At 38.1% G+C, this 57,671-nt stretch carries 52 protein-coding genes (2 of these 52 only partly in view); 8 read left to right on the forward strand and 44 right to left on the reverse strand.

All coding sequences use genetic code 11. The annotated features are described in order from the left end of the window. From queA to FC89_RS04835, 18 genes are all read right to left on the reverse strand, one after another. Window positions 1–231, reverse strand: partial view of a tRNA preQ1(34) S-adenosylmethionine ribosyltransferase-isomerase QueA gene (queA, locus tag FC89_RS04750; RefSeq protein ID WP_057871401.1) — the start only. It extends 813 nt beyond the left edge of the window; the window shows 231 of its 1,044 coding nt (coding positions 1–231); its start codon is at window positions 229–231; the stop codon falls past the left edge of the window. A 19-nt stretch (window positions 232–250) separates the two neighbouring features. Beyond that, window positions 251–1,270, reverse strand: coding sequence for a Holliday junction branch migration DNA helicase RuvB (ruvB, locus tag FC89_RS04755; RefSeq protein ID WP_057871402.1), 1,020 nt, complete (start codon window positions 1,268–1,270; stop codon window positions 251–253). A 22-nt stretch (window positions 1,271–1,292) separates the two neighbouring features. Then, a complete protein-coding gene (gene ruvA / locus FC89_RS04760; protein ID WP_057871403.1) occupies window positions 1,293–1,898 on the reverse strand; it encodes a Holliday junction branch migration protein RuvA in 606 nt (201 codons plus the stop codon). An 18-nt stretch (window positions 1,899–1,916) separates the two neighbouring features. Beyond that, window positions 1,917–3,872, reverse strand: coding sequence for a DNA mismatch repair endonuclease MutL (gene mutL, locus FC89_RS04765; protein ID WP_057871404.1), 1,956 nt, complete (start codon window positions 3,870–3,872; stop codon window positions 1,917–1,919). An 18-nt stretch (window positions 3,873–3,890) separates the two neighbouring features. Beyond that, window positions 3,891–6,491 (reverse strand): DNA mismatch repair protein MutS, encoded by a 2,601-nt coding sequence (gene mutS, locus FC89_RS04770; protein ID WP_057871405.1) that lies wholly within the window; start codon window positions 6,489–6,491, stop codon window positions 3,891–3,893. Window positions 6,492–6,505: 14 nt separating this feature from the next. Next, complete coding sequence (locus FC89_RS04775) at window positions 6,506–7,306, reverse strand: TIGR00282 family metallophosphoesterase (protein WP_057871406.1); 801 nt, start codon at window positions 7,304–7,306, stop codon at window positions 6,506–6,508. 206 nt (window positions 7,307–7,512) lie between these two features. Next, a complete protein-coding gene (gene rny, locus FC89_RS04780) occupies window positions 7,513–9,069 on the reverse strand; it encodes a ribonuclease Y (protein WP_415589941.1) in 1,557 nt (518 codons plus the stop codon). 508 nt (window positions 9,070–9,577) lie between these two features. Beyond that, entirely contained in the window at window positions 9,578–10,642 is a 1,065-nt protein-coding gene (gene recA / locus FC89_RS04785) for a recombinase RecA (protein WP_057871408.1), read from the reverse strand. A 141-nt stretch (window positions 10,643–10,783) separates the two neighbouring features. Further along, window positions 10,784–12,025: a competence/damage-inducible protein A gene (locus tag FC89_RS04790; RefSeq protein WP_057871409.1), complete on the reverse strand. Its 1,242-nt coding sequence runs from the start codon at window positions 12,023–12,025 to the stop codon at window positions 10,784–10,786. A 96-nt stretch (window positions 12,026–12,121) separates the two neighbouring features. Beyond that, window positions 12,122–12,709: a CDP-diacylglycerol--glycerol-3-phosphate 3-phosphatidyltransferase gene (gene pgsA, locus FC89_RS04795; protein ID WP_057871410.1), complete on the reverse strand. Its 588-nt coding sequence runs from the start codon at window positions 12,707–12,709 to the stop codon at window positions 12,122–12,124. Between the two features lie 17 nt (window positions 12,710–12,726). Next, window positions 12,727–13,635, reverse strand: a complete 909-nt coding sequence (locus FC89_RS04800; RefSeq protein WP_057871411.1) for a helix-turn-helix domain-containing protein — start codon at window positions 13,633–13,635, stop codon at window positions 12,727–12,729. A gap of 98 nt (window positions 13,636–13,733) precedes the next feature. Further along, the gene (ymfI, locus tag FC89_RS04805; protein ID WP_057871412.1) at window positions 13,734–14,459 is read right to left on the reverse strand and encodes an elongation factor P 5-aminopentanone reductase; all 726 of its coding nucleotides are present in this window, start codon (window positions 14,457–14,459) and stop codon (window positions 13,734–13,736) included. Window positions 14,460–14,461: 2 nt separating this feature from the next. Continuing rightward, complete coding sequence (gene yfmH / locus FC89_RS04810) at window positions 14,462–15,760, reverse strand: EF-P 5-aminopentanol modification-associated protein YfmH (RefSeq protein ID WP_057871413.1); 1,299 nt, start codon at window positions 15,758–15,760, stop codon at window positions 14,462–14,464. After that, window positions 15,757–17,013: an EF-P 5-aminopentanol modification-associated protein YfmF gene (yfmF, locus tag FC89_RS04815; protein WP_057871414.1), complete on the reverse strand. Its 1,257-nt coding sequence runs from the start codon at window positions 17,011–17,013 to the stop codon at window positions 15,757–15,759. The genes yfmH and yfmF overlap by 4 nt, the downstream gene beginning before the upstream one ends. A 20-nt stretch (window positions 17,014–17,033) precedes the next feature. Then, window positions 17,034–19,358, reverse strand: a complete 2,325-nt coding sequence (locus FC89_RS04820) for a DNA translocase FtsK (protein ID WP_057871415.1) — start codon at window positions 19,356–19,358, stop codon at window positions 17,034–17,036. Between the two features lie 57 nt (window positions 19,359–19,415). After that, on the reverse strand, window positions 19,416–19,931 hold the full coding sequence (locus FC89_RS04825) for a tRNA (cytidine(34)-2'-O)-methyltransferase (RefSeq protein ID WP_057871416.1): 516 nt from the start codon (window positions 19,929–19,931) through the stop codon (window positions 19,416–19,418). A 203-nt stretch (window positions 19,932–20,134) separates the two neighbouring features. After that, window positions 20,135–20,989: a methyltransferase domain-containing protein gene (locus FC89_RS04830; protein WP_057871417.1), complete on the reverse strand. Its 855-nt coding sequence runs from the start codon at window positions 20,987–20,989 to the stop codon at window positions 20,135–20,137. Between the two features lie 11 nt (window positions 20,990–21,000). Continuing rightward, complete coding sequence (locus FC89_RS04835) at window positions 21,001–21,501, reverse strand: YbaK/EbsC family protein (protein WP_057871418.1); 501 nt, start codon at window positions 21,499–21,501, stop codon at window positions 21,001–21,003. A 225-nt stretch (window positions 21,502–21,726) separates the two neighbouring features. On the opposite strand from FC89_RS04835, the gene FC89_RS04840 reads away from it, so the two are divergent. Next, window positions 21,727–22,698 (forward strand): GMP reductase, encoded by a 972-nt coding sequence (locus FC89_RS04840; RefSeq protein WP_057871419.1) that lies wholly within the window; start codon window positions 21,727–21,729, stop codon window positions 22,696–22,698. Window positions 22,699–22,789: 91 nt separating this feature from the next. Here the strand turns inward: FC89_RS04840 and ltrA are convergent, their stop codons facing one another. Next, window positions 22,790–24,175 (reverse strand): group II intron reverse transcriptase/maturase, encoded by a 1,386-nt coding sequence (gene ltrA, locus FC89_RS04845; protein ID WP_057871420.1) that lies wholly within the window; start codon window positions 24,173–24,175, stop codon window positions 22,790–22,792. Window positions 24,176–24,654: 479 nt separating this feature from the next. Next, complete coding sequence (locus tag FC89_RS04850; RefSeq protein WP_057871421.1) at window positions 24,655–25,011, reverse strand: PTS glucitol/sorbitol transporter subunit IIA; 357 nt, start codon at window positions 25,009–25,011, stop codon at window positions 24,655–24,657. Between the two features lie 106 nt (window positions 25,012–25,117). Between FC89_RS04850 and FC89_RS04855 the strand changes: the two genes are divergently transcribed. Further along, window positions 25,118–26,143 (forward strand): lactonase family protein, encoded by a 1,026-nt coding sequence (locus FC89_RS04855; RefSeq protein ID WP_057871422.1) that lies wholly within the window; start codon window positions 25,118–25,120, stop codon window positions 26,141–26,143. 59 nt (window positions 26,144–26,202) lie between these two features. Here FC89_RS04855 and FC89_RS04860 read toward each other — a convergent pair whose 3' ends face one another. The 9 genes from FC89_RS04860 to FC89_RS04900 form a co-directional block, all read right to left on the reverse strand. Next, window positions 26,203–26,706: a shikimate kinase gene (locus tag FC89_RS04860; protein ID WP_057871423.1), complete on the reverse strand. Its 504-nt coding sequence runs from the start codon at window positions 26,704–26,706 to the stop codon at window positions 26,203–26,205. 6 nt (window positions 26,707–26,712) lie between these two features. Further along, window positions 26,713–27,804, reverse strand: coding sequence for a prephenate dehydrogenase (locus FC89_RS04865; RefSeq protein WP_057871424.1), 1,092 nt, complete (start codon window positions 27,802–27,804; stop codon window positions 26,713–26,715). Then, the gene (aroA, locus tag FC89_RS04870; RefSeq protein WP_057871425.1) at window positions 27,801–29,120 is read right to left on the reverse strand and encodes a 3-phosphoshikimate 1-carboxyvinyltransferase; all 1,320 of its coding nucleotides are present in this window, start codon (window positions 29,118–29,120) and stop codon (window positions 27,801–27,803) included. The genes FC89_RS04865 and aroA overlap by 4 nt, the downstream gene beginning before the upstream one ends. Further along, the gene (locus FC89_RS04875; RefSeq protein ID WP_057871426.1) at window positions 29,117–29,665 is read right to left on the reverse strand and encodes a hypothetical protein; all 549 of its coding nucleotides are present in this window, start codon (window positions 29,663–29,665) and stop codon (window positions 29,117–29,119) included. The genes aroA and FC89_RS04875 overlap by 4 nt, the downstream gene beginning before the upstream one ends. 17 nt (window positions 29,666–29,682) lie before the next feature. Next, window positions 29,683–30,849, reverse strand: coding sequence for a chorismate synthase (gene aroC, locus FC89_RS04880; RefSeq protein WP_083485414.1), 1,167 nt, complete (start codon window positions 30,847–30,849; stop codon window positions 29,683–29,685). 19 nt (window positions 30,850–30,868) lie between these two features. Continuing rightward, window positions 30,869–32,317 carry an MFS transporter gene (locus FC89_RS04885; RefSeq protein ID WP_057871428.1) on the reverse strand — a complete coding sequence of 483 codons (1,449 nt, stop codon included), beginning with the start codon at window positions 32,315–32,317 and terminating at the stop codon, window positions 30,869–30,871. A gap of 335 nt (window positions 32,318–32,652) precedes the next feature. Then, entirely contained in the window at window positions 32,653–34,020 is a 1,368-nt protein-coding gene (gene mgtE / locus FC89_RS04890; protein ID WP_057871429.1) for a magnesium transporter, read from the reverse strand. Then, complete coding sequence (locus FC89_RS04895) at window positions 34,013–34,921, reverse strand: RluA family pseudouridine synthase (RefSeq protein ID WP_057871430.1); 909 nt, start codon at window positions 34,919–34,921, stop codon at window positions 34,013–34,015. The genes mgtE and FC89_RS04895 overlap by 8 nt, the downstream gene beginning before the upstream one ends. After that, a complete protein-coding gene (locus FC89_RS04900; protein WP_057871431.1) occupies window positions 34,911–35,717 on the reverse strand; it encodes an NAD kinase in 807 nt (268 codons plus the stop codon). The genes FC89_RS04895 and FC89_RS04900 overlap by 11 nt, the downstream gene beginning before the upstream one ends. A 286-nt stretch (window positions 35,718–36,003) precedes the next feature. Between FC89_RS04900 and FC89_RS04905 the strand changes: the two genes are divergently transcribed. Continuing rightward, a complete protein-coding gene (locus tag FC89_RS04905) occupies window positions 36,004–36,639 on the forward strand; it encodes a DsbA family protein (protein ID WP_057871432.1) in 636 nt (211 codons plus the stop codon). Between the two features lie 129 nt (window positions 36,640–36,768). On the opposite strand, the gene pepF is transcribed toward FC89_RS04905, so the two are convergent. The 4 genes from pepF to spxA form a co-directional block, all read right to left on the reverse strand. Then, window positions 36,769–38,565, reverse strand: a complete 1,797-nt coding sequence (pepF, locus tag FC89_RS04910; RefSeq protein WP_057871433.1) for an oligoendopeptidase F — start codon at window positions 38,563–38,565, stop codon at window positions 36,769–36,771. A 45-nt stretch (window positions 38,566–38,610) separates the two neighbouring features. Next, complete coding sequence (locus tag FC89_RS04915; RefSeq protein ID WP_057871434.1) at window positions 38,611–39,627, reverse strand: competence protein CoiA; 1,017 nt, start codon at window positions 39,625–39,627, stop codon at window positions 38,611–38,613. A 152-nt stretch (window positions 39,628–39,779) separates the two neighbouring features. After that, the gene (locus tag FC89_RS04920; protein ID WP_057871435.1) at window positions 39,780–40,532 is read right to left on the reverse strand and encodes an adaptor protein MecA; all 753 of its coding nucleotides are present in this window, start codon (window positions 40,530–40,532) and stop codon (window positions 39,780–39,782) included. Between the two features lie 248 nt (window positions 40,533–40,780). Beyond that, a complete protein-coding gene (gene spxA / locus FC89_RS04925) occupies window positions 40,781–41,179 on the reverse strand; it encodes a transcriptional regulator SpxA (protein WP_057871436.1) in 399 nt (132 codons plus the stop codon). Window positions 41,180–42,012: 833 nt separating this feature from the next. Between spxA and FC89_RS04930 the strand changes: the two genes are divergently transcribed. Next, window positions 42,013–42,471, forward strand: coding sequence for a hypothetical protein (locus tag FC89_RS04930; protein WP_057871437.1), 459 nt, complete (start codon window positions 42,013–42,015; stop codon window positions 42,469–42,471). A gap of 96 nt (window positions 42,472–42,567) precedes the next feature. On the opposite strand, the gene nrdG is transcribed toward FC89_RS04930, so the two are convergent. Beyond that, window positions 42,568–43,152 (reverse strand): anaerobic ribonucleoside-triphosphate reductase activating protein, encoded by a 585-nt coding sequence (gene nrdG / locus FC89_RS04935; protein ID WP_157060659.1) that lies wholly within the window; start codon window positions 43,150–43,152, stop codon window positions 42,568–42,570. 1 nt (window position 43,153) lies between these two features. Further along, window positions 43,154–45,313 carry an anaerobic ribonucleoside-triphosphate reductase gene (gene nrdD, locus FC89_RS04940; RefSeq protein ID WP_057871438.1) on the reverse strand — a complete coding sequence of 720 codons (2,160 nt, stop codon included), beginning with the start codon at window positions 45,311–45,313 and terminating at the stop codon, window positions 43,154–43,156. Window positions 45,314–45,556: 243 nt separating this feature from the next. Between nrdD and FC89_RS04945 the strand changes: the two genes are divergently transcribed. Next, on the forward strand, window positions 45,557–46,123 hold the full coding sequence (locus tag FC89_RS04945) for a TIGR01440 family protein (RefSeq protein ID WP_057871439.1): 567 nt from the start codon (window positions 45,557–45,559) through the stop codon (window positions 46,121–46,123). A gap of 79 nt (window positions 46,124–46,202) precedes the next feature. On the opposite strand, the gene tsaE is transcribed toward FC89_RS04945, so the two are convergent. Genes tsaE through FC89_RS04960 form a run of 3 tightly spaced genes read right to left on the reverse strand, consistent with a single transcriptional unit; the run spans window position 46,203 to window position 48,407 of the window. Beyond that, window positions 46,203–46,682, reverse strand: a complete 480-nt coding sequence (gene tsaE, locus FC89_RS04950; protein ID WP_057871440.1) for a tRNA (adenosine(37)-N6)-threonylcarbamoyltransferase complex ATPase subunit type 1 TsaE — start codon at window positions 46,680–46,682, stop codon at window positions 46,203–46,205. Between the two features lie 25 nt (window positions 46,683–46,707). Then, the gene (gene pta / locus FC89_RS04955; RefSeq protein WP_057871441.1) at window positions 46,708–47,688 is read right to left on the reverse strand and encodes a phosphate acetyltransferase; all 981 of its coding nucleotides are present in this window, start codon (window positions 47,686–47,688) and stop codon (window positions 46,708–46,710) included. A 26-nt stretch (window positions 47,689–47,714) separates the two neighbouring features. Beyond that, a complete protein-coding gene (locus FC89_RS04960) occupies window positions 47,715–48,407 on the reverse strand; it encodes a uracil-DNA glycosylase (RefSeq protein WP_057871442.1) in 693 nt (230 codons plus the stop codon). Window positions 48,408–48,558: 151 nt separating this feature from the next. Between FC89_RS04960 and FC89_RS04965 the strand changes: the two genes are divergently transcribed. The 3 genes from FC89_RS04965 to FC89_RS04975 are packed head-to-tail and all read left to right on the forward strand — an operon-like array spanning window position 48,559 to window position 50,557. Further along, the gene (locus FC89_RS04965; RefSeq protein ID WP_057871443.1) at window positions 48,559–49,425 is read left to right on the forward strand and encodes a Cof-type HAD-IIB family hydrolase; all 867 of its coding nucleotides are present in this window, start codon (window positions 48,559–48,561) and stop codon (window positions 49,423–49,425) included. Between the two features lie 35 nt (window positions 49,426–49,460). Further along, window positions 49,461–49,976, forward strand: coding sequence for an LURP-one-related/scramblase family protein (locus FC89_RS04970; protein WP_187329654.1), 516 nt, complete (start codon window positions 49,461–49,463; stop codon window positions 49,974–49,976). Between the two features lie 14 nt (window positions 49,977–49,990). Next, window positions 49,991–50,557: a GNAT family N-acetyltransferase gene (locus tag FC89_RS04975; RefSeq protein WP_057871445.1), complete on the forward strand. Its 567-nt coding sequence runs from the start codon at window positions 49,991–49,993 to the stop codon at window positions 50,555–50,557. Window positions 50,558–50,918: 361 nt separating this feature from the next. On the opposite strand, the gene FC89_RS04980 is transcribed toward FC89_RS04975, so the two are convergent. From FC89_RS04980 to tpiA, 6 genes are all read right to left on the reverse strand, one after another. Then, a complete protein-coding gene (locus FC89_RS04980; protein WP_157060660.1) occupies window positions 50,919–52,040 on the reverse strand; it encodes a 3D domain-containing protein in 1,122 nt (373 codons plus the stop codon). Window positions 52,041–52,215: 175 nt separating this feature from the next. Then, on the reverse strand, window positions 52,216–52,683 hold the full coding sequence (smpB, locus tag FC89_RS04985; RefSeq protein ID WP_057871446.1) for an SsrA-binding protein SmpB: 468 nt from the start codon (window positions 52,681–52,683) through the stop codon (window positions 52,216–52,218). Between the two features lie 37 nt (window positions 52,684–52,720). Further along, window positions 52,721–55,051, reverse strand: coding sequence for a ribonuclease R (gene rnr, locus FC89_RS04990; RefSeq protein WP_057871447.1), 2,331 nt, complete (start codon window positions 55,049–55,051; stop codon window positions 52,721–52,723). Between the two features lie 98 nt (window positions 55,052–55,149). Continuing rightward, on the reverse strand, window positions 55,150–55,386 hold the full coding sequence (gene secG / locus FC89_RS04995) for a preprotein translocase subunit SecG (RefSeq protein WP_057871448.1): 237 nt from the start codon (window positions 55,384–55,386) through the stop codon (window positions 55,150–55,152). 431 nt (window positions 55,387–55,817) lie between these two features. Continuing rightward, window positions 55,818–57,143, reverse strand: a complete 1,326-nt coding sequence (eno, locus tag FC89_RS05000; RefSeq protein ID WP_057871449.1) for a phosphopyruvate hydratase — start codon at window positions 57,141–57,143, stop codon at window positions 55,818–55,820. A 99-nt stretch (window positions 57,144–57,242) separates the two neighbouring features. Beyond that, on the reverse strand, window positions 57,243–57,671 hold the 3' portion of the coding sequence (gene tpiA / locus FC89_RS05005; RefSeq protein ID WP_057871450.1) for a triose-phosphate isomerase. The gene runs 327 nt beyond the window's last position; only the last 429 of its 756 coding nucleotides appear in the window; the start codon falls outside the window, past its right edge; its stop codon occupies window positions 57,243–57,245.

Consider the following 57,671-nt stretch of genomic DNA (forward strand, 5'->3'; position numbering starts at 1 on the left):
CTTAACTCCGTAAAGTCGGGCTGGCATTACCCGGGAATCATTCATTACCAGGGCATCCCCTGGATTAAGCTGATCGATTACATGATAAAACACATCGTCTTGATATTCACCGGTTTTGCTGTCTAAAATCAGCATTCGCGAATGATCGCGCTCCTTTAACGGTGTTTGTGCAATCAGCTCTTGGGGCAAATCATAGTCAAAATCTTCGGTAGTTAAATGTTCTTCACTCAAAATCTTCAACCTCTTTAATTTATTTATTTTTCTGGTCAAAATACGGCAGATCCAAATGCTGATAAGCCGCTGGTGTTGCCACTCGGCCGCGCGGCGTTCGTTTAACCAGACCTAGCTGGAGCAAAAATGGTTCAACCATTTCAGTTAGCGTTTCGACCTCTTCACCAATATTTGCGGCTAATGTATTCACACCAACAGGTCCACCATTATAATATTTAATCATTGTTTCCAACAAATGCCGATCAGTTTCATCTAAACCGGCATCATCAATATGCAGCAATTTCAACGAACGAATCGCCAACTCATCATCAACTTCGGCCTGCTGAGCGACTTCTGCAAAATCACGAACACGTTTTAACAGGCGATTGGCAATTCGTGGCGTTCCCCGTGAACGACGAGCAATTTCAAATGCTCCCTGATCAGTGATCTTGGTTTGCAGCAGATCAGCTGTTCGTTTAACAATCGTCTGCAATTCTGCCACCGTATAAAAACGCATATGGGCAACAATTCCAAACCGATCGCGCAGTGGTCCTGATAGTAAGCCAGCACGTGTTGTTGCTCCAATTAATGTAAATGGCGGCAAAGTAAAATGAACTGGATGAGCTGTTGGGCCTTGACCGATAACAATATCAACAAAAAAATCTTCCATAGCTGAGTATAAAACTTCTTCGACAACTTTAGGCAAACGATGAATCTCATCAATAAACAAAACATCACCAGCCTCTAATTCATTCAATAAAGCGACTAGATCTCCTGGCCGCTCAATTGCTGGACCACTGGTTGTGCGAATGTGAACCCGCAACTCATTAGCAATTACTAAGGCCAAGGTCGTTTTTCCTAAACCTGGTGGTCCATACAGCAATACATGGTCAAGCGCTTCTTGTCGTTGTTGCGCTGCTTGAATATAAACCGATAATTCCTGTTTGATTGCAGTTTGACCAATATATTGTGCCAGTGTTTGTGGTCGCAATGAAAGATCCATTCCATCTTTTTCATCATCCATTGGATTACTAGAAACAATCCGTTCTTTTTCTGACATTGATTCACCTCCTGCCATTAAACTAGTTCTTCATTAAAAATTTCAATGCTAATCGCAAATACTCATCAGTCGTTGCAGCCGATGTTTTTTTCAGCTGCGGCTTCACTTTCTTAATCTCATTTTTAGTATAACCCAAGGCACTTAAAGCAGCTAAAGCTTCTTCTAATAAAGCATTGGCTGTAGGATCGGTCTGATTTGAAGCCATTTTAGCTACCAGTGAATTATCTGTTTCAACTTGACCAAGTTTATCTTTTAAATCAAGTACGATCTGCTGAGCCGTTTTTTTACCAACACCTGGAAACTTCGTTAAATAACCAATACTATTATTTTGAATCGCATTCACTAAACCTTGCAAATCATTCGTCGCCAAAATCGCTAAAGCACTTTTGGGTCCAATACCTGAAACGTTTAATAATTTGGTAAATAAATCCTTTTCTGTTTTAGTAGCAAAGCCGTATAACGAAATATCATTATCGCGAACCGCTTGATAAACAAAAATTTTAGCCTGTTCACCACTATTGAAACGAAATGGATTGGCTGCATAAACTAAATAGCCAACGCCGTTAACGTCAATTACCAGATAAGCTGGTGTTACATCAGCTACCAATCCTGTTAAATACTCATACATTTTTGCTCCTCCAACTCATTACTGTTGATCTTTTTGACTATGATGCGGATCTTGAATTCGTTTAAACATTCTTTCCAAATCAGTTTTAGAAAAATGTACTAAAACAGGACGTCCATGAGGACAATTAAATGGATTTTCACATGCAGCTAATTGTTTTAACAAGGCTTTTGCTTGTTGACTATCCAAATGATGATTTGCTTTAATCGATAATTTACAGCTCATAGTAATAGCTGTCTGTTCACGAAAACCAGCAATTGAAATTTTACCATCCCGCAAAAGCGTATCAATCAATTCACGAATAATAATTTCTTCTTTACCAGCTTCAAACCAAGTAGGATGCCGATGAACGATAAAACTGTTCTGACCAAAATCTTCTAATTGGATTCCAACTGCTGTTAACTTGGCTAAATTTGCCTTAATAATCAATGCATCGCTAGTTGGGTAGTCTAACACTAGCGGGACCAGCATTTCTTGTTGCGCTGAAGCGACTGAACCGATTGAAACCCGAAATTTTTCATATTTGCATCGTTCCTGAGCCGCATGCTGATCAACTAAATAAAAACCGTCTTCTGCTTCCGCCAATAAATAAGTTCCATGTAACTGCCCAAGATAATGCAAGTTGGGAAACCGCCGCTGAACCGCCTCATTATTATCTGTTTTTGGAGCTGGTTGCGTTACAGCTGGTTCTGGTGCCGGTGATGTCACATTGACAACTGAACTTTTCTGCTTATCAACAGTTGTATATCTTTGATCCCAACTGGCTAATTTGTCAGTTAATTCAGTACGCTGTTTGATAATATAAACTTTCGGCTGTGACTGCGCTTCTTTGACAGTTGGTTCAGGAGCAGTTGATTGGTTGGCTGGTTGTTTTTCCACAGCTGCATGTTGATACGGCTGAGAACTTTCATTTAAACGATTGTTTAATTGTTTAAAATCCAACGCTTGACGTTTATTGCTGCCAAGATTATCCAGTGCATCAGGAATCAAATTTTCCTGAAAAATTCTGGCATAAATCGTCTGCGTTATTAATTGCATTAACTGCTCTTCTTTGCTGATACGAACTTCTTGCTTAGCAGGATGAACATTCACATCTACTAAGACCGGATCTAGTTCAATTTGAATAACCGCTAGCGGATAACGACCAACCATCAACTTTGATCCATAGCCTTTGATTACAGCATTTGCCAACTGATAGTTGCGGATATAGCGTCCATTTAGCAGCAAACTGATATAATTCTTGGTCGCTCGAGTTAACTTAGGCAGTGAAACAAAGCCACTCACTTTAAAATCCAAATTTTCATTTTTAATTGCCAGCATCTGCCGGGCATTCTTAATTCCGTAAATTGCACTGATCGTTTGCTGAAGATTACGATTTCCAGCCGTCTGCAGTAATAAACGATCATTATTTTTAAAAGAAAAAGCAATTTCTGGATGGCTCAATGCTAAACGATCAACTATATCACTAATTACCGCTAGCTCAGTTTGCGGACTTTTTAAATATTTTAAACGTGCGGGCGTATTGAAAAAAAGCGATTTAACTTGCACTTGAGTTCCTTGAGGACGAGCAATTATTTTTTGCTCAAGTTGTTTGCCTCCACGAATTCTAATTTGCGTTCCTTGACCATCAATGGCAGCCGTTGCCAAAATAACTTCAGCTACTGAAGCGATACTTGGCAAAGCTTCCCCTCGAAAACCTAACGTTTTAATCCGAAAAAGATCATGCCTATCGACTAATTTACTCGTTGAATGCCGTCTAAAAGCCAATTTTACCTCATCAGCTGCAATCCCTTGACCGTTATCGGTAACTTGAATTAAGGCCAAACCAGCTTCCTCGACTGTAATTGAAATTTGTGTACTACCAGCATCAATGGAATTTTCAACCAATTCTTTAACTACCGATGCTGGTCGCTCAACCACTTCACCAGCAGCAATTTGATCAGCCAATATTGCTGGTAATTCTTTAATTTTAGTCATCTGCATTCACCTCTGTATCTATTTTTTTCGCAGCTCCTGTTGCCATTTTGATAATAAATTCAAAGCAGCTAGTGGAGTCAAAGAAATTAATTCAGTTTGGCTTAATTCATCGATGACACGCTGTTGTTGATGTTTAACCGGTGCTACTGTTTCAGGAACGAATAACGATAATTGTTGCTCAGCTGTTTTATTAGTTGTTTCGCCTGATTTTAACGCGGTTTCTTTTGCAGCTGGCTTTTTGGCTGTTTTTTCAAGTTTCTTTAACAGCACATCGGCTCGCTGTAATAAGCTTTCCGGCATGCCGGCCAAACGAGCTACGTGTATTCCATAAGACTTATCTGCCGGTCCTGCTTCAACTCGATGCAAAAAAGTTAATTTACCATTTTTTTCAACTGCTCCAACGTGGACATTGGTCAATTCAGGTAATGTCTGCTCTAAAGCGGTTAATTCATGATAATGCGTTGAAAACAAAGTCTTAGCATGTAAGTTATTATGGACATACTCAATGATTGCCTGTGCTAAAGCCATTCCGTCATAAGTCGCTGTTCCACGACCAATTTCATCAAACAAAATCAAACTATTACGGGTCGCATGCATCAATGCTTCATTAGCTTCCTTCATCTCAACCATAAAAGTTGATTGTCCAGCAATCAAGTCATCAGCTGCTCCGATGCGCGTAAAAATTTGATCAAAAATTGGCAATACGGCTTTTTTAGCTGGAACAAAACAGCCGATTTGTGTCAAAACAACTGTTTGAGCTAGTTGTCGCATATAAGTACTCTTACCAGACATATTTGGACCGGTTATCAATAAAATATTAAGCTTTTCTGACATTTTAATGTCATTAGGAATATAGCTTTGTTCCCCCATTACTTCCTGAACCACCGGATGCCAACCCGCTGTGAGATCAATTTGGTGTTTTTTTGTCAACTTAGGCTGAACAAAATGCTGCTGTTCACTAATTACTGCAAAGCTTTGCAAAACATCTAAAGCTGAAATCCCAGCTGCTAATAATTGCAAGCGTTTGATATAATCTTTAATTCGGTCGCGCAAATCAACAAAAAGTTGATATTCTAGAGCGACGGCTTTAGTTTGAGCACCCAAAATTAAAGTTTCTTTTTCTTTTAATTCTGGTGTAATAAACCTTTCAGCGTTGGTCAGCGTTTGTTTGCGCTGATACCGGTCCGTTGGCAGTTTAGCCAAATTAGCCTTAGAAACTTCAATATAATAGCCAAAAACTCGATTAAAACCAATTTTCAAATTATTAATTCCGGTTGCTTGTCGTTCATCAGCTTCTAGCTTAGCTAACCAATGCTTACCATTTTTCATAGCATCTTTATAACCATCTAGTTCTTGATCAAAGCCTTGCTTAATCAAATTACCATCAGTAATCGACATTGGTGGATCATCAACGATCGCCTGTTCGATCAAATCAACCACTTCAGCTACCGGATCTAATTGTTTCAGTAAGGCTTTAAAACTACCATCATCAATTTGTTGCAATAAGTAACGGATCTTCGGAATCTGCTGCAAAGATTGCTTTAATTGCAGTAAATCTCGACCATTAACCGTTCCTAAAGCTACTCGTCCGGCCAAACGTTCTAAATCATATACACTGGTTAATTCATCAGCTAATTCACTACGTTCAAAAAAATGGTCTAATAAGATTTTTACCTGTTTCTGTCTTAATTCAATTTTTTTGATCGACAATAATGGTCGTTCCAGCCATTGCTTCAATAGTCTACCACCCATTGCCGTTTTTGTTTGATCTAGCAACCAGAGTAAAGTACCACCTTTTTTGCCAGTTCGACTATTTTGTAATAACTCCAAATTTCTTTTAGAATAATGATCAATTTTCAAATAATCTGATGGTTCATAGTGCACTGCTTTTTGTAAGTGACCCAGACTCCGTTTTTGAGTCCGCAGTAAATAAGCCAACAAATGCTGCAAAACAGCTTGCTCCAATGGCGTTGACACATCTTGAAGAGCATAGCTAACCTCAGCACTGGTTGTAACATCGGCTTGTTTTGACAGCATAATTTTTAACGGAGCTATATAAGCTCGCGTTTTTTCTGTAATCGAATCATCAATTACAATTTCTTTAGTACGCAAACTTAGCAACTCATTTAATAAAATTTCCGCTCCATTTAAAACAGCTGTTTTAAGTTCACCGGTTGATAGGTCAACATAAGCAAAACCGAATTGATCGCCTTGTTGATGAACAGCGGTCAAATAATTGTTGTCTTTAGCTTCTTTCGCCCCGGTATCTGTCATTGTACCAGGAGTAACAACTTGAATAACTTCCCGTTTAACCATACCTTTAGCTAATTTAGGATCTTCCATTTGTTCACAAATAGCAACTTTATATCCCTGATCAACTAGAGTATCAATATAATTTTGAGCTGCATGATGTGGTACTCCGCACATTGGAATTTTTTCAGCAGCATTTTTATTGCGATTTGTTAAAGTCAATTCTAAAATTTGGGCACCCTTAATCGCATCATCAAAAAACATTTCATAAAAATCACCCAAACGATAAAATAAAAAAGCATCTGGATATTGCGCCTTTATTTTTAAATATTGATCCATCATTGGTGTTTTTTTGGTTTTTTGCGGCATAAAAAAACTCTCCTTTAAGAAATAAACGGATGATCCGGATTAATTTGTACTGCCTGAATTTTTGTTGCTTTACCGGTATTATCATCTAAATCAACCACACAAGCTCCCAACGTATTCCGACCATTTTCAGCTACTTCAAACCGGGTCGGCATTTGATTAATAAAACGATTAATTACATTAGATCGCTGCATCCCCAAAATACCATCATAAGGTCCGGTCATCCCGACATCACTCAAAAAAGCAGTTCCGGCCGGTAAAATACGAGCATCATTGGTTTGAACATGTGTATGTGTTCCAATTACTGCTGAAACCTTACCATCAAAACACCAAGCAAAAGCTTCTTTTTCACTGGTAGTTTCGGCATGAAAATCAACTACCACCAACTTGGTCTTTTGTCTTAATTCGGTAATCAAGTCGGTTGCAACAGCAAAAGGATCATCCGATGGATTCATAAAAACTCTTCCCTGCAAATTAACAACGGCCACCTCAAACGCGTTAACCTTCATCAAGGTAAAACCTTGTCCTGGAACCTGTCCAGCTGAAAAATTAGCTGGTCGAATTAAGCGAGGAGCATCATGAATAAAATCTTCAATTGCTGGATTATCCCAAGTATGATTTCCCATTGAAACAATATCAGCACCATGCAACAACAGATGCTTATATGCTGTCTGATCAATTCCACGTCCTCGCGTTGCGTTTTCACCGTTAACAATCGTTACTTGCGGATGAAATTTCTGTTTAAGTCGTGGAAGGTAAGTCGCAATCATTGCTTGGCCCGCATTTCCCACGACATCCCCAACGAATAAAATTCGCATATTTTTCCCCTTTTCTAACTGCCTAAGCTTTATTTTAGCATTTTTATTTAGCTGATGCTAAATTTCTCTGGCACTGTTTTACTTGCTACTGAATACAAATTTTTAGTTTCGGCTGAGTCAAAATTAAAGGGCCAACGGCAAACTACGCTGCCACTAGCCCTTTAATTTGAAATATTACAGTAACTCTTCATTATTCAAATAAATAATTACTTAGCATATTCAACTGCACGAGTTTCCCGAATCACAGTCACTTTAATATGCCCTGGATACTCTAACTCGTCTTCAATCTTGTTTTTAATATCTCGTGCCAAAACAACCGACTCAAGATCATTGACCTCATTTGGTTTAACAATGACCCGAATTTCACGACCAGCTTGAATCGCATAGCTTTTTTTGACTCCATCAAAACCATTAGTAATTTTTTCCAGTTTTTCCAAACGATGGATATAATTTTCCAATGATTCACTTCGAGCACCCGGTCGTGCAGCGGAAATCGCATCTGCTGCAGCCACTAAAACAGCGATTGTATACTTAGCTTCTACATCTCCATGATGCGAAGCAATAGTATTAATGACAACATCACTTTCATGATATTTCTTAGTCAATTCGACCCCAATTTGGACATGCGAACCATCTACTTCATGATCAATTGCTTTGCCAATATCATGTAACAAACCAGCCCGCTTAGCCACGTTAGCATCTTCACCAAGTTCACTAGCCAGTACACCAGCAATTTTAGCTACTTCAACTGAATGGTCTAAAACATTTTGCCCATAACTCGTTCGATATTTAAGGCGGCCGATCGTTTTAATTAAATCTGGATGCATTGAATGCAAGCCCAATTCAAAAATAGCTTCTTCACCAGTTTGGCGAATTTTAGCATCGATCTCCTTCGTAGCTTTTTCAACCATTTCTTCAATTCTAGCCGGATGAATTCGGCCATCTTGAATTAATTTCTTCAAAGCCATTTTAGCAATCTCACGCCTAATCGGATCAAAACCACTGAGTACAACTGCTTCAGGCGTATCATCGATTATTAAATCAATCCCTGTTAAAGTTTCTAAAGTACGGATGTTCCGTCCTTCACGTCCGATAATTCGCCCTTTCATTTCATCATTAGGCAATGAAACAACTGATACGGTTGTCTCAGAAACAGTATCAGCCGCACTACGTTCAATTGCTTGAGCAATCAAACTTTTGGCTACTTGATCAGACTGTTCTTTAGCTGTTTCTTCTTTCTCTTTGATCATCAGTGCCATTTCATGATTAACCGCTTCTTTGGCTTCTGACATGATCTTTTTTTGTGCTTGTTCCTTCGTCAAGGCTGCAATTCGTTCCAATTCAGTTTGCTGCTGATTGACCAACGAATCAACTTCAAGTTGGTGCTTCTCAAGCTCCTTTTGAACGTGCTCAATATGATTTTCTTTTTTAACAAGCCCCTGTTCACGCTGTTCAAGCGAAGTATCTTTTCGATCAAGATTCTCCTCTCGTTGCAGCAAGCGGTTTTCTTGTTTTTGAATTTCTGCGCGTCTTTCTTTCAGTTCACTTTCGATTTCGCTACGATAACGATGACTTTCGTCCTTAACTTCTAAAATAGCTTCTCTTTTTTGCGCCGCAGCTTCTTTTTTAGCATTAGCTAAAATTCCAGCTGCTGTTTGTGTTGCCGCATCGAGTGTTCTTTCGTAGTTTTTTTTGCGAAAAACTATACCAAAAGCAAATCCAATACCCAAAGTTACTAGAGCGATGACGAGGTAAAGCAATATTGTTGAACTCAAATTCTCACCTCCACACCGTCAATAAATGATTAAAGCAAACATAATCACTTTTTTAAGATGTTTAATTATGCATACAATGTTATTTTACGTTTTTTTACGCCAAGATGTCAATATAAACAAATTTAGTTGACCGCTAATTTCCACTTTTGAATTAAAAAATAACCTGATTGTCTAGCTTATTGTCTGATTTAACTTTTTTAGCATTTTTTTTGATTTCCGCTAGTTACGTCTGATAAAATTTTTATTTTATCAATACCAATTTGGCTTTTCCAGCCTAGAAATCATGTTTTACGGTCATAAATTTGATAAGTTCACTTCAAGCAATATATTTTTTTCATACTAACTTTTTATTAAATTACCAAAAAAACTGCCTGTTTCAATTAAGAACAGCCAGCTTAAAATAAACTATAATAAATTGTTTGAAATCGTTTGCTCTTATTATCAACAAACCAGCTCAATTAAAATCAACGGGCGCCACTCTTATAATCAAATAAATCTAATCGCCTTCACTTTTTAGATCAAGGTCTACCTGTTCTTTTTCTGGTGCTTCTGCTTCAGATTCATCTTCGGTAGCGTCAATTCCATAGGCTTTCCGGACTTTTTTAGTTAACTCAGTCATTGCTTCAGGATGTTCTTTTAAATACTCTTTAGCATTTTCACGTCCTTGACCAATTCGTTCATCACCATAAGAGTACCATGAACCGCTTTTATTGACCAAATCCTTTTCGACCGCCATGTCAAGAAGTTCACCAGTTTTAGAAATACCTTCCCCGTACATAATATCAACTTCAGCCCGCTTAAATGGTGGTGCAACCTTATTTTTGACAACTTTAATTCGAACACGGTTACCAACAATATCAGTTCCATTTTTTATCTGTTCTGCTCTTCTGACTTCTAATCGAATAGTTGAATAAAATTTAAGTGCGCGTCCACCGGGGGTTGTCTCCGGATTACCAAACATTACACCAACTTTTTCACGAATCTGGTTAATAAAAATCGCAATGGTTTTAGTCTTGTTGATCGACCCGGATAACTTTCGTAATGCCTGTGACATCAATCTTGCCTGCAGACCGACATGAGCATCTCCCATTTCACCTTCAATTTCAGCTCGTGGTACCAAGGCAGCAACGGAATCCACAACCACAATATCAATCGCTCCTGAAGAAACTAAAGCATCAGTAATTTCCAATCCTTGTTCACCAGTATCTGGTTGTGATAATAGAAGTTCATCAATATTAACCCCTAACTTAGTAGCATAAGCCGGATCCAACGCGTTTTCTGCATCAATATAAGCAGCAACACCGCCCATTTTTTGAATCTCAGCTACCGCATGTAACGCTACCGTTGTTTTACCTGAACTTTCTGGTCCATAAACTTCAACGATTCTTCCACGCGGATAACCTCCAACACCTAAGGCTTCATCAAGTGCCAATGACCCACTTGAAACAGTTGAAATTTTGGTATCGGCCTTATCACCCATTCGCATAATTGATCCCTTACCAAAATTCTTTTCAATTTTCTTTAAAGCGGCATCAAGTGCTGCTTTTCTTTCATCTGCCAAACTGATTCCTCCTCAGCTAAATTAATAGCTTTGCCGATCTTCTTAACACAAAACTATTCCAGCTACAAAATTCTATAATAAGATTCAAAGTGATTGCAATTATTAAAATTTCGTCTTACTTTTCTCGAACAACCGTTCGCTTTATTTTAACAGTTCTTTTCGAATCCAGTCAAGCCCTGTTAAGACTGTTCTTTCTCTAATATACGGTCTGGTCTTTGAAAAATGAAATAATTTAGTTTGGGTCTCCTGATCTTTTAATGCTAAACCAATCCAAACTGTTCCGGCTGGTTGACCTTCCAGCTCATCTGGACCGGCAACTCCTGTAAATGATATCCCAATATTAGTATGCAAAATTTTTCGTGCCTGTTCAGCCATTGCAGTTGCCGTTGCTGAACTTACCACACCATTTTTTTGAATACTTTCTGCCGGTATTTTTAATAACTGACTTTTAACTTGATTAGCATAGGTTACAAATCCTCCGGGGAAAACCTCAGAAACACCTGGAACATCCGCTAAAGTTGCTTGAAATTTCCCAGCTGTCAAACTTTCAGCCGCTGTTATTGTCAGTTGCCGTTTCCTTAACAATTTGACTACTACTTGCGGTAAGCTATTATCATCACCATAACCATAACAAAATTCACCCACTCGTTGCTGAATTGTTTTTTCCAGCTTATCAAGCTTTTCACGCGCATGAATTTGAGAATCGGCACTGGCTGTTAATCGTAACGTAACTTCATTTTCTTTAGCATAGGTGGCCAATGTCGGATTGGTTTGTTGGTCTATTAAATCGGTCAGCTTAGACGCCAGTAAGGATTCACCAATTCCAAAAAAGCGCATAACTCTTGATGCCAGCTGTTGTGAAAAATAATTTTTTTCCAACAATGGTTGCGCTTGATGAACAAACATCGGTCTTAATTCACTTGGAGGTCCAGGCAACAACAAAAAGTCACTACCGTTTGAATTTTGATAAAAATCACCAACAGCAAATCCGGTTTCATTTGGTAATGGGATGGAACCGGCAATATATAAAGCCTGTAAACGATTATTCTCCGTCATTTTGCGTTGCGTTTCCGCAAATGATCGTTCAATCTTGGCTAATGCTGCCTGCTCAATTACCAATTCACGACCTAAATACTTTGCAGTTGTTTGTTTGGTCAAATCATCAACTGTCGGGCCTAACCCACCCAATAAAATAACTAAATCACTTCGTCCATCTGCCAGTTTGATTGCATCAGTCAATCGCTTGGGGTTGTCACCAACTACTGATTGATGAAACACATTGATACCCAAATCTGCTAACCGCTTAGCAACAAACTGTGCATTAGTATTGACGATTTGTCCAAGTAAAATTTCACTGCCAACTGCAATAATCTCTGCATTCATTAAATCTGCCTCCTAATTTTAAATACGCCGTAACCTGATTTTTTCTTTAAAAAAAGGCTGAATCAGAGAAGATTCAGCTTTTTTGTTTATTCAATCTTATTTTTCAAATGAATCAGCAAAAACTGCTCGACTATTAACAAAGTAGTCAATTCCCGAATAAACTGTAAAGAACAAACAAATATATAATAAAATTTCGCCTATTGGAATATTAATTGCTGCGAAAAAAATATCATTTAAAAATAAAAAGATAATCGACAGCATCTGTGTCGTTGTTTTTATTTTTCCCGGCATTGCAGCCGCAATCACCTTTCCATCATTTTCAACTACAATTAATCGCAATCCGGTAACTGCTAATTCACGGCAAACAATGATCGCCGCCACCCAAGCTGGAACTTTATCGAGAGAAACTAATATGATAAATGCCGTCATTACCAGCATTTTATCTGCCAAAGGATCAGCAAACTTTCCAAAATTGGTAACTAAATTATGCCGGCGGGCGATTTGCCCATCCGCAAAGTCAGTAATTGAAGCTACCGCAAAAATGACTGCTCCGACAATTTGCGTCCATGGAATAACAGTTCCACCAACTGTTGCACTGCCCCAATTTAGCGGAGCTAATAAAATTATCATAAAAACTGGAATCAGGAAAATCCGTAACACCGTCAATTTATTGGGTAAATTCATGAAAATCTCCTTTCAAGTTATTCAGCTGAACTGATCGTAATTGTCCGAACAGTTAAGCTGCTATTATCTTTTAGAAAGTCAAACTTCTTACCATTGATTGTAATCGACGTTGCCTTAGAATTTCCTAAGTTAATTACTAGCTGAGATGTTCCACTTGGCAATTTGACCGTATGATCTTCTCCAGAATTTAAAGTCCCCTGCCATTGCTGTGATCCACCGGCTGAAACCGCACTCCAAGCCTTCGAACCGTCGATGCTTAATTTAATCTGGTTAATTTCTTTTGTTCCTTTCATTTGATAAACAAAAGAAGAACCCGAATTGCTGGTTAAAGCAAATTTAGTTTTACTTGTCTTTGCTGCCTTAGATTTAGAGCTGCTTTTCTTGGCAGCCGAACTAGAGCTGGCTGCTGAACTACTTTTACTGGTATCTGCTTTAGCAGAAGATTTTTTAGCTGAGCTAGATGAAACTGAAACCTTTGAACTGCTGATCTGCTGTGAACTTGAGTTCTTTTGATGATTACTCCACGCAACAGCGTAGATCGATCCTAAGATAATAATTACAACAGCAACTATAATAATCGTTGGCAACATACTAAAAACGCGATTAAGGCGATCTGTTTTTTGAATGCTCTGCCGCGTTGCCTCAACTCGTGAATGTGGTGTTTCTTTTACAGAGGTATCTGGTTTAGCTGTGTCCTCTTTATTAGTTGTCAGTTGAGCGGTTAGAGTGGCCGCATCCAAACCGACTGTTTCTGCATACTGTTTAATGAAAGCTTTAACATAAAATTCCCCAGGCAAATCGGAAAATTTTTCTTCCTCAATTGCAATTAAGTATCTTTTCTGTATTTTGGTAATTTGCTGCAAATCGTCTAATGTATAGCCCTTTTCGATCCGAGCAGCTTTTAATGTTTTTCCTATTTCACTCATTTTAAAATAACTCTCCAATTATTTATCAAGATATTTGTCAGATATTAAGTCTGATTCCAGTATAGCATAGGCACAACCAAATATTAATTAAGAAATACTTATTTCAGCCAGCCGCCAGTAACATAAATTGTTTGGCCGGTTAAATAACGAGCCGGTTCAGCTAACAGCGCTTTGACCCAGTAAGCGACCTCATCACTCAACGCAAATCTCCCCATTGGAATGTCAGCTGCTACTTTGGCTCTGTCTTTTGCCGAGAACATTTGATTCATTCTGGTTGCCACCGCCCCCGGAGCAATTACATTAACGGTAATTCCCAGCGAAGCCACTTCCTTACTGTAAGCACTGGCAAAAGCGGATAAAGCACCCTTCACCGTACTATAGCCAACTTCCATCGCACTGCCGCTACCACCGTAAACCGAACCAATGAATATAATTCTGCCAAAATGATTAACAGCTAATTTGGTTTGCAATAGCTGCAATAAATGAGTCGGGACTAAAACTTGCATAGTCATCATTTTTTTTAATTCTGCCGATGCTTGTTGTTGAAATAAACCATAACTAGTCGTTCCTTGCGCAAAAATTACCGCATCGACAGCAAACAAACCAGCGGCCAGTTGCTCGGCCGCCTGTTCATTCGTAAAGTCCGCTGCCAGCGTCAGAAAATCTTGCTTTGGATACAATTTAGCTAATCGTTTCCTTAAATCAACAATTTTTTCCCGTGAATTAAAATAATGCAAATAAAGCGACCAGCCAGCAGCTGCCAGCTGTTCTGCTGTCGCTTGACCAATATCGCCTGATGCCCCAATAATCAATGCCCATTTCATTTCTATACGCCTTCTTCTGGAAGAATTTGAAATTTGCTTAGCTGGCAATTTTGCCAAAAAGACTTAAAGGTTCGGCAAACATCAGTTAGTGACAATTGCTGCAGCAAATCAATCTGGTCTAAAACTGTCGCTTGGTCAAATAACAGTCCCTGATCCTCAGAAATGATATTTTCCAGCGAATCTAATGATTGAATTTGGGTTCCCAGTAAATCATGCTTAGCTAATGAAAACTCAGTTGCAGCAGTTTCTAATTGTTGACTGCCAGCTTGCAAAATTTTTATCAAACTGGCAAAAAGAGTTGCCGGTTCAGTACACTCACTGCTCAAAACAGCGAAATGGAAGCCACGATCAACTTGAATTTCAAAATTAAAACTGTCATCTATAATTCCTGATTCATACAGTTTTTGATAATTGTCAGAAATCTCACCAAATAACATAAAGAAAGCCAATTCAAGCGCCAAAGAATATTTTAACCCACTTCGATTTGAAACTGATACTTGATCAGTACCTTTTAATCCCAATGTTGCTTTTGGTCTTTGCGTTGGTAATAAAACCTGCTTAAAGGAGCGAGCAGCAGCCTGCTCAGCAACAGTGAAATCTCTTGTCTGACCAGCAGGGCAAACTGGCAATTTCTTTTGCGCCTGATTATTTTCAAACCAGCTAACTGCTTCCACCGGATCAACTGCCCCGGTCAACAAAAACGACATTTTTTCTGGCCGGTAAAATGCTTGATAGCATGCTAACAAATCGGCCGCGGTGATCTGTTCAATAGAAGCTAAACTACCGGCAATATCATCGCTTAATGGGTGATTAGGATACATTCCTGCCAAAACCCCGGCATATAGTTGCCAATTGATGTCATCTTGGTACATTTTGATTTCCTGACCAATAATTTTCTTTTCGCGTTCAACTGCTGCCGACTGAAAATATGGTTGCTGAACAAAATCCAATAAAGCCAAAACATTTTGCTTGATTTGTGTCGTGCCAGAAAACAAATAGTTGGTATTAGTATATGTGGTAAATGCATTGGCATCTGCCCCTAAATGACTAAACTGTTCAAAAGCATCCCCAGTCGGTTGATCAAACATTTTATGCTCCAAAAAATGAGCAATTCCCGCAGGAAAAGCCTTTTTTTGTTGATCACTGGTTAAAAAGCAATTATCTAACGATCCGTATTCTACCCGTAAACTACCATAAACTTTATGAAAATCCGCTCGCGGCAAAATTTTTATTGTTAAACCATTTTTCAAATGCTGAATATATAATTTTTCATTAACTAGTGGATACTCGATTATTTTCATTTGCCATCCATCCCTTGCAAATAAGAACTTGCTTGTAATTTAGCCTGCTGAGCAACTGCCGCCACTTGTTCTGTACCAACCTTATCAAGAGCTTGTTCCCACTTTCGGCCAGTTAAATCACTACCAGTTAGATTGGTCAAAAGCGTCCGGCGAAGTTGGCTGCTTTGACTATCAAGCTGACTTTGATAATCATTAAGCAACATTTTTTTGGCATCAGCTAGTTCAACTTGACTGATTCTACCTTGCTGCAGTTCACGCAGTTGTTGACAAATAACCTCTTGTGCCCGTTCTTTATTTGCAGCATCAATTCCGGTTTGAACGGCCAAAATACCCCGAAAGCTGTCAAACGAACTACTGGCATAATAAGCTAAACCACGTTTTTCACGAACATTGACAAATAAACGTGACAGTGGCAACCCGCCAAAGATCGCATCAAATACTAAAGCTGCAGCAAATTCAGCCTGATCATAATAAATTGGTAATGAAAAAGCCAAATCAAACTTACTTTGACTAACCGTTTGTTTAAATGAATTTTGCCGCAGTTTCGGTTGCCATGTCTGTTGATAAAAGAGACCAAAATCTTGTTTTGCACGCGGCTTAAAGTCCAATTTTTCTGCTAATTGTTCAGCTTGTCCTTGGGTAACATCACCTAAAACAATAATTTCTACTTGATCTTGAGCTAAACAAGTTTGGTAATACTGAAAAAGGTTGGCTGCATTTAAATTTTCCAGCTGCTCTAAAGTTCCAAAGGATGGTTCCTGTTGAACTAAATCTGTAAAATAAGCTTTTTGCAAGGCCAGATAAGTCGTTAATTGTTTATTATCTGCAGCTGAAATAACTGCCTGCTTTAAATTGCGCCTTTCACGAAGAAAGTTATTCGCTTCAAAACCATTTTCGTCCGTTAACGGATGAAAAATAACTTGCTTCAAAAAGTCCATTCCATCTTCCAGCAATGAAGTATTACCCACCTCATCGTTTAAACAATTTAATATAAAACTTAAGCTATGACTATTTCCACGTCGATTAACAGTAACCCCAAAACCGGCACCATACAATTTGGCCAATTGCCGGGCAATTGCTGCTTGATTGGGAAATTCAGCTGTACAATTTTCCAAAAGATTGGCTAACAACAAACGCTTGGCTTGTACTCCTGGTGTTAACGGTGCAATTAAATTAACTGCTACACGTACTGTTTTAAATTGTTTAACTGGAACAACTGTCAGGTAAATTCCTGATTTTAATTTTAACCGCACTGTTTCTTCCTCCGCTTAATTTAGTGCTGATCTGTTGGGGGAGCTTCTAAATAAACCTTGCGTGGTTTACTGCCCTCAGCCGGTCCGACCATTCCCTTAGCTTCCAGTTCATCAACCAATCGTGCCGCCCGATTATAGCCGATTCGGAAACGTCGCTGCAGCATTGAAATACTGCAGGCTTGCTCATGGGTGATTAATTGCACTACTTGATCAAATAATTTATCTTCTGGCTGATCTTGTTCCGGTGTTTCAGCTTCATCATCGGTAACAATCAATTGATCATCATAATCTGCTGGTTGCTGTTGTTTAATAAAATCAACTACTTTAGCCACATCCTGGTCCGAAATAAACGCGCCTTGAACTCGTACTGGTTTATTCATTCCCATTGGTAAAAACAGCATATCACCGCGTCCAAGCAGTTTTTCAGCTCCGTTAGTATCAATAATCGTTCGTGAATCCGTCCCACTGGAAACAGCAAATGCCATACGTGACGGAACATTAGCTTTGATCAATCCAGTGATAACATCAACCGATGGACGCTGGGTTGCCAAAATCATATGAATACCGGCCGCTCGTGCCATCTGTGCTAAACGGATAATAGCAGCTTCAACTTCATTAGAGGCCGCCATCATTAAGTCTGATAATTCATCAACAACTATTACAACATACGGCATTAATGGCTCATGACTACCGGTTTCCTGATTTTGTCTTTGAACCATTTCATTATAGCCTTTAAGATTGCGTTGCCCAGTATTAGCAAACAATTCATAGCGGCGTTCCATTTCAGCTACTAATTTATTTAACGCTTTAGCAGCTTTGCGAGCATCGGTCACAACTGGTGTTAAAAGATGGGGAATCCCGTTATAAACACCTAACTCAACTTTTTTCGGATCGATCAGCATTAATTTAACCAAATCTGGACGGCAATTCATCAATAGACTGGTAATTATACAATTAATTGCGACCGATTTACCGCTACCGGTCGAACCGGCAATTAATAGATGAGGCATTTTTTGTAAGTCAGCTATTACAACTTTTCCAGAAATATCACGTCCAAGCGGTACTTGCAGGGGATGATCAGCGTCAACTTCTTGTTCTTCAATAATACTGCGAAAAGAAATTGTTGAAACTTGCTGATTAGGAACTTCAATTCCAACTAACGATTTACCTGGAATCGGAGCCTCAATTCGAATATCCTTAGCTGCTAATGCCAAAGCCAAATCATCGGTTAAATTAACAATTTTGCTAACTTTCACGCCGACTGCCGGATGCAATTCGTATTTTGTAACTGATGGTCCCAAAATTGCCCGTTTGATTTCAACATCAACTCCGAAGCTTTTAAAAGTTTGCTGCAACACCTGATTATTATGATCAATTTTTTTATATTCGGTACTTTGATCAGTAGGTTTAACTTGCTGTAATAATTCTTTAGGCGGTAACTGGTAATTATCAGCTACCGGATTATTTTGCGGTAATGATTTTACTGCTGCCGCTTTGTCAACTTTTTCAGCAGTCTTTTTTTTCAAATCCTGCTGCCAATCGCCAGTCTGAATCACCGGTTGAGATTTAACTGCTGGCGGCGCTGGTTGCTCAGCTGCTTCATGAGAAACTGGCACTTCGGTTGTGGATGGTGCTTTAGTTTGCTGTTTTAAAACAGTTTTTTGCTGTTTTTTTTGCCATGAATGTTCTATTTTCAACCACTGACGCCAAATGAACTGTCCTAAATTAACAAACAATGGTTTTAGATGTTTACCAAGCCAGCTGACAACTTTAACTAAATAATATAAGCTCAAATGCAATGTCTTGGGCAGCGAAATGCCGGTCAGGCAACAAATACCACCGAGCAGGAGTAAAATTGCGATTACATATGAACCGAACTGACCCGTTAAAAAATAACTGGCAGTGTACCATAAGCTGCCTAAAATTCCGCCTCCGACACTACTGCCAGCGCTTGCACTTGTTAAATCAGACCATAAATACTGCCAAGTTATTCCTAAAAAACGGGTATGCAAATTTAATCTGGCAAACAAAAAAGCTGTCAGCCACAATGTTCCACCACTGTATAGCAGCAGTAAACTGACAATCACTTTAGCAGAAATCGGTGGCTCTTTACCCCGAGCCAATAAGTAAACACCGATTAACAATAATAAAATTAAACCGGTAATTGCTAAGTCTCCAATTAATAATCGAAAAACATTCAAACAGACTATCCCTAAATATCCCGCCTGAAAAAGTCCAAGCAAACTCCAGCCGATAAAAATAATTCCAATCAGCTGCGGGGAGAAAGCAAAATTCTTTCGACGTTTCTTTGCTGTAGAACGTCGTTTTCTCGAGTGTGCCACAATGAACTCTTCCTTTCTAAAAAAACAAGTAGTCTTTGATTATTTTAACATACTTAGCCCTTAGTCCTTCAATTTATCATGCGGATAATGATGACTCAATTCAAGTTCAGGAAAGCCCTGCTGCCGTAAAACTTCATAAATAATAATTGCCGCTGTATTTGACAAATTAAGCGCCCGAATATGCTGATCGTTTTGTGGGATTCTTAAACAATGTTCGTAAAATTTTCGCATAAAAGGTTCTGGTAACCCGGTTGTTTCCTTACCAAAAATAAAATAATAATCATGATCAGTTGCGCGATAATCTGCCTGTGAATAAACCCGCTCGGCAAACTTAGAAATTAAAAAGAATTCATCTTTTTCATTAAGTGTTTTCATAAATGCCGGCAAGTTTTCATGATAATTAATTGTTACTTTATCCCAGTAATCTAAACCCGCTCTTTTTAAATACTTATCACTGGTTGAAAAGCCTAATGGTTCAATCAAATCTAAAATTGTATCCGTTCCCGCGCATGTTCGCGCAATGTTACCGGTATTAGCTGGCATTAACGGTTCAAAAAGTACAATATGATTGGTCATGCAAAAATCTCCTCTAATTTATTAAATTATGCACAAAAAAAGCGTAACCATTCGGTGTGGGCACGGCGAACGGCTACGTTAAATGAAGTACAATCATTCAGCAACTAACGACTGTTCCGTTAATTACTAACAACCGATTTCTTGATGAAATTCTAACACCTATTTTTTTGTTTTTCAAGGTTTTTTCACAAAAAAGTTTTGTTTTATTCAATTTTAGCAGCTAAAACAACAACATCAACTGTTATCTCTTGCAAAAAGAGCCGTTGAACTTCAGCCAATCTTTCTTTAGTTACTCCCCATTGCAGTGGTGTCATTTTTAATAACTGCTGAAAACTTGCCTGGTTCAACTGAAATTTATAAGTTAATGGGATTGCTTGAGCATTTGGATAATGTTCAAAAAACAGCTGCTTAACTTTTTGATTGCTATAACTGTAATTTTGCGAATCCTTAGAATAAAACATATGCCGTAGTTCAGTTAAATATAATTGATTAGGAATTACTTTTAATAATAAACCTCCCGGTGCCAAAACTCGTTCAAATTCTTGATAAGCGGAAGGTGTAAAAATATCACAAAGTACATCAAAACTTCCGGCTTGAAAAGGTAGATTTGCTAAATCAGCCTCACAAAAAAAGGCTGAAAAATCAAACTGAGTTGCCAAATTTAATGCAACTTTCGTCAAATCAAAACCAACCAATGTATCATCGTATTTTCTTGCGGCTGCAAAATAAGCCAGAGCTGAGCCTTCACCACAACCGGCATCCAAAATTTTGACAGGCTTTGTGGGCATTAAGTCTACTAACTTGGCAAAAATCGGTCTAAATAAACCGGCCTGCAAAATTTGGCGGCGTGCTTGCCAAAGATCATGGTTATCGTAATTAGTTTGATAACCATGCTTTAGCAAATAAAGTGTTCCTTTTTTTGACAAATCAAAACAATGTTGCTGCTGGCAGACTAGACTATTACCTTTTGGCTGATTAAAGGCTGTTCCACAGTAAGGGCAGCGAAAAAGTAGGTAATTTGTTTGCAACCAAGCAGCTGCCTTATTAATTTTTTTCATAATTTATGTCCTTATTTTTGTACTTTTAAATATTTTCCTTTGACTAACTTTACCAATTCTTTCTGATTTACGCGAACTGAACGACCAACTTTTCCTGCTGAAACTGAAACTTCTGGAAAATCCTTAATTCGTTCATCAAAATAAATTGGGAATCCCTGTTTAAAACTAATTCCAATTGGCGTATTTGCACCATGAACATAGCCGGTTATCTGAACTAGTTTCTTATTATCTGCTAAATGGACTTGTTTTTTGCCCAACTCAGCTGCGACGATTTTCAAATCAATTTCATATTCAAGCGGTAAGCAAATAACTAAATAATCACGACCTGAACCATTTGCTTGTAAAACAATCGTTTTTAAAATGCTTTTAGCCGGTATGCCCTCAGCTTCAGCTTGAGCTAACGCTGATTCTCCTAATTTAAGCCAATCAAAATCAGTTTCTTGGTAATCAACTCCGTGCTGATCCAGAATCCGTTCTTCATTTGTTTTTTTGATTTTCTTTTTCTTTGCCATGAAAAAAATCCTTTCATCAAAATTATTCCTATTCATTATAGCGTTAAAACTTCCATTCGTCATACAACATTCAAGATCTTTTCCACTAAAAGCGAATGTTTCCAAGCAATTACAGTTAATTCATTTGACTTTTATCACATAATGAAGTAAATTATACGGTGTTTGTGGATGAAAAAGCTTAATCAACGAAAATATATTTCATTAATAAGAATGTGGGGTAACGCTATGCAAGCTTTTGATTATGAAGACATTCAACTTGTTCCTAATAAATGTATTGTAAAAAGTCGTTCTGAAATAGACACTAAAATTAAATTTGGCCCAATGATCTTTAAAATTCCAGTAGTTCCAGCAAATATGCAAACCATTATTGATGAACCATTAGCAATTTGGCTCGCAAAAAATGATTATTTTTATATTATGCATCGTTTTAATGAGGATGAACGGCTACCGTTCGTTAAAAAAATGCATCAACGCGGTTTATTTGCTTCGATCTCTGTTGGGGTTAAACCAAAAGAATACGAATTGATTAATGAATTAGCTGCCGCCCATCTAGTTCCTGAGTATATTACTATTGATATCGCTCATGGCCATGCTGATACGGTAATCGACATGATTCATCATATTAAAAAAAGACTGCCGGGTGTTTTCGTCATTGCTGGTAATGTCGGAACTCCTGAAGGCGTACGTGAATTAGAAAACGCCGGAGCAGATGCTACTAAAGTTGGAATTGGTCCCGGAAAAGCTTGTATCACCAAACTCAAAACTGGTTTTGGTACCGGTGGCTGGCAATTAGCTGCTGTCCGACTTTGCAGCAAAGCTGCCAGCAAACCAATTATTGCCGATGGTGGAATTCGTTATAATGGTGATATTGCAAAATCTGTCCGGTTTGGTGCTTCAATGTGTATGATCGGCTCTTTATTTGCGGGTCACGAAGAAAGTCCCGGAGAAGTTATTTCCAAGAACGGTAAAAAATATAAAACTTACTACGGTTCCGCTTCACAATACCAAAAGGGACAGTACAAAAATGTTGAAGGCAAAAAACTGCTTGTTCCCTATCGCGGACATATTGCTGATACTTTACACGAAATGCAAGAAGATCTCCAATCCGCGATTTCTTACGCTGGTGGGCGTGAATTAGCCGCTTTGCGAAAAGTTGACTATGTAATTGTTAAAAATTCTATTTTTAACGGTGATTAATTAGTTTTAAATTAATCGAGTAGGAGGCGGGTCTCCCCGCCGACCTCTCACACCACCGTACGTACGGTTCCGTATACGGCGGTTCAATAACTTAAGCACTCTGGATTTGCTGGAGAGTTTTGGACATATTCATCAGTCCAAGACCCTCCAGCTTTTCATTCGTTAAGGTGTATTTCAATACGCCCGTGTGGGCTGTATACCAAGGCCCTTTACGTGTATTTGCGTAAATATGAGCCTCTCTTACTGGTTCACCTAGTTGTTTCAGCCGCTTAATTCGGGTTTTAATTTTCTTCCATGATTTCCAAATGGACTGACGAATACGCGAACGTAACCACTGGTCTAACCGTTTGATGAAAGCTTGGAGCTTGCCAAAGCCATAATATTGCAACCAGCCGCGCATTTTCTGCCAAATTTCTCTGAACATCCGTTCAAGAGAAATCCCACGATTGCGTTTGGTGATTTGCTTTAGAGCCTGTTTAATTCTTTGCTTAGACGTTTTGGCGGGACGGGCATATGCACCATTCCGATTGACACTTAGCGAGAAACCCAGAAACTTTAATTTCAAGGGTGAGCCAACTTGCGTTTTCTCCCGATTAACAGTTAGTTTCAAGTCACGTTCTAGAAAACGGTTAACAGAGGCGAGAACTCGTTGGCCCGCACGTTTACTTTTAACATAAATATTACAGTCATCAGCGTAACGCACGAATTTGTGGCCTCGACTAGTGAGTAATTTGTCGAGTTCGTTAAGATAAATGTTAGCTAGCAATGGAGACAAGGGTCCTCCTTGCGGTGTCCCTTTGATTTCAGGTTCGAAGACATGACCATTCATGACCCCACTAGTCAAGAACCGACGAATTAGCTTCAATAACCATGGGTCCTGAACATACTGACTAACAAATTTCATCATTAAATCATGGGTGACTGTATCGAAGTAAGCCTTTAAATCAAGATCAACCACACAGTGATAGCCTTGATTATAAAGGTCAATCACTTGCCGAATGGCATCATGCGCACTTCGATGCGGTCGAAAACCAAAGCTACTATCTGAAAACACTTGCTCAAAAATGGGTGTTAGAACCTGAGCTACAGCTTGCTGGATCAGACGATCTACGACTGTGGGAATACCAAGCTTTCGCTTACCACCATTGGGTTTGGGAATTTCAACTCGTTTTACTGGCATGGGACGATAAGTCCCATTTGCCAATGAATCAAGTAATTTCTGCCGATGTGCTTTCAGATATGGTAATAGGTCATCGACGGACATACCATCGAGACCTGCGACACCCTTGTTGCGTTTGACCCGTAAGTAAGCCTGATTGAGGTTATTACGGTCCAATACTCGGGCTTGAAACTTTGTGCCACTCATCGTTGTTTGTTCACCAGAAATGGTGCTACGCGCCCCGGTTTGCTTTGAGTCTTCTGGACTTATCCTCCACCGGCGGTCAGTTTGTTGTTCTGTTTTCTGCGATTTTCGCACAATTTCCACCTCTTCAAATCAATATGAGTTATTATTGTTCAGTCCTTCGTGGCACTGTGTGCCACTACTATGACTTCGGCTGACTTCTGCTTGATTCAACCAGCTATCACTGGCCAGCTTGTTTCCGCAAAACTTTTCGCTCTGCTGGTAGAGACATATCAAACAGATCTCCCCGGGTAAGGATGAATGCTTTCCTGCCATGCAACTGTTGGCTTTACTGGAGTTCGCTCTGAGTAGTATCGGACTTTGATTCGTCTAGCAATCTTATCCAGCTCGTCCAGCCTTATAGCCACTTCTTGTACATCAGTTCAGCAGTTTGCCTAGGACTTCCTTCGGATTCCATCTCACGGTGGACACCCTTGTCTTTGGCTCGTGATTCCGACTACTACGGCCCACAGCGGACTTTCACCACCTAGTATTCGTCCATGCCGGGCGCACCAGAAAAAAGCTGATGATAAAAATTCTATCACCAGCTTTTTTCATTCGTAACAAATAACACTGCCTACATGCACTTTAGGAACAGTGTATGGTTTTAAATAGATTCCATTATGCTGTGGTCGTACAGGAACTTCTTCGAAAAAGAGGGTCGCATGACCAATCATTTCCATATTATCAGCTACTAATGAGCCAACATGCTCCACTTTATAAACTTGATCATCAATTTTCACTTGACCGCCAACTTTAAGTGAAAAGCGCTGTTCATTGGGAGAAATGAAGCGTTGAACGACTGAAACATGTCTCAGTTGGACCGAGGCTGTTTCATCAAACAAAATCAAAAGCGGATCATCAGCCGAAATAGCTTCCGGTCCAATTTCAACAATTTTTGCTTTTAACATTGCAACAAACTCCTTTTTTGGTTTTAACACAGTTTTATTGTAACATATGGTCAGCTTAATCTAAATCGGTTACAATAAAGTTAGTTAAAATGGAGGTAACTTTTATATGACAGAAAAAATTTTGTTTGGAACTTATACCAAAAAAGCTTCCCAAGGAATTTATCAAGCTGAACTTAACCTTGAAACTCAAAGCTGCTCACAACCAACATTGCTGTATCCTCTAAGCAACCCAACTTATTTGGACTTCAATCATTACCAGCAACTGTTTGCTGTTGCCAAAGCAGGACAGCAAGGTGGAATTGCCCAAATCGATCTAACTGCTGAGCCAACTAAAATCACTGAACAATTAGTTGCTCCCGGCTCTGCCCCATGCTATGTCGGAATTGATAACCAACGTGATCTTGTCTTTTCTGCTAACTATCACACTGCCGTTGTCAGAGTTTATCAAGCTCATGCTCATGAACCGTTTGAATTACTATCTGAAAAGAAATTCAGTGGTCATGGTCCACGCCCTGAACAAGAAGCATCACATATTCATTATGCTGATCTAACTCCTGATCGCCGATTGGCTGTTTGTGATTTGGGCGCTGATCGAGTTTACACTTTTAAAGTTGCTGCTGATGGCTCTTTAATTGATCAGCAAATTTTTGAAACTGAAGCTGGGTTTGCACCCCGCCACCTAGTCTTTCATCCCAATGGCAAATTTGCCTTTTTAGTGGGAGAACTAAGCAGTCAAGTTGCTGTTTTAAAATATAGTGCTGCAACTGGAACTTTTACTCAAACCCAACAACTGTCTACTATTCCTGAAGATTGGACCACACACAACGGAACTGCTGCCGTTAAAATTTCAACAGACGGCAAGTTTGTCTACGTTTCCAATCGCGGACATGATTCTTTAGCCGTCTTTGCTTGGAACGATCAGCAATTGCAGTTGGTTCAAAGAATCACTGTTGCTGGCAGTTTCCCACGTGATTTTGCAATTGATCCTACCGGTAAATTCTTATTAGTTGCTAATCAAGAAAGCGACAATGCTACTTTATTCAGCCGTTCTTTGACAAGTGGCAAATTGACTTGTTTGCAAAAAGATATTGTTTTACCTGAAGGCGTTTGTGTTAAATTCCTTCCAGAATAAGCATAATTTCCCTTAAATATCAAAAACCGGCAGCTCAAAATGCTGACCGGCTTTTTTGTTTAATCAGTTATTATCTTAGGCAAAATCCGGGCAATAATCTCTTGCGGTGTCAACTGATCAGTTTTAATGACCAGGTCAGCACATTCACGATATAAAGCATCTCGTTTTTGTTTTAATCCCTTTAATTGAGTTATTGACAACTTGTTAACCAAAGGACGTGAATGATCCCGCAAAACTCGCTGAACAACTGTCTGAGCTGAAGCTTCCAGCAAGATCACCGGTGTATTTGTTTGTCGGAGCAAATATTGATTAGCCGGCATAATCGGTGTTCCACCCCCGGTCGAAAGAATGCCATCTTGAGTTAATTGCTGCTGCAATAATCGATGTTCCAACTGTCGAAAAGACTGTTCTCCTTCTTCTTCAAAAATATCATTAATCGATTTGCCAACATGTTCAACGATCACTTGATCCAAATCAATATGTGAGGTTTTTAGATTCTCAGCTAGAAGTCGCCCAATTGTCGTTTTCCCGCTGCCCATGAAACCCACTAATACTGCTTTCATCTACCTTCACTTCCTTGAAATAACTTGATAATGCTGTTCATTTAAAATTTTTGCAGCAGTAGTCCGATCTGTTTCCTTCATAAATGTCAGCTGCAAAACACCATCAATTTCTTCACGAATTTCTAAAATATGCAAATTAATTAAATTTATTTTGGCAGCCGCCAAAATTTGTGTAACTTTAGCTAATGAACCAACTTTATCAGGAATATTAACAAATAAGTCATAAAATCCTGGTAACCCACCGATTTTTTCCGGTCCCAATTGATCACGACTAACCTTTGCTGTCGCAAAAAAATGGTAAAGCGCACTTTGGTCATCAATTAGAATTGCCCGGCGAACTTTAACCAGTTCATTTTGATAATCTTGTAATTGTTCGGCAATAATCGCTGCATTGGTGTGCAAAATCGCACTCCACATCGTTGGATCGGCAGCTGCAATCCTAGTTATTGATTTAAAGCCACCGGCTGCCATACGCATACCTAGCGGTGAGTCTTCAAAAGCCCGCTGCGTTTGGTTAACTAAGGCAGCTGCAATTATATGTGGCAAATGGCTGATTTGACCAACTAACCGATCATGTTGTTCAGGCGTCAATTGTAGCCACTTAACGTGCAGTTGCTGTAATAAATCTTGCAAACGTATTATCATTTCTGGCGGAACTGCTGGGGCAACAATAAAATAAAATGCATTTTCAAATAGATCGGCTCGTCCGGCTGTAACACCCGTTTTATGGGATCCCGCCATCGGATGACCGCTGATAAAAGTAACCTGTGCCGGTAACACAGCTGCTGCTGCAACAATCTGCTGCTTGGTACTGCCAACATCAGTAATGATCATCCCTTTTTTCAAAGGCAATTTACTTAATTGCTGTAATGAATTAATTATCTCATTAACCGGCGTTGCCAAAATAACAAAATCAGCCGTTTGTGCAGCCGTTAATGAATCAGCAGCCTTATCAATTATTTTTTGTTGTAAAGCGTACTCCAGCGCATCTTGATTAAGATCTGCTGCAATAATTTTAATTTCAGGATTTTTTTGCTTTATTGCACGAGCTAATGAACTGCCAATCAGACCTAAGCCGTTAATAAAAACTTCAGTCATAATCTCACCTGCTTTGATTGACCCAACAGCTGCTGTAAGTCAGTAAAAAAATTAGGATAAGAAATGTTGACCGCATCGGCTTGTTGCAGCGTTAAAGATTGATGAACACATAAAGCCGCTACAGCCAACATCATTCCGATTCGATGATCGCCATGACTGTCTAACTGATATGCCCGCGGCTGCCAATTAGACGAGCCAGTAATAATCATGCCATCAGGTAATTCAGTGATTTTGATTCCCAGTTTGTGCAATTCAGCAGTTACTGTTGCTATTCGATCAGTTTCCTTAACGCGCAATTCAGCTGCACCGGTAATTTTACTGGTTCCAACTGCGCTAGCCGCTAATAACGCCACTAATGGCAATTCATCGATCACTGCCGGTATGTCAGCTGCCGTTAATTCAATTGCGTGCAATTTTGCCGACTCAACTTTAATGTCACCATATGTTTCTGGAACATTGGCTTGCTTTAGCACACTGACTTTACCGCCCATTTTTTGCAGAATTCGTAAAAATCCAATTCGGGTTGGATTTAGTGAAATATTTTTTAAAACAATTGCTGAGTTGGGCACCAATGTTGCTGCCGCCATAAAGAATGCTGCGGATGAGGGATCTCCCGGAACCTGAACCAATTGTCCTCGCAGATGCGGATGCGGTAAAACGGTGATCGTCCGTTGATCGACGGCCGTAACAACCTCAGCACCAAATTGTTGAAGCATCAATTCAGTATGATTGCGCGTTGGCAGCTTTTCAATAATTGTTGTTGGACCATCAGCCTGCAATGCCGCAAAAATCACTGCACTTTTTACCTGCGCACTGGCAATCTCAAGTGAGATCCGTTTTCCCCACAGCTTCTTACCCTGAATAATTGCCGGCAAAGTTCCTGTAGATGTTAATTTTATTGCCGCACCCATTTTTTGCAATGGTTCACTGACTCGTTTCATCGGTCGGCGGCTTAAAGAAGCATCCCCCTGCAATTCAGTATTAAAAGTCCTTCCGGCCAGCAAGCCCAGTAAAAGCCGCGTTGTTGTGCCGGAATTACCCATATCTAGTGGCTGATTGGCTGGTTGTAGATGATCTATTCCTTTTCCGGCAACAATCATCTGATCATTTTTTTCTGAAATTTCCACCCCTAGCTGGCGCAAAGCTTGCAAAGTATGCAAACAATCCTGCGATTTTAAAAAATGATTAATTATTGTCTTCCCCTGACTGATTGCTCCAATCAGCAAAGCCCGATGTGAAATACTTTTATCTCCGGGAACATTCAGTACTCCTTGTAGGCCGTTTTGAGGTGCTGTTGTTAATACAATTTCTTTCATTTTTGAAACTCCTTGATTTGATAAACTGCCCACACCATTTGCGGTGAAAAACGTTGTAAAATTTTTTCGGTCGGTCGAAGCCGGACATTTTTTTCATTAGTTAAAACATATTGACCATCAACTAGATATTGCTGATAAGCTGCATATTTGCTAGCTGAACATCTAACAACTTTTGGTTGAATATATTGCCCCATCAAATCCGTCAAAGCTGCATGAGTATAGGCAATATTTGAAACACTAGCTGTATTTTCTAGTAATACTAGCGAATTAAGCGGGTAAACAAAGGCCGTTTGCAAATCTAATACAGCTAAATTACGATAGTGCCACTGTCCCCAAGACATTCCTGATTTAGCTGAACGAAAAGCAGTTGGAATTACTAAAAAATCATCTTTCAGCTGCTGCAATTGACTAAATAATTGTTCAAAGCTGGAATGTAACACGATCTGCGTTGAAGTTTTTAATTGATCAGCCAAATAATGCTCGACATAATACTGAGCGGCTTGACTGCTGTCAGTTGCTGCCGGCCCCAATGTGTGTATCCGCAAATAATCCCCTTCTAACTTTAATAATTTTTCAATTCTTCACGATATGCTGTCAACTGCTGCTGCAATCGCTGCAGATTACTGCCGTCAAAAGTAGCCGTAATCTCCTGTGCCAGCGTAATGGCAATAACACTCTCAATGACAATTGATGCTGGAACAATGGCAGTTGTGTCAGAACGTTCAACATTGGCTTTTTGAACTTCGTGAGTAAGTAAATTAACGCTCGGCAAAGCTTTGTAAAGCGTCGGAATCGGCTTCATAGCTGCATTGACAATTACTGGCATTCCATTAGTCATCCCACCTTCAAAGCCACCCAAATGGTCAGATGACCGACTCCAACCGGTTGCTGACTGCCAAATAATCGGATCCATTACTTGGCTGCCTAAATTTGCTGCAGCAGCAAAGCCATCGCCGATTGAAACACCTTTGATTGCATTAACACCCATCGCAGCTGCAGCTAACTTCGCATCCAGTTTTGTATTCCAACTGGTATAACTTCCAAGTCCTGCTGGTAAATTTTCTACCACAACTCTGATTACTCCGCCTAAGGTATCCCCAGCTCGTTTTGTTTGATCAATTAGATCATGAACTTCTTTTACCCGTTGTTGTTCTATGATCCGCAAATCATTTTGCAAAATTTGCTTTTCAATTTCAGTAACCGCCAGTGGCTTGGTTGTATCAGTTGTGACCGAACCAATTTGCGTAACATAGCCAACTAAGTTGATCCCTAACTGCTGCAGCAATTGTTTGCAGATTGAACCGATTGCAACCCGCATAGCTGTTTCACGAGCAGAAGAGCGTTCTAAGACATTTCGCAAGTCTTTGTGACCATATTTCATCCCGCCTGCTAAATCAGCATGTCCTGGGCGTGGACGTTCTACACGGCGTAAAGTATTTTCTGAAGTTGCTGGGCTGATTGGATCCATAATCTTGGACCAATGAGCATGATCGATGTTTTTAATTACTAGAGCTAGTGGTGAGCCTAAAGTTATCTGATGCCGTAATCCCCCCACTAGTTCGATCTGATCGTGCTCGATTTTTTGCCGATTGCCACGTCCATAGCCACCTTGTCGAGCTGCCAATTGCTGATTGATCTGGTCAAGGTCCAATTTGACCCCAGCCGGAAAACCTTCTAAAATTCCTGTCAACTGTGGTCCATGTGATTCACCCGCTGTTAAATAATGCATTAAATTACCTCCTGAATTTTTAATTATCTTTACGTTCGCTGTTGGCTTCATAATCGCGTGAATTTTTCATAATTTGCTGATAAATAGCTTGCAGATACGGTGTCAGCTGTTGATCAGCACTTTGCTGTGCAACTTGTTTTAAAACCTGATTTTCTCGTTTGGAATCCCTAATCTGTTGCTGCTGAGCTGTTTTTATTTCACCGGCCATTTTGACTGCTTGAAATCGTCGATTCAATAAAATAATAATCCAGTGATCAAGCCGGGAAATCTTTTTCCTGATCTGAACTAAATCTGTTGCAGCTGCCGAATCAAGTACTGCCTTAATTATAATTACCAATATCAACCCACAAATGCCAATTAAAATATCAAAGCGTAAAGCTGCAGCAACACTGATCTTTGATAACCAACCAGTGATCAAGGGAATAGAAAATGATGCCAAGCTGCCGCCGGTAAAAAAGATTCCCGTGATTAAACCTTTTCGTTCTGGAAAAAGTTTTAAAAAAAGATTCAAACCAGTCTGCATAATTCCACCGGCAGCTGTCATCCCAAAAATCAATGAGGCAGCCGCTGTTATAAATAATTGTGTTGACCAACTGATCAACAGCAAACTGATCAGACTTAGACCGTTTAAAATCAACAATAATTTGGATTCACTGATCTGCCGACTCAACAGCCAAAATAAAATAATTACACCGCTAATTGATCCAATGCTATACAGCGATAACAAAAAATGTGCTTGCCAATTTGAAAAGTGCAATGTTTTTAGCGCAAACAAGCTGATCCATTGTGTATATAAGATCATCAAGGCCATTGAAGTATAGCCATAACAAGTCAAGCACCCGGCAACCAACCAGCGACGCCAAGCCGGTAAGTGTCCGAAAAATTGTCGTTTACCGGCAACAGCTTTATTTTTGATTGGAAACTTAACCGGTCTTAAAATCCCAAAATTTAACAATAAAATTACTGCAGCCAAGATAAATGTCCAACCAAACCAAAGATGATGATTTTCAAGTAAAGCTACTAAGAGCGGCAAAATAAATTCACCCAGCGACATAAAGGCCTTAATCAAAATATTGGAAGCACCATTGCTACCACCCAACTCAACAAATGTCGGATAAGTTCCGGCATCCAACGCTGAATTAGCTACTCCGGCTAAAATTGCTAAACCATAGGCAAACTGTATATTAGGTGCTATTAAAATTCCGCCAAAGAAAAGCAAATAACACAGCATTCCAAAATAAATAAAATTTTTCCGACCATAACGATCGGCTAAGCTGCCTAAAATCAAATAAGCAATCAGTCGGCCAATCCCGACTCCGGAAATCACATAAGAAACCGTAGCCAGTGGTTCCTGCCAAAGCTTTCCCAATGCTTGCATATTCTGTGCCAAAATAATTAAACCAATGCCATGTACAAAGTAGTTTAAATATAAACTAAGTTTTAACCTTGTTTGTCGCTGGACCATCATTAAAATTCCTCCTTAAAATTCCAATAAAAAAAACCAACTAGATAGAGAAATCTAGTTGGCTTTTTGACATCATTATCGGAATTCCGTCATAATCAACCAACCGGATTCTCAGTTCCAGTCGGCAACCATGACTTTGCACAACTGAAACACGGGAGCTGCGCCCGTGTTATCAGTTGCACGGACGCTACCCAAACCAAGCAAAGTCATAATAATAACTATAAACTTTTGAATTAGACTGCGTCATTTTAAAAATTCCTTTCTTTTTCATTTTTAATTATTAAAGCACGTTAACAAAAATAAGTCAACAATTAATTTTAATTTAATTTGCAAAGCAACTAATCACTAATAATAAATTGCAAAAAGATTTTAGCAATATTAAAATAAATCAACACCGAAGTCAAATCACTTAAAGTTGAAATAAACGGCCCGGAAGCAACGGCTAGATCAACTCCAATTTTATCCATTAATAGTGGGATCAAGCTACCAGCCAGATTAGCTACAATAATCGCACAAAACATTGCCAAACCGATAACAAAACCTAAGACAATGTTTTGCTGCCACCAACCTACAATTAACATAATTGCCAAACCGGTAATCAAACCAATCATCATCCCAGTTAAGATTTCAGTCAAAATTATTTTTCCCAGTGAACGTCGATCAGCCTCTGGGTCAGCCAGTCGGCGAACTGCAACCGCTAAACTTTGCGTTCCGGCATTACCGGCAGTTCCCGTAATTGATGAAATAAAAACTGCTAAAATACTAGCTTCACTAACCATTTGGTCATAATGAGCTACTAAAGAAGCAGTCGACATTCCCAATAATAATAAAGTAATCAACCATGGAAGTCGTTTAAACGCCGCTTGCCAAGGATTATCCTTTTGTTCATCAATATCGACCCCAGCTAAGCCGGAGTAATCTTCGGCTGATTCCTCATCAATAACATCAATTGCATCGTCAACGGTAATTACCCCAATTAATTTTTCATCTGCATCAACAACTGGTAACGCCACAAAGTTGTAATCACTGATCATTCGAGCAACATCTTCTTGATTATCATCAACTTTGACTGATACAGCCGGCGAAGTCATTAATTGCGCTACTGAACTTTCTCCAGGAGCGGTTAAAAGGTCACGTAAAGTTACAATCCCTGTCAAACGATCCATCTGATCAACCACATAAACATAATAAATGATTTCCGCTTGGCGAGCTTGTAATTTTACTAATTGCATAGCCGCTGCCGCTGTTTGATCGCCGGTCAGTTTAATAAATTCGGTTGCCATAATGGCACCGGCTGTTTTAGCCTGATAATGCAAAAGTTTTCTGATCGTCGCTGCTTTTTTAGGCGCAATATATTTCAAATAGGTGCTTAAATCAGCCGCAGCTGCCGTTTCCAACATATCAACTGCATTATCCGTATACATTGCTGAAATGACAGCTGCTGCATATTTAGGCGCCATCTCCTTAAAGTAAGCAGACGTAACATCCGCTGAATCCAATTCATTAAAAATTGCGGCAACTTTAGCGGACGTTAAATAACGATAAAGTCGCTGCCGTTGAATTAAATTCAGTTCTACAAAAATTAGTGCCTGTTCATGAACATGAAAATTTAAAAACTGCTGACGAAATTTTGTTGCCTGTTGACGATCCAATAAAAGAGCGATTAAACGGCTTTCTTGGGCAATATCGATCCTAGTTTCAGCCATAGTTTTCTTCTCCTGTTTGATTAAGCTTAACAAATTTTGCCATATCTATTGGTAAAGGACTGCTGATTCGAATCAGTTTATGATTAAATGGCTGCCGCAATTCTAAATAGCAACAGTGTAATCCTTGCCGATCAAGCTGATTGCGCAACTTGCCACCATACAATGAATCTGCAATTAAGGGATGACCGCAAAAAGCACAATGCACTCGGATTTGATGTGTTCGTCCCGTATATAACCGTAAACGGCAAAGTGTGGCCTTTTTTAATTTTTGTAATTGCCAAAGCTTAGTAGCTGCATATTGGCCACCAGTTACCGTAACCTGCCGACGAATCAAAGAAAATGGATCTCTTTTTAACGGTAGGACAATCAAAGCAGTTTCAGCAGTAATTTCACCGCTTAAAAGTGCCAAATATTCCTTAGTTATTGATTTAGCAGCTGTTGAGTCATTAAGTAAAGCATGGGCGAATCGGTGTTTAGCAATTAAAACCAGCCCTGATGTATCACGATCAAGGCGTGTTACAATGTGCGGCGTAATATTATGATAATTACGAATTATATAATAACCCCAGACTCGATTCATCAGGGAATCAGTCGGGTGCAGTGGTGAAGGTATTGAAGCCAGACGAGGTGGTTTTTCGATAATCAAAATATCTCGATCTTCATACTTGATCGTTATTGGGACAAAAGAAGGAACAAGTTGGGTCGTTTCCGGCGGTAATTCCATCGTTAAATTGTCGCCAGGAAACATTTGATCGATTCGCCGGCAATCTTGTCCATTCAGTAACAAATGACCACCATGATGCCGAACAGCCGTTGCCAAACGACGTGAAACTCCCTTGCTCTTCAAAAAAGTTCGAATTTTAAGTCGCTTATTCCCCTGATAATCCCAATCAATTTTCATACTCAGCTCCGATAAAAGCATCCTGTACCCGCCGCCAGAATTGCATATGGCGGTACTTAGCAAAATGAATACTTTTTTTAGAAATCTTAAACCGCAACTGTTCGATCTGTTTTCCATGATAATTCTGCTGGTCAACAGTTAATGAATAATCACGTCCCGCGCTGGGAACCAAAGTAACCCAATCGCTAGGAGCTATGATCATCGGTGAACTTAATGTCCGAAAAACACGATTATTAATTGAACTGATTTCAGTCACTTGAAGTACTTTTAAGTTGGGGTGAATAACTGCCCCACCTAACGATTTATTATAAGCTGTTGAACCTGTTGGCGTTGAAACACAAAGACCGTCACCGCGAAATTTTTCAAAAAACTCTCCGCCAATATAAACATCAGTTACCATCGTAGCATTACTGCGTTTCAAGGTTGCTTCGTTTAGAGCCAAATAATTTACGGCTTTAGCAATTCCCTTGTACTTAACATGAATATCCAATAAAGGGTAACTTACCGATTGACCATTGTCAGATTGTAAACTGATAACCAAATCATCAATTTCATCATCACGCCAATCTGTATAAAACCCCAAATGTCCAGTATGAACACTAACAAACCGAACAGAATCAATAATCGCAGCATATTTATGAAATGCAGATAGCAATGTTCCGTCACCACCAACGGTAACTACAATGTCGGGATGATCATTATCAAAAATAAAATGAGTATCAGCGAATTTCTGATACAATTTGCGGCTAACAGCCATCGATTGCCGCCCGTCATTTGCATATATGGCAATTTTCATAGCTAACCTCTTTTGTACAAGATATTTTCTTCTAAGACTAATTGCAATTATTATGCCACTTTGCTGGCCTAAAATAAATTGATAATACTCAAACCTTTTTAGTAACAACTGCAAAAATAGCTTCAAAACAATCATAGTGTAACATATAGTTTTAAATTCAGATTGTAATTTTGCGATAAAAATGATTTAAAACAGAAACATTGAAAAAAAATTATTTTTTGTTAAAGTAGAGATAGCTTAGAAGTTACAATGTTGAGCATAATCAATTCGAGTGGGGGAAAATTCGTTGCTGGAGTTATACCTGTTTATTAATCCGATTGGCAGTACATGCTACCATTCAGAACAGATTATCATAAAGTTAGCTGATGAATTGCAAAACAAAATCAGGTTTCGTTTCATTCCATTTTTAAATCTGGCTGCTACAGTTTCAGTGATGGAAGAAAATTCAATTCCGTTAAACAATCTAGACTTGCGAAATCATGTCTTTAATCAAGCCTACCAAGCTTCACTAGATTATAAAGCGGCTTTGTTTCAAGGAAAAAAACGTGGACGTCGTTTTTTGCTGAATTTGCAGCATAAAATTATTGATGAAAAATTAACTTACTCTGAGAAGTTAGCCCAAAGAATCGCTGACACTTGTCAATTAGACAAGGAGATGTTTAGTCATGATCGCCATTCTGACTTTACTATTAACTCTTTTCATCAAGATATGCAAATGGCGGCAGAAATGCATGTACATGCTTTTCCAACGATTGTGCTTTACAATTTAAACGGCATTGATTGTGGTGTTTCTTTAACTGAGTGTACTTCTTATCAGTTATTAGCAGATCTTTGCACTGGTAAAATGAATGACCTGCTAAATTTCCAAAATAAGATTGACCAGATTAAAAAGCATTCCAATCCTCACCTGCATATTTTATAATTCGGAATTAGTTACGCTATCTTTTTTATAATAACTATTTCCAACAAAAAAACGTCTCCCAAATTAACGGAGACGTTTTTTTGTTGACATCAATTCATACTTTTATTGTCACAACTTAAATTTTATTTTCTAATTAAGCAGTTCTTCCAATTCTCCCAATCGCCGTGCGAAAAGATCAAATGCCTGCTGCAAATAAATCGGTTGTTCCATATCGACACCAGCCCGGCGAATAATATCTATCGGAGCAGCAGAGGAACCTGCCTTTAAAAAGTTCAAATAGGTTTGTGGTCCCTTAGTTATAATTTGCTGACTTAAAGCTGTAGCTGCTGCAAACCCAGTTGCATATTGATATACATAGAAATTATAGTAAAAATGCGGGATTCGAGCCCACTCCAAAGCAATTTCCGGATCAGCAGCCACTTGTTCGCCATAATATTTTTGATTCAATTCTAAATAATAATGACTAATTTTGTCAGCTGTCAAAGACTCTCCAGCAGCTTCTTGTTCATGTAACCATTTTTCAAACTCGGCAAATTGCGTTTGACGGAAAACTGTTCCCTTAAAACCATCAAGAAAATGATTCAGCAAATACGCCCGAATAGTTGTATCATCTTGCTGTTCCAATAAATGTGCTGTCAACAGATTTTCATTAGTAGTTGAAGCAATTTCTGCTAAAAAGATCGAATAATCACTAGTTTGATACGGTTGATAATGGGCACTAAAATATGAATGCATACTGTGTCCCATCTCATGAATCAAAGTATAAACACTTTCCAAATCATTTTGCCAGTTAAGTAAAATGTAAGCTGGTGTATCATACATTCCTGATGAATATGCACCACTGCGCTTGCCACGATTTTCTAGAACATCAATCCACCGTTGCTTAAAAGCTTGTTTAACTGCTGTCGTGTATTCATCACCAAAAATCTTCAATGTTTGCCCAACAATTTTTTGTCCTTGTTGATAAGAATAATCCTGTGCAGGCTGTTCAACTAATGGTGTATAAAGATCATACATGTGAACTTGATCCAACCGCAAAACTTTTTTTCTTAATGCCACATAACGCTGCAACAACGGCAAGTTAGCCTGAACTTGGTCGATCAATTGTTGATAGACAGTACTTGGAATTTGATTTTCCGTCAAAGCTGCATTCAAAGCGCTGGAATAATGATGTGTTTTTGCTTCAAAATTCTGTAAACGCACTTGAAAACCAAGCGTTTTTGCAAACGTATTTCGTAATTGCCGATAAGGTTGATACAAAGCTTGAAAAGCTGTTTTTCTAACCTGACGCTGAGGTGATTGAATTAACCGATCATAGTTTCCCTGAGAAAGTTGAATTTTTTTACCAGCTTCATTGGTAACTAGTGGAAACTTTAAATCGGTATCATTTAAGGTTTCAAAAATATCTTCTGGTGCTGCAAAAACGGCAGATGCTTGAGCCAGCAACTTTTCTTCACGTTCTGCTAAAACATGCGGTCGTAAGCGTGTATTTTCTTTAATAAATTGCTGATAAGCAGCTAATTGCGGCTCAACTCGTTGATAATCTTGTAACTGCTGATCTGATAATTGCAGTAATTCCGGAATGATCCACGAACCGGCAGCCGCCACTGTAGCTTGTAACTGCTGAACTTGTGAAAAAAAGCCTTGATAAATTTGATTACCGGTATCTTGATCATTTTTCAAACTTGCATAGAGATAGACCTTTTCGAATTGTCTTTCAACCTTAAAAAATTGTTGGATTGCCGCTAAACAATCAGTAGGCCCCTTAATCATGCTACCTTTTAGTGCTTCCAAACTGGCAGCCGCAATTTTAACTTGTTTTAACGCAGCTATAAATTCCTGATCAGTAGCATATATTTTGCTCAAATCCCACGTTAATTCCAATGGGAGTTGTTCTCGTCGAGATATTTTGATAAATTCAGCCATTAAAATTCACTTCTTTCTTTTGTTAAGCCTAAAAACTCATTCAATCTAAAAGTTAATTTTACTACTTTTTAATAAATTACTCTGTAATATTTTCATTTTAAACCGCTTAAGACAAGAACTTACAAAATTATTATTTTTAATCAGTGGCAATTGATACGTTAAAATTTCTGTATTATTTTGAAAAGAATCTATTTCGGTGACTGGCCAATCATTTAGCCGTAACAATCGGCTTTGCCAAACAATCTGTTTTTCAGCAAAAATCGGTAAATCAAGTGAAAATTCTAATAACTCCAGTCCTAATAAGCGAAAATTTATTTTCTTTTCATACCAAGCCAGCTGTTCAACAAATAATGAGCCACGATAAAAACAACAGGCCTTTTCAAAGTTTCGTCGTTGCATTGTCCTTAAGCGTACCGATAAAGTTACCGGTTTTGTAACTGTCCGCATAAAAATCTGTAATTTTTTAACATCATTGGTAATGAATTTTAGATAACTAACATTTAAAAAATCTGCTTGCTGAATCTGATAAAGTAAACAAAAATGCTGCCGTTTTGGAAAATAATAAACCAGGTAAAACCCTAAGCTTGGGTGCCACATCATAAACTGTGCTTCTTGCTGGGTTATTTTCTTCTTTAGCCAATGATTTTCTCCAAGTATCCACCAACAGCGAATTCCATTCTTTCTATACCCCTGCGTGCGTTGATACAATTGCTGCACCGTTAAAGGGGCACATTGATACTCAATCGCTAGTGTTTTACCGTTTGTCATTTTTAATAACAAATCTGGACGTTGCTGTAATTCCGGTAAATATTGTTCTAACTGCCCCTTATATCCAGCAAACGCAAATTTTTGTTGAAGTTGCAACTTACCTGTTAAGTGTTCCCTGGTCTCCGGTTCGCCATACTTTAAAATGCAGACTGTACTATGCGCAAAATGTGCTATGCGCAAATTTCCTTTTTTTAAAATCAACCGCTGATGACAAACTGGACAATAATATTTTTTAGTAACATCAGCAACTGCTGCACCAATTAATTTGCCATTTATTTGTTGTCCTACCAGCATTTAAATCACCTCATAATTTAAATACGGTAAAAGTATTTTTTTGCTTGATTAACTTAACTGCCAAGCTGAAAAAGAAAAATTTGCAAAAAAAAGTTCAATTCGGATTGATACCGAACTGAACTAATCATCAATGATTTTGGGATCTTGCGTAATTATTTAAAATAGTAACGAGCTAATTCCAAGGCTGAAGAAGTCATTAAACGCTTTCCTCTTTCTTGAAGAATTGCGTATGACAGACTGACCCGTTTACCAAATTCCGCCAATAACGATAGCGTATCTTCAATCTCCTGATTATTTGTTTGGTCAACAAAGAAAATAATATCCAGATACAATCTTCCATCAAGTAGATATAGATTTGAACCCAATTCCCTATTTTTCAAAACCTTAGCGGCTTGAATAAAGTCTTCAAATTCAGCAAACGCAATAACATAATGCTTGCGCTTGATATCTTTATCTTTCAAGTATCCCGAAACACCGTCCCCATCGTCACTAACTGTCTTTTCCTTTGGTGTAAGCTTAGAAAGCGAAGAGGCAATTTTTTTTCGAACATCTTCAGGAATCTTTTTATTAGGATCCAAAAAAGTCAAATCAACAACATCCGAATCTCCTAAATCATCAGATTGCTGTTCGCCTTCATTATCAAAGTTCATTTTTTCTTCATCTTTAGCACTAACTTTACTAATAAAAAGTTCTAATCCATTGCGATTTGGCAATAGCTGAAATGTGACTGCATCATTTTCCCGAAACTCATGATCCACATCAACTTCTTCCAAAATACTATAAAAGAAGTTTTCAATTTCCTTATGGTTTCCTAGCAAGTCGAGGACAGTAATGCCGCGTTCGGTCAAATCATCAGTTTCAAGTAAAACACGAATTGTGTTATCATTGATTTTTTCCATTTCCATTTAATGGTCAACCACCTTTCCGAAGCACCCTCTCGCTTTATGATAACTAAAATTCAAAAATTGTAAAGTACTTTAGCCTAAATATTTTGACAAATTGAAGAATATTCAATAAAATCAATTTTTTTGTTAATTCCACTCCAATTTATAAATTAAAATTCAAAAATAGGTTAAAAAAAACTGTGAACTGAAACTTGTTCACAGTCTTAATAAATCAACTACTTAATCTAAAGTAAATCTCCGTAAAATTTTTAAAATCCCGCCATTGCTTGAATTTTTTTCAATTCTAATGCTCGAACATCACGAGGAAGGAAACGCCGAATTTCATCTTCGTTATAACCAACCTGCAAACGTTTTTCATCAAGGATGATTGGTCTTCTTAATAAGCCCGGATCCCGTTGGATTAATTCAAATAAATCTTGCAATGGTAATTCGTCCAAATCAATATGCAACTTTTGGTAAGCTTTTGAACGCTTAGAAATAATTTCTTCCGTACCATTTTCAGTCATCTGTAAAATTTGTTTAATTTCATTAATGCTTAACGGTTCGGAAAAAATATTACGCTCTTTAAAGGGAATATTGTGTTCCTTTAACCACGCCCGTGCTTTACGACAAGAAGTGCAACTTGGTGATGTATATAGAGTAACCATATTTTTTCGCTCCTTTATCTTGAACCAGCTAACAATTAATATCGCCCACAAGCATATTATACTACTTGGCTCAAAAAATTAACACCTTTTTTTCAAAGAAAAACAAAAAAATTAGCGAATTTTGTTTCATTTAATAGTAAAATACCTAATTTTGCTTAAGTAACATGGCTAAAGTTTGTGAAAAACCAAATGATTAAGATCGTACACATCAGTTTGAAGTTATAATTATATTAATCATTATGTTATTAAAAAATACAGGCTCAAATATATTTTTTCAACAAAGCCTGCTAGCATCGGCAAGTTAAACGATTAACTCATTTTAATATATTTATTTTATTTTATATTTTTCAATTTAAGATAAAACATAAGTAGAATCTGAATTACTAGTTTCTCTCTTTAAAATATTTTCATTTGATTTTATTTGCATTTCATTTTTTTCTACTAACTCGTAATTTAATTTGCAATTACTGCCCATTCTATCTTAGGACAAAATTTTAAAATACTGTCAATCCAAGTTATGACTACAGCCTAGCAGCAATTTTAAAATAGCTTAATTGGCAATAAGATTGTAAAACACCAACATCCGCGCTATGATCATGGTGACGGTGAGTGCATAAAATAACAGCTGGTTTTTGAAAGGACTCTGTCAATGAATCGTTATCACAATCAGCGGCAAGCAGTTTAAACTAAATAATTGTTCACAACTTTATGTTTTATTGTTACTGTTAGCAAAATAGGTACCAGTTATTTCCGTTAATTTATAACGTTACCCTTTCGTTAAGTTACCAAATTATAACATAGTTTAATTTTAAATTTTTAGGAGGCTGATTTTATTGAAACAATTTCATTTAACTCTTGGTTCTAAAAAAATTTTGACTAACATTGTCACTCAGCATAATGATCGTAATTTTATTATGCTCAATCCTTTTGAAAATGAAACTGACTTTTTATTGCTTGATTTTTCTGGCTTATCATCAATTTTTAAATCCGGTTTAACTTTTAATCTCCTTGAGGGTAATTTCGAATTGCTTCCAGAACAACTTTATTGCTTAGACTATTTTAGCCTAGATTCAAACCAACAAAAAGAATTTCAACAAATTAAAAAACAGTCACTGGCAAAATTATCAATGTACGTTCTAGGTCAAAAACCCAAGCATGATTTTGAATTTCTGTTAATTACTCGCTGGCCGCAAATTGAGGATTATCTTTATTGGAAAAAGCAGCAAAGTGTTTGGGAAAATAACAAGCAAGACTTGCTCAACAGTAATTACGTCCGTTATTTTAATAGTTGAGTTTAATGCCTTGGTCACTAGTTTGCAGTCTGCTATCAAACAATGATTGCTGTGCCTAAAAAAGGTCACGAACCATGATCGGTTCGCGACCTTTTTTTATTTTAACAAACGATCCCACAAAACAATTCGACCGGCCTTCAATGATGCAGGCACATTAATGATTCGTTGGTTGGAACTTCCACGAAATTGTAAAGTTAAATCTTTTTTGGCTAACATAAACCGATCATCCACTAAAACATCGATAAGCGACAATAACTCTAATTTATCATCGGAATCACGCAATAATTCATCCCAGCGATAACCTGACCAAGACCAGACATCTTTACTGTGACCAAATTCTTGACGTATTCGTTTAACTAATTTTATGCAAACTTGAGTATTTAAGAAAGGTTCCCCACCCAGCAAAGTTAAGCCTTGGCAATAAGATTCACCCAAGTCTTTAATAATTGCATCTTCTAAATCTTGTGTATATGGCACTCCATAATGGAAATTTTGAGCAGCTTTATTGTAACATCCCGGACAGGCAAACTTGCAGCCGCTAACATATAGACTACAACGGACACCCTCGCCATCAACAAAATTAAATGGCTTGTAATCAGCAATGTATTGCTGACTTAATTCGCTAGCTAACCACTCTTTGGGACGTGGATTTTTAGGTAGTCGTTCTTTGGATTGCAACATTTTAATCATTCCCATTAAATAAATTTTTAGCACGCGAAGCAATTTCAACATGACGTCCGTGAACCATTGGCCGAACCAGTGGATTTCCTAAATAACCACAAGTACGTTTTACGCAATCACAAGTTTTTGGATCATGATTCCCACACGTTGGGCACTCAAATCCACGAGCTGTTGCCTTAAATTCTCCCTCGAAACCACACTTGAAACAATGATCGATCGGCGTATTGGTTCCCAAATAACCGACCTTATCATAAGCCCAATCCCAAACAGCCTCCAATGCTTTCGGATTTTGTTTCAGGTTTGGATACTCACAATAATGGATAAAACCACCGGAAGCATATTTCGGGTAATCCATCTCAAATGTTAGTTTTTCAAATGGACTCGGATGTTTCCGTACATCATAATGAAAACTGTTAGTATAATATTCTTTAGCCGTAATATCGGCAATCTTACCAAATTTTTCGGTATCCAATTTGCAGAAACGATCAGTCAGTGATTCACTCGGCGTTGAGTAAACACTAAAATGATAATCATATTCATCAGACCAACGAACACAGTTTTCTTTCAACGCCTTAACAATCGAAAGCGTAAAATCATGCGCTGCCGGATTATTTTCCCAATTTGGTCCATAAAAGACTGTACCTACTTCATAGAGACCAATATAGCCTAAAGAAACCGTTGCTCGACGATGCTTAAAGAGCTGGTCAACATCATCACCTGGTTTTAACCGTTTGCCAAAAGCTCCATATTGATACAAAATTGGAGCATTTTCAGGTAATGCCTGCTTAACCCGATTAACTTTAAAAACTAATGCTTCTTTACAGATCCGCATTTTTTCATTAAAAATCTCCCAAAATAAATGCTGATCTCCCTTAGATTCAAGCGCGATCCGTGGTAAGTTAACTGTTACAACACCTAAATTCATTCGTCCAGAATTAACTTCACGTCCATGTTCGTCTTTCCAGCCTTGCAAAAAGCTGCGACAACCCATTGGAGTTTTAAAACTACCGGTTATTTCTTTGATTTTGTCATACATTAAAATATCGGGATACATTCTTTTGGTAGCACATTCGACTGCCAATTCTTTAATATCATAGTTAGGATCAGTCGCTGCCAAGTTCAAACCTTTTTTTAAGGTAAAAATTAATTTGGGAAAAATTGCTGTTCGCTTTTCTTTGCCCAAGCCAGCAATTCTAACCTTTAGAATCGATTTCTGAATTTCCCGTTCAATCCAAGTTGTCCCCAAGCCAAAACCTAATGTAGTAAATGGTGTTTGTCCTTGTGAGGAAAACAAAGTATTGATCTCATATTCCAAGCCTTGCATTGCATCGTAAATATCTTTTTTTGTCCGTTTAACAGCAAATTGCTTCTGTTTAGTCGGATCATCAATGTAATCAGCTGATTCGCTCAGGTGTTTGAAATAATTCTTTTTAGCAAATGGTGCTAATAATTCATCAACTCGATCTGCAGAACAACCGCCATACTGACTTGATGCTACATTGGCAATAATTTGAGCCATTTGAGCTGTTGCTGTTTGAATTGAATGCGGACTTTCAACTTCAGCATTCCCGATTTTGAAACCATTAGTTAGCATTTCTTTAAAATCGATCAAACAACAATTCGTCATTGGACTCCAAGGTGTATAATCTAAATCGTGGTAATGGATATCACCACGTAAATGTGCTTTAGCAATATGTTCCGGCATTAATTTCAAGCCCAAAGTCTTGCCGACAGCACCAGCAGTTAAATCTCGCTGGGTATTAAAAACCCGACTGTCTTTATTAGCATTTTCATGAACCAGTGTTGGATCGTTTTCTTGCAGCCGTTCCAATCGCTGGGTCGGATCAATGGCTTGCTGCCACTCTTGCTGACGGCGTTTATGTACCTGAACATATATAATTGCTTGTCGATTATAACCGAGTTCATTTAAGGCTGCGACCATTTCCCGGTGAACAGTTTCAGCAGTTACAGCTGACTGATCAAGCTTGCCTAAAACCGTTCGAATTATCTTTGCTTGCGCATCGTCACTTAACTTCAGCTGGTCAAGCACTAAACGCAGTTTATAAATGGCAAATGGCATTTTGCTTCCATCACGTTTAATTAAAACTGTTGGTATTTGAATTGCATTTTTCTTCACGATCATCGTTTTTTCTTCAGCCATTTCCCTTGCTCCTATCATTTATTCTGTGATTTATTTTAACCTGATTTATTAGTAAATACAATACATAGTATTTGAGGTAATCCGATTACACAATATATGGTGTAAGAGCTAATTCAAAAAAATCCTACAGTTAACTAGCTTTTCTACCTGCTCATTAAAAAACAACTTTTTTTAAATTAACAAAAATTACTGCAAACAGATTTAGCAGTATAATAGATTGGTTAGAATAAAGGAGGAACAATTTTGAACATTGATTTAAACCTTTTAGCAGCTCAAGTAAAAGAAGGTGCAATCGAATTGTTAAACGCAGCGCAACTCGATGCTGGAGACCTATTTGTTTTGGGATGCAGTACTAGTGAAATTCAAGGAGATCACATCGGTAAAAATTCCAATCTGGCAATTGGCCGCACAATTATCAAAACATTATTGCCGCTTTTAAAAGAACAACAATTGCATTTGGCTGTTCAAGGTTGTGAGCACCTTAATCGAGCTTTAGTCGTTGAAAAAGAAGTTGCTAAAGCTGCCGGCTTTGAAATTGTTACGGTTTTCCCTTCACTACATGCCGGCGGAGCAACTCAAATGGCAGCTTTTGAAAATTTTGAACATCCAGTTGAAGTTGAACATATCATCGCTCAAGCAGGAATGGATATTGGCGATACTTCAATCGGTATGCATGTAAAATTTGTTCAGATTCCGGTACGCACCTCAATTAAGGAAATCGGTGCAGCTCATGTTACTTATTTAAGAAGTCGACCAAAATTAATTGGTGGTCAACGAGCACAGTATGAATGGAAAGCACCACAAGCATAACAATTAAATATTTCTATTATATAAAAAGCTGATTCCAATTTTTAAATAAATTTGAAATCAGTTTTCTTATATGATTGAATTATTCTTTTAATTTTATGGCAAGATCAGATAACAGTTGTTGGTAACGATCACCCTTGGCTGTCAAAACTAGTTTGCGCTGTTCATCATCATTGATTGCTTCACTCTTTTGCAATTCAATTTGCAAAAATTCTGCAGGCAATTCATGAGCAATGAATTTAGGCCATTCAACTACACTGACACCGCCACCATTAAAATATTCTTCAAGACCCATATCAGCTCCGCCCGTTTTTTCTAAACGATAAACATCAAGATGAAACAAAGGTAGTCGCCCTTGATGATACTCATTTACAATATTAAAAGTTGGACTTTTAACATGATGATCAATTTGCAAACCTGCTGCTAATCCTTGGGTAAAGGTTGTCTTACCGCTACCTAAATCACCAATTAATAAAATTAAATCATTTGGTTGCAACAAAGCTGCTAACTTTTTAGCTACTGATTGAGTTTGATCAGGTCCAGTTGACCTAATTGTTAGCAAATGCTTCCCCCCTCACGTCATTCAATTACTTTAATGTTGCTTGTAAAGCTGTAATAACAGCTACTTTATAAACATCATCTTCATTTGCACCACGAGAAAGATCAGAAACCGGCTGATTAAGTCCTTGTAAAATCGGTCCAACTGCAGAAAAGCCGCCTAAGCGCTGAGCAATTTTATAACCGATATTCCCTGACTGCAGCTCTGGGAATACAAAAACATTTGCATTTCCGGCAATTGATGAATCAGGTGCTTTTTGTTTAGCAACCGTGGGTACAAAAGCTGCATCAAACTGCAATTCACCATCAATTGCTTCTTCTGGAGCTAGTTGCTGTGCGATCTTAGTTGCCTCAGCAACCTTAGCTGCTTCAGCGGCTTTGGCTGATCCTTTAGTTGAAAAGCTGAGTAAAGCCACTTTCGGATCAATCTTGAATAAGCGGGCTGTTTTAGCACTCGCAACTGCAATTTCAGCCAATTGCTGTGCATCTGGAGCAATATTAATTGCACAATCAGCAAACAAATAGCGTTCTTGATCGTCATTGCGCGTCATAATAAAAGCGCCACTTGTTCGTGAGATTCCAGGCTTAGTTTTAATGATTTGCAAAGCTGGACGAACTGTATCGCCTGTTGGATGGACAGCACCGGAAACTAAACCAGCCACTTTTCCCAAGTAGACTAACATCGTTCCAAAATAATTAACATCTTGCAACATTTGCCGAGCTTGGTCTTCAGTATTTTTACCTTTGCGCCGCTCAACAAAAGCTGACACCATTTGATCAAAGGATGCCGCTGGATATTTTTTTGGATCAATAACTTCAACTTGCTCCGGTAGTTCTTGCTCAGCTATTTTAGTAATTTCCGCTTTGTCACCTAAAATAACTGGTAAAACAACCTGATCTTCTGCTAAACGGACAGCCGCTTTGACAACACGGGCGTCATTTCCTTCTGGAAAAACAATTTTTTGGGGATGCTGTTTGACCTGTTCGATCAATTCACTAAATAAACTCATAATAAAAACCTCCTCGAATGTTTTCTCTAATCAATTTCTCCCGGATCGGCCGGCAGCTGCCAGTCAATCGGTTTTTCTCCCATAGCTTCCAAGGCTGCATTAGTTTTAGAAAACGGCCGTGATCCAAAAAAACCGCGATGAGCTGACAAAGGACTTGGATGAGCTGATTGTAAAACAATATTACGCTTAGTATCGATTAATGAAATCTTATTTTGAGCTGCTCGCCCCCATAAAATAAAAACTACTGGTTGTGTCCGCTGTGATAAAGCTGCAATTGCTTTGTCGGTCAACTGTTCCCAGCCCTTGCCTTGATGCGAATAAGCTTGACCATCCCTAACAGTCAAAACTGAGTTCAGCAAAAGCACTCCTTGATCAGCCCATTTTTTTAAATATCCGTGATTTACCGGTTTTACTCCTAAATCTGATTGTAATTCCTTATAAATATTAACCAGTGAAGGAGGAAGTTTTACTCCTGGTAAAACTGAAAAACTGCAGCCATGTGCTTGATGCGGTCCATGATATGGATCTTGACCTAAAATGCACACTTTGACCTGATCAAACGGAGTCCATTCAAAAGCTTCGAAAATATGATACATATCTGGATGAACATCCCGAGTTGCATATTCCTTTTTTAAAAAATTGTGCAATTTAAGGTAATACTCTTTTTCAAATTCGGGACCTAAAACATTTTGCCAGTCATTATGAATAAGCGTTTTCATCTACGACACCTCTCGTATATTTTAACATAAAAATAAATCAATTAGCGACGATATAAAAATATTCTGCCCAGAAAGACAACCAGACTAAAAAAAAAAACACTTTCATGGTAAGATGGAAGTAAAGCTGCTCAATGAAAGTGAGGTAAAACAAATGATCCAAATTATTGCTTCTGACATGGATGGCACATTATTAAATGATAAAATGGTCATTTCACCAGTCAACGCAGCTGCCGTAAAAAAAGCTCAAGCTGCCGGCGTTCATTTTATTGTTTCATCTGGACGCGGTTATACTGAAATTAAGCCTTTAATTGATAATGCTGGTTTTAATTGCCCATTGATCACTCTCAATGGCGCTCAAGTTTTTGATGAAGAAGGTAAATTGCTGAGTTCAGCGGCAATTTCTGACCATTTATCAAGCAAAATTATGCATTTTTTAAAGAAACAAAAACTCTATTTTGAAGTAATTACTTCAAAAGGAATTTATTCTGACAATCAATCCAAGCGAATTGAAAACTTTGCAGAATTATTAACAAATATCAATCCCGAAACACCATTTAAATTAGCAGTTTCATTAGCTGCTGCTCGAATGGAACTGATGAATGTCAATTATACTGATGACTACTTTAAATTGGCAGCTGATCCACATATCAGCATTTACAAAATAGTTGCATTCAGTAGTGAAGGTCCAAAAGTTTTAGATCCAATTAAACAAAAAATTCAACAATTTGATTCGTTGACTGTAACCTCATCTTCCGATTCAAACATTGAAATCAACCATGTTAATGCTCAAAAAGGGGCTGCTCTACAAGCCTATGCTGATCGTTTAAATGTTCCAATGGACAACGTAATGGCGATCGGTGATAATAACAATGATCTTTCAATGTTGAAAGTAGCAGGCGTCAGTTATGCAATGGATAATGCTATCAATTCTGTTAAGCAAACTGCTAAACGTCTGACAACTACTAATGTTGCTGACGGTGTTGCACAAGCAATCAATGAAGTCTTAGCTGAAAAATAATCCTGATCAACCTTGAAAAAAGGAGGCGTCACCAATTGCGGACACTATACGCGCGTAAGTTTCGTTTGGCTCATCAAGGAGCCTCCACTGTCACTGACAAAAATTCACAAGCCGTTTATTTGGTAGTTGGCAAATGGGGACGTCATAATGATGTTTTATCAGTTTATGCCATTTCAGGTGAATTATTAGCTGAAATCAAACAAACTGGTTTTGGAATCTTTCCTAGTTTTAATTTATATTTGCATAATCAGCACGTTGGCAGACTAAAAAGATATCATTTTGGAAAAAAAGATTTACTGCTAGTGCGAAAATTAAACTGGATGATCATTGGAGATATTTATTCATTCAATTACCGAATCTATCATCGAAAAGATTTGATAATGCAATTAGCTGAGGTTTCTTTGTTAACCGGAAATTATCTTGAATTAAAAATCACTGCCGAAAAAGATGAACCGCTTTGTCTTTGTATTGTAGCTATTCTAGATTATTTTGCACAAAAACCGATCGGCAAGCAACAAAAAAACTATAATTTAAACATAAAATTTGATTAAAGGAGACATTTTATTTGTTAATTCGTCAAGCTCGTCCAGAAGATGCTGCTCAAATTGCACCTTTATTTAAAATAATCTTAGACGAAATGGAGTTGCCAGCACTCAAAACTATTCCGCTTGAAAAATTAAATCAGGTTATTAAGTATTCATTCAGTGATCCGAATTATCTTAGTCAAGCCGCTCAAACTATCGTCGCAGCCGACCATGATCAAGTAGCCGGTTTTGCTTGGGGTTACCCTGATGAAAAAGAAGCCTTGGTCAATAAAATCTTGATTGATAACTTTCCTAAGGCTGGGTTACCGATCGATACAAAGTTGTTCGAAGATGATGAAGCTTTTGCCAATGAATGGTATCTTGATTCAATTGCCGTTGCTCCCAAGTATCAGGGGAAAGGCATTGGGACCCATTTGTTAAAAACGCTCCCTTCTTTGGCTCAAACCAACGGAAAAAAACGAATCGGGTTAAATGTTGATTGGGCTAATCCCCAAGCTGAAAAGCTTTATCGACGATTGGGTTTCAAAAAAGTTGGAACAACTGTACTTAGTCAGCATTCTTATAATCATTTGGTTTATCATATTTAATTTGGATGCGAAAATAAGTCAACTAATAACACTATAGCCTGGAAAGGCTATTTTTTGTGCGGCAATCTCAGCTACCGGTAGTTGTTTTCTTGACAACAAAGAGGTTGATTTCATTATTTTATTTTATATCTACTTTAAAAAGCATTATGAGCATAGCAGCTCGTAAACATCGACTGCTTTTATTTCAACGTGTTTTCAAAAGAAATAACTACAACGAACCAAATTCAAAAATTACTTGTTCGAAAATTTGATTTTCCTAATATTAACGTTCACTAACCTGTTAAGATTAAATAATTTAGTAAAAAATAAGCATCAGCTGTTGCAAACCAGTTGATACTTATCTTTTATAATAATAATTTTTCTAATTCAAAATTTTAACTGTAACCGTCCGTCTACCCCATGCAGTTGCTTGGCCAACACTTGCAAAATGCAAATCAATAATATTTCCCTTAATTGCACCACCAGTATCACCTGCAATTGAAACACCATAGCCAGAAACCCAAATTACACTGCCTAATGGAATAACGCTCGGATCAACTGCGACACAACTCGGATGCTGTTTTAAATTAATTCCTAAAGCACTATAACCACTAGCTCCAGCTTCAGCAGTTGAATAACCAGTAGCCTGCATAGTCAAGGTTCGACTGGCAGCAACATCACTACTGCTACCACTGTTGGCTGTACTTGATGTGCTGCTGGCTGTTGTTGAAACTGAGCTTGTTGAACTACCGACTTTACTGGTTGAAGATGCAGCTGCTGTTGAATTTTTAGCAGCTGTTTCACTTGCTAATTGTGCTGCTGCCTGCTGCTTTTTCTCAGTTTCCTTAGCCCATGAAACCTGATTAGCTAACAACTTAATTTTTTGTTGATTATTATTAACCAAACTTTGTAGTTCTCGAACCGAATTGTTTAATTCAGTTTTTTTCGCAGCTATTTGTGTTGATTGCTGTTTTAATGAAGCCTGTGTTAAGGTTAATTTTTTTTGACTATTATGTAGTACTTTAATACTTTGAGAAACTGCAGTCATACTTTGATTATAAGCAGCTTGCAAACGACCCAATGCTACCAAATTACCAAACCACTGACTAAAATTCTTCGATTGCTGCAATAATTGTAGTCCAGCCTGTGTTCCTTCTGTTTGTTGTAAATTACGTATTCTTAATTTTTCTTGATTTATCCGCTGCTGTTTTTGTTTTTTGGCTGCTGACAATTCCTTTTGCGCTTGTTTTAAACGTTTATTCGTTTGCGCTTGTTGTTGTTGCACACTCTTTAATTGTTGATATGTTTGATTAACGGTGGCAACTTTTTGCGCCAATTCATTATTATTCTGCTTTAATTCCTGTTGCAAACTGGCTTGTTGTTGCTGTAGTGCCGTTACTTTGCTAGCCTTGGCTATTTTCGGTTGGAATAAAATTAAGCAAAACACGGTCAGCATCACTAATAACATTAACCGATTTACACTTAATTTTTTCATTATATTCATATCTAATCACCCTCACCATAGCATTATACCCAACCAGTGTGTTAACAAGATTGCATTCTGATTACAGGATATTACTATCTGATGTCATTATAGTTTGCATGTATCTATTAAAAAATACGCAAAAAAAAGAATCTTCTTCTATAAAAACTAGAAGCGATTCATTAATTAGGTACATTTATTCGTAATTCTTTAAAGCCCGTTGAATTTGACGTTCTTGATCACGTTTTTTAATTGTTTCTCGCTTATCATAGGCATGTTTTCCTTTAGCAACACCCAGCAAAACTTTGGCATAGCCATGCTTCAAATAAACTTTAAGTGGAACCAGTGTCAAACCCTTATCACTTAATTGCGCTGTCAAATGGCGTAATTCTTTTCGATGAAGCAATAATTTACGATTGCGTAATGGATCATGATTAAACTGATTTCCCTGATCATAAGGTGAAATGTGGACATTCATCAACCACGCCTCACCATCTCTGATTTGAGCAAAACCGTCCTTTAAATTAATACGCCTTGCTCGAACAGATTTGATTTCTGTACCGGTTAATACCATCCCAGCTTCAACCGTATTAATAATTGTATAATCATGACCAGCTTTTTTATTTTGTGCTAATGGTCGTTCATAATTCTTTTTTTGTGGCATTGAATCACTTCCTTATCCATCTCAAGCCATCTGCAAATTAATGCGTATGTTTTAATTGTTCTTTAAATGGGCGGAAGCCACTCCGATGCTGTTTAGAGTTCCGATGATTATTTTTATTTTGAAAACCATGTTGATGAGACCTTTTGGCCGCTTGATTACTTGAACCATATTTCTTTAATAGGTCCGTTTTTGGTGCTGCTTGTGGATTCATGATCTTGAAATTAATTTCTTTTTGATCAGTATCTACCGACAATAACTTAACTTTGATCGGTTGCCCAATTCGATAAGTTCTTTTTGTTTTTCGTCCCACAAGTGCCATTTGTTTCTCTAGAAACTCATAAAAATCATCATGCATTTCATTAATATGAACTAATCCCTCAACTGTATTGGGCAGCGAAACAAACATACCAAATTTTGTAACCGAACTAACAACTGCCTCAAATTCATCGCCAACGTGATCAGCCATATATTCGGCTTTTTTCATAGCATCGGTATCACGCTCTGTATCAACAGCTCGACGCTCCATTTGTGAACTATGCAATGCAATTTCTGGGATTTCTTCCTTAAGTCGATCCTTTTCATCAGTTTCTATCCCATTTTCTCGATAGAATCTAACTAAACGATGCACCAACAAATCAGGATAACGTCTGATTGGTGACGTGAAATGTGTATAATCCTGAGCCCCAAGTCCAAAATGCCCCAAAGGATCTATCGCATATTTTGCTTGCTGCATTGAGCGTAATAACATCGTTGAAACCATTGTTTCTTCAGGCTTACCAGCTACTTCTTTTAAAATATCCTGCAACATTTTGGGCTTAACGTCATGAACATTACCCTTTACTTGCAAACCAATACTTGAAAGCATCTCCATAAAAGTCAACATTTTTTCTGGCTTCGGTGTTTCATGAATTCGGTAAATAAACGGTACTTTTAATTGGTGAAAATGAGCAGCTACCGTTTCATTAGCTGCCAGCATGAACGATTCAACCAACTTTTCACCTAACCCGCGCTGCCGTAGCACAATATCAATTGGATGTCCTTGTGAATCAAGAATAATTTTTGCTTCATCATCTTCAAACTCAATTGCTCCGCGCCGGTGACGCATTTTCTGCAAGATTTTATGAAGTTCAGCCATGGTTTCAAACATTGGCACCAATCTTTGATAACGCTCAATAGTTTTTTGATCATGCGACTCTAAAATATTGTTAATAGCTTTATAAGTCATCCGCTCAGTAGTTTTAATTACACTAGGGAAAATTCGATGAGAGACAACTTTACCTTGCTGATCAATTTCCATCTCACAACTCATTGCCAGTCGTTCAACTTGCGGGTTAAGCGAACAAATTCCATTAGAAAGCTTTGGCGGCAACATTGGAATTACCCGATCAGCCAAATAGACTGATGTTCCACGTGTATAAGCTTCACGATCCAATGGTGTTCCTGGAACAACATAGTGCGAAACATCAGCAATATGGACACCTAAATGATAATGCCCATTTGGCAATTTCCAAGCTGTAACGGCATCATCTAAATCTTTAGATTCAATACTATCAATTGTTACTAGATCTTGATCTGTTAAATCAATCCGATCACGTTTTTCAGCCGCTGTCACTTCATCAGGAATTTTAGCAACTTGCTTCATTACATCATCAGGAAACGCTGTCGGCAAATCATGTTGATAAACAACCTGCAAAATATCAATTCCCGGATCATTAACATTACCAATTACTTTAGTTGCCATACCTTCTAAAATGCCTGGTAAATGAGGATTAGGATATGACGTAATCTGAGCTAAAATGATTTCACCTGGAACTGGATGCAGACCTTGATCAACAATTAAGAAGCGGTAGCGGTTCAGTTTTTTATCTTTTAGTTTTACTTCACCAATAATCCGTTTAGGATATTCAGCATGTTCATCAATAAAAAATTCACCAACAATTTGCGTCAAAACATGTTGCACAATCGCAACGATCTTGCCTTCTGGACCTCGACCCATTTTAGGATCAGCTGCACGTAATTCAGCTACTTCAACTTGATCTCCGTTAAGAGCAGCCATCGTCTGGGTTGGATTAATGAAATAATCCGGTTGTTCTGGATCAACTGTTACAAAACCAAACCCACGATCAGTTGCATGAAATTCTCCGGTAACAGTTGCCATATTTTCATCTTTGGCAAGTGTAAAAGCACCATTTTGATTAAGCGTTATCTTTTTTTCCTGTTCAAGTTGCGCTAAAGCTTGAACAATTTGTTTAAATTGATCAGACTTCTTCATCATCAGGTCATCCGCTAATTCTTGCACAGAAAATTCCTGATCCGGTGAATTCTTTAATATATTTAACAAGCTTTCTTTAATTTTTTTTCTATCCATTTAATTCCTCGTTTGAGTTTCTACATGTATTTTAAAAAGTTTATTGAGAGATTACCACAAATAAAACCTCCGGCAATCTCTAAGCAGGAGGTTTTTGATCAATGTGATGAAATAAAAACCAATGTTAGCGAAAGTGCAAAGAACAAAATCCCTAGAACTACAGTTACTTTTTGCATAAACGCTTCAAAACCACGAGGCTTCTGTTTACTAAATAAATCAGTTGCTCCTCCTGAAAGTGCCGTCGAAGCATTATCATTCTTAGCTGGTTGCATCATAACAGCAATAACGATCAGTACAGATACAATCATTAGCAGCACTAATAATAAATTATACAAAATCTTGGCCTCCTTGAAAAATTCTATATTTACTCTAATGTAGCATAAAAAAGTTTTCTTTTCCAGTTTGATTTATCTAAAACAAACAGTTAAAAAAGTGAATGTTACTTAAAAATATAAGCCCAGAAGTTAATTTATAAATAGCAAATGAAAACATGCTGGATACATGATAAATGTTCCTCTATCTAAAAAATTCTCTAGCATAAATTCTATAAAAGCTCCTTCACTAATCATTAAATTGACCAACTGCTGCTAAAAATAAATATTCTTGGTTATCTAGCTCCGATATTCGTTATTTTGAAGTTAAAAAAGGTTGCCTGTTTTAAAAAACAGGCAACCTTTTCAAATAATTTGGCTAATTATTGGTAACTTACCAGTATCACTTGAACAAAGAATTTTAAAAATTATTATCCTGCCAAAAGCAATTAAAATTATTTGTTTTCGATTGCTTCACGAGCAGCTGCGCTCAAGTTGTAGAATGATTGAACACCCTTATACTGAGCAACTGTTTTACCCAATTGATCTTCGATTCTCATTAACTGGTTGTACTTAGCAATCCGATCTGTCCGGCTCATTGAACCAGTCTTGATCTGACCAGCATTTGTAGCAACAACCAAATCAGCAATCGTTGTATCTTCAGTTTCACCAGAACGATGAGAAACAATTGCTGTATAACCAGCTTCCTTAGCCATTTCGATTGCTTCAACTGTTTCAGTCAAAGTACCAATCTGGTTAAGCTTGATTAAAATAGCATTTGCAGCGCCCATATCAATACCTTTCTTCAAGTATTGAGTATTGGTTACGAAGAAGTCATCACCAACTAATTGAACTTTCTTACCAAGTTCTTTGGTGATTTCTACCCAGTCATCCCAATTGTTTTCATCAATTGGATCTTCGACTGAAATGATTGGATATTTGTCAACTAAACCTTCAATATATTTAATGAATTCTGGAGTTGAGAATTCTTCACCAGTTGACCAATGAAGCTTGTACTTCTTAGTCTCATTATCCCATAATTCAGAAGCAGCAACATCAACTGCAATAGCAACATCTTTCCCTGGTTTGTAGCCAGCTGCCTCAATTGCTTTGATCAAATATTCTAAAGGTTCCTCATTGTTAGCAAAGTCCGGTGCAAAACCACCTTCATCACCAACTGAAGTTGCCTTACCATCAGCAGCCAATAAATTCTTAAGATTATGGAAAGTCTCAGAACCCATGCGAATTGCTTCTTTAACAGTTTTAGCTCCAACAGGCATGATCATAAATTCCTGGAAGTCAACCTTGTTATCTGAATGAGCACCACCATTGATAACATTCATCATCGGTGTTGGCAAAACATGTGCATTGAAACCGCCTAAATAGTTGTAAAGCGGAGTCTGCAATTCATCAGCAGCAGCACGTGCAGCTGCAATTGAAACTGATAAAATAGCATTAGCACCCAGTTTACCCTTGTTTGGTGTACCATCAAGTTCGATCATTGCTTTATCAATAGCAACTTGATCTGTTACTTCATAGCCGACAATTTCTTTAGCAATGATGTTATTTACATTGTCTACTGCTTTAGTAACACCTTTGCCCATAAAACGTGATTTATCACCATCACGCAATTCTACAGCTTCATGTTCACCAGTTGAAGCACCAGAAGGAACAATTCCACGACCAAAGCCACCTGCTTCAGTATAAACCTCCGCTTCAACTGTTGGATTACCACGTGAATCTAAAACCTCGCGAGCATAAATTTCTGTAATACTAGACATAATCCACTCTCCTTTGAGTTTACTTGACTTGAGTTTAACCTCAAGTACATTTTAAATGTTTTTAGGAAAACTTGCAATTGCTAATCAATTAACAAGTCACTATTTGTTAAAGTTTACCAGCTTTAAGAATGAATCAGGAACTAATGAAGCACCTCCGACTAAACCACCGTCGATATCTTCTTTAGCCATTAATTCTTTAACATTAGCTGGTTTTACTGAACCACCATACTGAATACGAACCTTATCAGCAACTGTCTCATCATACAATTTCGCAACCGTTTTGCGAACAACTGCACAAATTTCTTCAGCTTGGTCAGCTGTAGCAGTCTTACCAGTGCCGATTGCCCAAATTGGTTCATAAGCAATTACCAAACTAGCTACTTGATCAGCAGACAAATCTTTCAAAGCAGCAGTTACTTGATTAGCAACCCATTCTTCTGCCTTGCCAGCTTCACGAGTTTCCAATGATTCTCCGCAGCAAATAATTGGCAATAAACCATTTTTGAAAATTGCATGGGCTTTTTTATT

The organism is Liquorilactobacillus ghanensis DSM 18630 (assembly GCF_001435235.1).
GTDB classification, from domain to species: Bacteria; Bacillota; Bacilli; order Lactobacillales; family Lactobacillaceae; genus Liquorilactobacillus; species Liquorilactobacillus ghanensis.

What these genes read in the sequence shown, in the direction of transcription:
- yfmH (WP_057871413.1), bottom strand. Translation starts at nt 15,760, where the DNA reads ATGAAAATAATCGAGTATCCACTAGTTAATGAAAAATTATATATTCAG.
- FC89_RS04900 (WP_057871431.1), bottom strand. Translation starts at nt 35,717, where the DNA reads ATGAAAATTGCCATATATGCAAATGACGGGCGGCAATCGATGGCTGTT.
- FC89_RS04775 (WP_057871406.1), bottom strand. Translation starts at nt 7,306, where the DNA reads ATGCGAATTTTATTCGTTGGGGATGTCGTGGGAAATGCGGGCCAAGCA.
- ruvB (WP_057871402.1), bottom strand. Translation starts at nt 1,270, where the DNA reads ATGTCAGAAAAAGAACGGATTGTTTCTAGTAATCCAATGGATGATGAA.
- pgsA (WP_057871410.1), bottom strand. Translation starts at nt 12,709, where the DNA reads ATGAATTTACCCAATAAATTGACGGTGTTACGGATTTTCCTGATTCCA.
- FC89_RS04860 (WP_057871423.1), bottom strand. Translation starts at nt 26,706, where the DNA reads ATGAAAGCAGTATTAGTGGGTTTCATGGGCAGCGGGAAAACGACAATT.
- FC89_RS04840 (WP_057871419.1), top strand. Translation starts at nt 21,727, where the DNA reads ATGCAAGCTTTTGATTATGAAGACATTCAACTTGTTCCTAATAAATGT.
- FC89_RS04800 (WP_057871411.1), bottom strand. Translation starts at nt 13,635, where the DNA reads ATGAGTGAAATAGGAAAAACATTAAAAGCTGCTCGGATCGAAAAGGGC.
- mutL (WP_057871404.1), bottom strand. Translation starts at nt 3,872, where the DNA reads ATGACTAAAATTAAAGAATTACCAGCAATATTGGCTGATCAAATTGCT.
- FC89_RS04980 (WP_157060660.1), bottom strand. Translation starts at nt 52,040, where the DNA reads ATGAATATAATGAAAAAATTAAGTGTAAATCGGTTAATGTTATTAGTG.
- ymfI (WP_057871412.1), bottom strand. Translation starts at nt 14,459, where the DNA reads ATGAAATGGGCATTGATTATTGGGGCATCAGGCGATATTGGTCAAGCG.
- FC89_RS04790 (WP_057871409.1), bottom strand. Translation starts at nt 12,025, where the DNA reads ATGAATGCAGAGATTATTGCAGTTGGCAGTGAAATTTTACTTGGACAA.
- FC89_RS04855 (WP_057871422.1), top strand. Translation starts at nt 25,118, where the DNA reads ATGACAGAAAAAATTTTGTTTGGAACTTATACCAAAAAAGCTTCCCAA.
- aroA (WP_057871425.1), bottom strand. Translation starts at nt 29,120, where the DNA reads ATGAAAGAAATTGTATTAACAACAGCACCTCAAAACGGCCTACAAGGA.
- FC89_RS04865 (WP_057871424.1), bottom strand. Translation starts at nt 27,804, where the DNA reads ATGACTGAAGTTTTTATTAACGGCTTAGGTCTGATTGGCAGTTCATTA.
- pta (WP_057871441.1), bottom strand. Translation starts at nt 47,688, where the DNA reads ATGAGTTTATTTAGTGAATTGATCGAACAGGTCAAACAGCATCCCCAA.
- rnr (WP_057871447.1), bottom strand. Translation starts at nt 55,051, where the DNA reads ATGGATAGAAAAAAAATTAAAGAAAGCTTGTTAAATATATTAAAGAAT.
- FC89_RS04895 (WP_057871430.1), bottom strand. Translation starts at nt 34,921, where the DNA reads ATGAAAATTGATTGGGATTATCAGGGGAATAAGCGACTTAAAATTCGA.
- eno (WP_057871449.1), bottom strand. Translation starts at nt 57,143, where the DNA reads ATGTCTAGTATTACAGAAATTTATGCTCGCGAGGTTTTAGATTCACGT.
- spxA (WP_057871436.1), bottom strand. Translation starts at nt 41,179, where the DNA reads ATGGTTACTCTATATACATCACCAAGTTGCACTTCTTGTCGTAAAGCA.
- ruvA (WP_057871403.1), bottom strand. Translation starts at nt 1,898, where the DNA reads ATGTATGAGTATTTAACAGGATTGGTAGCTGATGTAACACCAGCTTAT.
- FC89_RS04920 (WP_057871435.1), bottom strand. Translation starts at nt 40,532, where the DNA reads ATGGAAATGGAAAAAATCAATGATAACACAATTCGTGTTTTACTTGAA.
- pepF (WP_057871433.1), bottom strand. Translation starts at nt 38,565, where the DNA reads ATGGCTGAATTTATCAAAATATCTCGACGAGAACAACTCCCATTGGAA.
- FC89_RS04835 (WP_057871418.1), bottom strand. Translation starts at nt 21,501, where the DNA reads ATGGCAAAGAAAAAGAAAATCAAAAAAACAAATGAAGAACGGATTCTG.
- FC89_RS04885 (WP_057871428.1), bottom strand. Translation starts at nt 32,317, where the DNA reads ATGATGGTCCAGCGACAAACAAGGTTAAAACTTAGTTTATATTTAAAC.
- mutS (WP_057871405.1), bottom strand. Translation starts at nt 6,491, where the DNA reads ATGCCGCAAAAAACCAAAAAAACACCAATGATGGATCAATATTTAAAA.
- FC89_RS04830 (WP_057871417.1), bottom strand. Translation starts at nt 20,989, where the DNA reads ATGAAAAAAATTAATAAGGCAGCTGCTTGGTTGCAAACAAATTACCTA.
- nrdG (WP_157060659.1), bottom strand. Translation starts at nt 43,152, where the DNA reads ATGTTGCAATCCAAAGAACGACTACCTAAAAATCCACGTCCCAAAGAG.
- aroC (WP_083485414.1), bottom strand. Translation starts at nt 30,849, where the DNA reads ATGCATTATTTAACAGCGGGTGAATCACATGGACCACAGTTGACAGGA.
- mgtE (WP_057871429.1), bottom strand. Translation starts at nt 34,020, where the DNA reads ATGGCTGAAACTAGGATCGATATTGCCCAAGAAAGCCGTTTAATCGCT.
- nrdD (WP_057871438.1), bottom strand. Translation starts at nt 45,313, where the DNA reads ATGGCTGAAGAAAAAACGATGATCGTGAAGAAAAATGCAATTCAAATA.
- FC89_RS04960 (WP_057871442.1), bottom strand. Translation starts at nt 48,407, where the DNA reads ATGAAAACGCTTATTCATAATGACTGGCAAAATGTTTTAGGTCCCGAA.
- FC89_RS04915 (WP_057871434.1), bottom strand. Translation starts at nt 39,627, where the DNA reads ATGCTGGTAGGACAACAAATAAATGGCAAATTAATTGGTGCAGCAGTT.
- FC89_RS04850 (WP_057871421.1), bottom strand. Translation starts at nt 25,011, where the DNA reads ATGTTAAAAGCAAAAATTGTTGAAATTGGACCGGAAGCTATTTCGGCT.
- FC89_RS04825 (WP_057871416.1), bottom strand. Translation starts at nt 19,931, where the DNA reads ATGACCAATCATATTGTACTTTTTGAACCGTTAATGCCAGCTAATACC.
- smpB (WP_057871446.1), bottom strand. Translation starts at nt 52,683, where the DNA reads ATGCCACAAAAAAAGAATTATGAACGACCATTAGCACAAAATAAAAAA.
- FC89_RS04965 (WP_057871443.1), top strand. Translation starts at nt 48,559, where the DNA reads ATGATCCAAATTATTGCTTCTGACATGGATGGCACATTATTAAATGAT.